General features: G+C 46.8%; 56 protein-coding genes, 1 pseudogene and 1 riboswitch (2 of these 58 only partly in view). Of the genes and pseudogenes, 40 read left to right on the forward strand and 17 right to left on the reverse strand.

The window, feature by feature from the left end; all coding sequences use genetic code 11:
• The 4 genes from BN3656_RS02370 to BN3656_RS02385 form a co-directional block, all read left to right on the forward strand.
• Positions 1-722: the 3' portion of a coenzyme F420-0:L-glutamate ligase gene (locus BN3656_RS02370; protein WP_066543719.1), read on the forward strand. 469 nt of this gene lie to the left of the window's left edge; the window shows 722 of its 1,191 coding nt (coding positions 470-1,191); the start codon falls outside the window, past its left edge; the stop codon is at positions 720-722.
• A 126-nt stretch (positions 723-848) separates the two neighbouring features.
• The gene (locus BN3656_RS02375; RefSeq protein ID WP_066543720.1) at positions 849-1,562 is read left to right on the forward strand and encodes a hypothetical protein; all 714 of its coding nucleotides are present in this window, start codon (positions 849-851) and stop codon (positions 1,560-1,562) included.
• Positions 1,543-2,217, forward strand: coding sequence for a uracil-DNA glycosylase (locus tag BN3656_RS02380; RefSeq protein ID WP_066543722.1), 675 nt, complete (start codon positions 1,543-1,545; stop codon positions 2,215-2,217). Before BN3656_RS02375 ends, BN3656_RS02380 begins: the two co-directional genes overlap by 20 nt.
• A gap of 91 nt (positions 2,218-2,308) precedes the next feature.
• On the forward strand, positions 2,309-3,151 hold the full coding sequence (locus BN3656_RS02385) for an undecaprenyl-diphosphate phosphatase (RefSeq protein ID WP_066543724.1): 843 nt from the start codon (positions 2,309-2,311) through the stop codon (positions 3,149-3,151).
• A gap of 70 nt (positions 3,152-3,221) precedes the next feature.
• Here the strand turns inward: BN3656_RS02385 and BN3656_RS02390 are convergent, their stop codons facing one another.
• Positions 3,222-4,253, reverse strand: a complete 1,032-nt coding sequence (locus tag BN3656_RS02390) for a 3-deoxy-7-phosphoheptulonate synthase (protein ID WP_066543726.1) — start codon at positions 4,251-4,253, stop codon at positions 3,222-3,224.
• Between the two features lie 582 nt (positions 4,254-4,835).
• On the opposite strand from BN3656_RS02390, the gene tyrS reads away from it, so the two are divergent.
• Positions 4,836-6,062, forward strand: a complete 1,227-nt coding sequence (gene tyrS / locus BN3656_RS02395; RefSeq protein WP_066543728.1) for a tyrosine--tRNA ligase — start codon at positions 4,836-4,838, stop codon at positions 6,060-6,062.
• 25 nt (positions 6,063-6,087) lie between these two features.
• Positions 6,088-6,831, forward strand: a complete 744-nt coding sequence (locus BN3656_RS02400) for a hypothetical protein (RefSeq protein ID WP_066543729.1) — start codon at positions 6,088-6,090, stop codon at positions 6,829-6,831.
• Between the two features lie 81 nt (positions 6,832-6,912).
• Here the strand turns inward: BN3656_RS02400 and BN3656_RS02405 are convergent, their stop codons facing one another.
• Positions 6,913-7,476: a manganese efflux pump MntP family protein gene (locus BN3656_RS02405; protein ID WP_066543730.1), complete on the reverse strand. Its 564-nt coding sequence runs from the start codon at positions 7,474-7,476 to the stop codon at positions 6,913-6,915.
• A gap of 135 nt (positions 7,477-7,611) precedes the next feature.
• Here BN3656_RS02405 and BN3656_RS02410 point away from each other — a divergent pair, with 135 nt between their 5' ends.
• The gene (locus BN3656_RS02410; protein ID WP_066543733.1) at positions 7,612-8,964 is read left to right on the forward strand and encodes an MATE family efflux transporter; all 1,353 of its coding nucleotides are present in this window, start codon (positions 7,612-7,614) and stop codon (positions 8,962-8,964) included.
• Positions 8,965-9,777: 813 nt separating this feature from the next.
• Here the strand turns inward: BN3656_RS02410 and BN3656_RS02415 are convergent.
• Positions 9,778-10,722, reverse strand: coding sequence for a radical SAM protein (locus BN3656_RS02415; protein ID WP_066543735.1), 945 nt, complete (start codon positions 10,720-10,722; stop codon positions 9,778-9,780).
• Positions 10,719-11,957: a 6-phosphofructokinase gene (locus BN3656_RS02420; RefSeq protein ID WP_066543737.1), complete on the reverse strand. Its 1,239-nt coding sequence runs from the start codon at positions 11,955-11,957 to the stop codon at positions 10,719-10,721. Before BN3656_RS02420 ends, BN3656_RS02415 begins: the two co-directional genes overlap by 4 nt.
• Before the next feature lie 252 nt (positions 11,958-12,209).
• Here BN3656_RS02420 and kduI point away from each other — a divergent pair, with 252 nt between their 5' ends.
• From kduI to BN3656_RS02435, 3 genes are all read left to right on the forward strand, one after another.
• A complete protein-coding gene (gene kduI / locus BN3656_RS02425; RefSeq protein ID WP_066543739.1) occupies positions 12,210-13,052 on the forward strand; it encodes a 5-dehydro-4-deoxy-D-glucuronate isomerase in 843 nt (280 codons plus the stop codon).
• Positions 13,053-13,096: 44 nt separating this feature from the next.
• Positions 13,097-13,903, forward strand: a complete 807-nt coding sequence (locus tag BN3656_RS02430; RefSeq protein WP_066543741.1) for a gluconate 5-dehydrogenase — start codon at positions 13,097-13,099, stop codon at positions 13,901-13,903.
• A gap of 99 nt (positions 13,904-14,002) precedes the next feature.
• Positions 14,003-14,710, forward strand: coding sequence for a GntR family transcriptional regulator (locus tag BN3656_RS02435; protein WP_066543743.1), 708 nt, complete (start codon positions 14,003-14,005; stop codon positions 14,708-14,710).
• Between the two features lie 19 nt (positions 14,711-14,729).
• On the opposite strand, the gene BN3656_RS02440 is transcribed toward BN3656_RS02435, so the two are convergent.
• The gene (locus tag BN3656_RS02440) at positions 14,730-14,930 is read right to left on the reverse strand and encodes a hypothetical protein (RefSeq protein WP_066543747.1); all 201 of its coding nucleotides are present in this window, start codon (positions 14,928-14,930) and stop codon (positions 14,730-14,732) included.
• A 175-nt stretch (positions 14,931-15,105) separates the two neighbouring features.
• Here BN3656_RS02440 and BN3656_RS02445 point away from each other — a divergent pair, with 175 nt between their 5' ends.
• The 7 genes from BN3656_RS02445 to BN3656_RS02475 all read left to right on the forward strand — a co-directional run bounded on the left by BN3656_RS02445 (position 15,106) and on the right by BN3656_RS02475 (position 21,592).
• Positions 15,106-15,324, forward strand: a complete 219-nt coding sequence (locus BN3656_RS02445) for a helix-turn-helix transcriptional regulator (protein ID WP_066543748.1) — start codon at positions 15,106-15,108, stop codon at positions 15,322-15,324.
• 43 nt (positions 15,325-15,367) lie between these two features.
• The gene (locus BN3656_RS02450) at positions 15,368-16,807 is read left to right on the forward strand and encodes a histidine kinase (protein ID WP_066543750.1); all 1,440 of its coding nucleotides are present in this window, start codon (positions 15,368-15,370) and stop codon (positions 16,805-16,807) included.
• Positions 16,804-17,634, forward strand: a complete 831-nt coding sequence (locus tag BN3656_RS02455) for a response regulator (RefSeq protein ID WP_347460579.1) — start codon at positions 16,804-16,806, stop codon at positions 17,632-17,634. The genes BN3656_RS02450 and BN3656_RS02455 overlap by 4 nt, the downstream gene beginning before the upstream one ends.
• Positions 17,635-17,744: 110 nt before the next feature.
• Positions 17,745-18,758: a TRAP transporter substrate-binding protein gene (locus tag BN3656_RS02460; protein WP_081422824.1), complete on the forward strand. Its 1,014-nt coding sequence runs from the start codon at positions 17,745-17,747 to the stop codon at positions 18,756-18,758.
• Between the two features lies 1 nt (position 18,759).
• Positions 18,760-19,263, forward strand: a complete 504-nt coding sequence (locus BN3656_RS02465) for a TRAP transporter small permease (protein WP_066543752.1) — start codon at positions 18,760-18,762, stop codon at positions 19,261-19,263.
• Positions 19,260-20,567 carry a TRAP transporter large permease gene (locus BN3656_RS02470; RefSeq protein ID WP_066543754.1) on the forward strand — a complete coding sequence of 436 codons (1,308 nt, stop codon included), beginning with the start codon at positions 19,260-19,262 and terminating at the stop codon, positions 20,565-20,567. The genes BN3656_RS02465 and BN3656_RS02470 overlap by 4 nt, the downstream gene beginning before the upstream one ends.
• A gap of 116 nt (positions 20,568-20,683) precedes the next feature.
• On the forward strand, positions 20,684-21,592 hold the full coding sequence (locus tag BN3656_RS02475) for an AEC family transporter (protein WP_066543756.1): 909 nt from the start codon (positions 20,684-20,686) through the stop codon (positions 21,590-21,592).
• A gap of 123 nt (positions 21,593-21,715) precedes the next feature.
• Here the strand turns inward: BN3656_RS02475 and BN3656_RS02480 are convergent, their stop codons facing one another.
• A complete protein-coding gene (locus BN3656_RS02480) occupies positions 21,716-22,657 on the reverse strand; it encodes an AraC family transcriptional regulator (RefSeq protein WP_066543759.1) in 942 nt (313 codons plus the stop codon).
• Positions 22,658-22,826: 169 nt separating this feature from the next.
• On the opposite strand from BN3656_RS02480, the gene BN3656_RS02485 reads away from it, so the two are divergent.
• The 6 genes from BN3656_RS02485 to BN3656_RS02510 all read left to right on the forward strand — a co-directional run bounded on the left by BN3656_RS02485 (position 22,827) and on the right by BN3656_RS02510 (position 29,101).
• Complete coding sequence (locus BN3656_RS02485) at positions 22,827-24,206, forward strand: glycoside-pentoside-hexuronide (GPH):cation symporter (RefSeq protein ID WP_066543761.1); 1,380 nt, start codon at positions 22,827-22,829, stop codon at positions 24,204-24,206.
• Between the two features lie 44 nt (positions 24,207-24,250).
• Positions 24,251-25,120, forward strand: a complete 870-nt coding sequence (locus BN3656_RS02490; RefSeq protein WP_066543765.1) for an amidohydrolase family protein — start codon at positions 24,251-24,253, stop codon at positions 25,118-25,120.
• A gap of 32 nt (positions 25,121-25,152) precedes the next feature.
• Positions 25,153-26,001, forward strand: coding sequence for a creatininase family protein (locus tag BN3656_RS02495; RefSeq protein ID WP_242962921.1), 849 nt, complete (start codon positions 25,153-25,155; stop codon positions 25,999-26,001).
• A 163-nt stretch (positions 26,002-26,164) separates the two neighbouring features.
• On the forward strand, positions 26,165-27,127 hold the full coding sequence (locus BN3656_RS02500) for a tRNA-dihydrouridine synthase family protein (protein WP_066543767.1): 963 nt from the start codon (positions 26,165-26,167) through the stop codon (positions 27,125-27,127).
• 253 nt (positions 27,128-27,380) lie between these two features.
• Positions 27,381-27,884, forward strand: a complete 504-nt coding sequence (gene greA / locus BN3656_RS02505) for a transcription elongation factor GreA (RefSeq protein ID WP_066543769.1) — start codon at positions 27,381-27,383, stop codon at positions 27,882-27,884.
• Positions 27,885-27,922: 38 nt separating this feature from the next.
• On the forward strand, positions 27,923-29,101 hold the full coding sequence (locus tag BN3656_RS02510; RefSeq protein ID WP_066543771.1) for a BTAD domain-containing putative transcriptional regulator: 1,179 nt from the start codon (positions 27,923-27,925) through the stop codon (positions 29,099-29,101).
• Here BN3656_RS02510 and BN3656_RS02515 read toward each other — a convergent pair.
• Positions 29,092-30,276 (reverse strand): ATP-binding protein, encoded by a 1,185-nt coding sequence (locus tag BN3656_RS02515; protein WP_066543772.1) that lies wholly within the window; start codon positions 30,274-30,276, stop codon positions 29,092-29,094. The two genes, BN3656_RS02510 and BN3656_RS02515, sit on opposite strands and share 10 nt — an antisense overlap.
• A gap of 405 nt (positions 30,277-30,681) precedes the next feature.
• On the opposite strand from BN3656_RS02515, the gene BN3656_RS02520 reads away from it, so the two are divergent.
• Positions 30,682-38,661: a doubled motif LPXTG anchor domain-containing protein gene (locus BN3656_RS02520; protein ID WP_066543773.1), complete on the forward strand. Its 7,980-nt coding sequence runs from the start codon at positions 30,682-30,684 to the stop codon at positions 38,659-38,661.
• 187 nt (positions 38,662-38,848) lie between these two features.
• Here BN3656_RS02520 and BN3656_RS02525 read toward each other — a convergent pair whose 3' ends face one another.
• From BN3656_RS02525 to BN3656_RS02550, 7 genes and pseudogenes are all read right to left on the reverse strand, one after another.
• Positions 38,849-38,998, reverse strand: coding sequence for an AE-binding protein (locus tag BN3656_RS02525; protein WP_066543774.1), 150 nt, complete (start codon positions 38,996-38,998; stop codon positions 38,849-38,851).
• A gap of 63 nt (positions 38,999-39,061) precedes the next feature.
• Positions 39,062-39,592 (reverse strand): hypothetical protein, encoded by a 531-nt coding sequence (locus BN3656_RS02530; RefSeq protein WP_066543775.1) that lies wholly within the window; start codon positions 39,590-39,592, stop codon positions 39,062-39,064.
• The gene (locus tag BN3656_RS16780; RefSeq protein WP_242962922.1) at positions 39,589-39,798 is read right to left on the reverse strand and encodes a hypothetical protein; all 210 of its coding nucleotides are present in this window, start codon (positions 39,796-39,798) and stop codon (positions 39,589-39,591) included. The genes BN3656_RS02530 and BN3656_RS16780 overlap by 4 nt, the downstream gene beginning before the upstream one ends.
• Before the next feature lie 211 nt (positions 39,799-40,009).
• Positions 40,010-40,300 carry a hypothetical protein gene (locus BN3656_RS02535; protein WP_066543776.1) on the reverse strand — a complete coding sequence of 97 codons (291 nt, stop codon included), beginning with the start codon at positions 40,298-40,300 and terminating at the stop codon, positions 40,010-40,012.
• Between the two features lie 89 nt (positions 40,301-40,389).
• Complete coding sequence (abc-f, locus tag BN3656_RS02540; RefSeq protein WP_066544035.1) at positions 40,390-41,856, reverse strand: ribosomal protection-like ABC-F family protein; 1,467 nt, start codon at positions 41,854-41,856, stop codon at positions 40,390-40,392.
• 248 nt (positions 41,857-42,104) lie between these two features.
• Positions 42,105-42,345 (reverse strand): annotated as a pseudogene (locus tag BN3656_RS02545) (Txe/YoeB family addiction module toxin).
• Positions 42,342-42,608, reverse strand: a complete 267-nt coding sequence (locus tag BN3656_RS02550; protein WP_066543777.1) for a type II toxin-antitoxin system RelB/DinJ family antitoxin — start codon at positions 42,606-42,608, stop codon at positions 42,342-42,344. The pseudogene BN3656_RS02545 and the gene BN3656_RS02550 overlap by 4 nt, the downstream one beginning before the upstream one ends.
• 211 nt (positions 42,609-42,819) lie before the next feature.
• On the opposite strand from BN3656_RS02550, the gene BN3656_RS02555 reads away from it, so the two are divergent.
• Positions 42,820-43,308, forward strand: coding sequence for an 8-oxo-dGTP diphosphatase (locus BN3656_RS02555; protein ID WP_066543778.1), 489 nt, complete (start codon positions 42,820-42,822; stop codon positions 43,306-43,308).
• Here the strand turns inward: BN3656_RS02555 and BN3656_RS02560 are convergent.
• Positions 43,305-44,948, reverse strand: coding sequence for a SulP family inorganic anion transporter (locus BN3656_RS02560; protein ID WP_066543780.1), 1,644 nt, complete (start codon positions 44,946-44,948; stop codon positions 43,305-43,307). The genes BN3656_RS02555 and BN3656_RS02560 overlap by 4 nt on opposite strands.
• Before the next feature lie 194 nt (positions 44,949-45,142).
• Between BN3656_RS02560 and BN3656_RS02565 the strand changes: the two genes are divergently transcribed.
• From BN3656_RS02565 to hslO, 4 genes are all read left to right on the forward strand, one after another.
• Positions 45,143-45,316 carry a DUF1540 domain-containing protein gene (locus tag BN3656_RS02565; RefSeq protein WP_081422815.1) on the forward strand — a complete coding sequence of 58 codons (174 nt, stop codon included), beginning with the start codon at positions 45,143-45,145 and terminating at the stop codon, positions 45,314-45,316.
• A 267-nt stretch (positions 45,317-45,583) separates the two neighbouring features.
• Complete coding sequence (locus tag BN3656_RS02570; RefSeq protein WP_066543781.1) at positions 45,584-46,093, forward strand: SEC-C metal-binding domain-containing protein; 510 nt, start codon at positions 45,584-45,586, stop codon at positions 46,091-46,093.
• Positions 46,094-46,169: 76 nt separating this feature from the next.
• Positions 46,170-46,934, forward strand: a complete 765-nt coding sequence (locus BN3656_RS02575) for a class I SAM-dependent methyltransferase (protein WP_066543788.1) — start codon at positions 46,170-46,172, stop codon at positions 46,932-46,934.
• A 2-nt stretch (positions 46,935-46,936) separates the two neighbouring features.
• A complete protein-coding gene (gene hslO, locus BN3656_RS02580) occupies positions 46,937-47,818 on the forward strand; it encodes an Hsp33 family molecular chaperone HslO (protein WP_066543790.1) in 882 nt (293 codons plus the stop codon).
• A gap of 137 nt (positions 47,819-47,955) precedes the next feature.
• Here hslO and BN3656_RS02585 read toward each other — a convergent pair whose 3' ends face one another.
• A complete protein-coding gene (locus BN3656_RS02585; protein ID WP_021869793.1) occupies positions 47,956-48,153 on the reverse strand; it encodes a cold shock domain-containing protein in 198 nt (65 codons plus the stop codon).
• A 155-nt stretch (positions 48,154-48,308) separates the two neighbouring features.
• On the opposite strand from BN3656_RS02585, the gene BN3656_RS02590 reads away from it, so the two are divergent.
• The gene (locus tag BN3656_RS02590) at positions 48,309-48,854 is read left to right on the forward strand and encodes a DUF5662 family protein (protein WP_066543792.1); all 546 of its coding nucleotides are present in this window, start codon (positions 48,309-48,311) and stop codon (positions 48,852-48,854) included.
• Here BN3656_RS02590 and BN3656_RS02595 read toward each other — a convergent pair.
• A complete protein-coding gene (locus BN3656_RS02595; protein WP_066543794.1) occupies positions 48,851-50,245 on the reverse strand; it encodes an MATE family efflux transporter in 1,395 nt (464 codons plus the stop codon). The genes BN3656_RS02590 and BN3656_RS02595 overlap by 4 nt on opposite strands.
• Before the next feature lie 243 nt (positions 50,246-50,488).
• On the opposite strand from BN3656_RS02595, the gene BN3656_RS02600 reads away from it, so the two are divergent.
• The 10 genes from BN3656_RS02600 to spoIIIAA all read left to right on the forward strand — a co-directional run.
• On the forward strand, positions 50,489-50,917 hold the full coding sequence (locus BN3656_RS02600; protein WP_066543795.1) for a DMT family transporter: 429 nt from the start codon (positions 50,489-50,491) through the stop codon (positions 50,915-50,917).
• 89 nt (positions 50,918-51,006) lie between these two features.
• Positions 51,007-51,750, forward strand: coding sequence for a helix-hairpin-helix domain-containing protein (locus tag BN3656_RS02605; RefSeq protein ID WP_066543798.1), 744 nt, complete (start codon positions 51,007-51,009; stop codon positions 51,748-51,750).
• A gap of 58 nt (positions 51,751-51,808) precedes the next feature.
• Positions 51,809-52,519 (forward strand): response regulator transcription factor, encoded by a 711-nt coding sequence (locus BN3656_RS02610; RefSeq protein WP_066543799.1) that lies wholly within the window; start codon positions 51,809-51,811, stop codon positions 52,517-52,519.
• Between the two features lie 31 nt (positions 52,520-52,550).
• Positions 52,551-52,780, forward strand: a riboswitch (cobalamin riboswitch).
• Positions 52,781-52,952: 172 nt separating this feature from the next.
• A complete protein-coding gene (locus tag BN3656_RS02615; protein ID WP_242962925.1) occupies positions 52,953-53,672 on the forward strand; it encodes an energy-coupling factor ABC transporter permease in 720 nt (239 codons plus the stop codon).
• Positions 53,672-54,001, forward strand: a complete 330-nt coding sequence (locus BN3656_RS02620) for an energy-coupling factor ABC transporter substrate-binding protein (RefSeq protein ID WP_066543801.1) — start codon at positions 53,672-53,674, stop codon at positions 53,999-54,001. Before BN3656_RS02615 ends, BN3656_RS02620 begins: the two co-directional genes overlap by 1 nt.
• A gap of 2 nt (positions 54,002-54,003) precedes the next feature.
• Entirely contained in the window at positions 54,004-54,765 is a 762-nt protein-coding gene (gene cbiQ, locus BN3656_RS02625; RefSeq protein ID WP_066543804.1) for a cobalt ECF transporter T component CbiQ, read from the forward strand.
• The gene (locus tag BN3656_RS02630; RefSeq protein ID WP_066543805.1) at positions 54,762-55,595 is read left to right on the forward strand and encodes an energy-coupling factor ABC transporter ATP-binding protein; all 834 of its coding nucleotides are present in this window, start codon (positions 54,762-54,764) and stop codon (positions 55,593-55,595) included. Before cbiQ ends, BN3656_RS02630 begins: the two co-directional genes overlap by 4 nt.
• Before the next feature lie 5 nt (positions 55,596-55,600).
• The gene (locus tag BN3656_RS02635; protein ID WP_066543810.1) at positions 55,601-56,098 is read left to right on the forward strand and encodes a GNAT family N-acetyltransferase; all 498 of its coding nucleotides are present in this window, start codon (positions 55,601-55,603) and stop codon (positions 56,096-56,098) included.
• Positions 56,095-56,574 (forward strand): 23S rRNA (pseudouridine(1915)-N(3))-methyltransferase RlmH, encoded by a 480-nt coding sequence (gene rlmH, locus BN3656_RS02640; protein WP_066543811.1) that lies wholly within the window; start codon positions 56,095-56,097, stop codon positions 56,572-56,574. Before BN3656_RS02635 ends, rlmH begins: the two co-directional genes overlap by 4 nt.
• Before the next feature lie 90 nt (positions 56,575-56,664).
• Positions 56,665-57,292, forward strand: partial view of a stage III sporulation protein AA gene (spoIIIAA, locus tag BN3656_RS02645; protein ID WP_066543812.1) — the 5' portion only. Its footprint extends 344 nt past the window's final position; only the first 628 of its 972 coding nucleotides appear in the window; the start codon lies at positions 56,665-56,667; its stop codon lies off the right edge, out of view.

The following is a 57,292-nucleotide window of genomic DNA, read 5'->3' on the forward strand; positions in this document are numbered from 1 at the left end:
CAGGCGTAGACTATGTAGATTACTACTGTGAGCTGATAAGAGAGCAGGGCGCAGAGGCAGAAGTTATCTTTGCAAATAATCCAAGAGAAATCGTAAAGCACACCAAGAACGTTCTTACCTGCGATATCCATTCCCGTATGCGCACCAAGCGCATCTTAAAAGAAGCAGGAGCAGAGAGAGTCTGCGGTATGGACGATATCCTGACAGCTCCTGTTAACGGCAGCGGCTGCAACGAGAAGTACGGACTTTTAGGCTCCAACAAGTCTACCGAGGATACCATCAAGCTGTTCCCAAGAGAGTGCAGCGATCTGGTATATGAGATCCAGAAGCAGATCCTGGATCGTACCGGAAAGCACGTTGAGGTTATGGTATACGGTGACGGTGCATTTAAAGATCCGGTAGGAAAAATCTGGGAGCTGGCTGACCCGGTTGTTGCGGTTGCAAATACCGAGGGTCTGGAAGGAACTCCAAACGAAATCAAGTTAAAATATCTGGCGGACAACGATTTTAAGGATCTGTCCGGCGCAGCATTAAAGGATGCGATCTCTCAGAGGATCAGAGAGAAGAAGTCCGACCTGGTAGGGGATATGGCTTCTCAGGGAACAACTCCGAGAAAACTTACAGATCTGATCGGATCTCTGTGCGACCTGACCAGCGGTTCCGGCGATAAGGGAACTCCTATTATTCTGGTTCAGGGATATTTTGATAACTATACCAATTAAAGCAGGCTTTTTTCAGAGTGATGCAGCAGCCTGATGCTTATGTGGGGCAAAATCCGGCAGAGGTTCTCGCAAGGGGATTTCTGCCGGATTTTTACCAGGCTGCAGCGGCAGAGGAACGTACACAATATGGAATATATAACACATACAGACCAGACCCTGTCAGCCAGACTGGCTGCTTCGGAGCGGATCCTCATCGGGATCGGGCCAGAGTGGGGGCTAAAGTCTGAAAAAAAGAAAATCCGGGATTGCAGGCTTTCAGACCCGGAGCAGGCAGAGATAAAGGCCGCCTATGAAGCGCTGTACGAGATGGTGAAGGATAAGGATTACTATCTGGTCACGACTCTTACGGACGGAGCGGTTTATGATACGCCCTTTGACAGAGAGCGCATCACGGCTCCCTGCGGGAATATTCACTGGCGTCAGTGCAGCAGGGCCTGTACAAAGGATATCTGGGAGGAGGGAGAACTTCCAGATGAGTTCTGCCCCCACTGCGGCGCTCCTCTTGCGGGAAATACCATAAAGGAAGAAAACTATATTGAGGAAGGCTATCTTCCCGGGTGGAAGAGGTATCTTTCCTGGCAGGCCGGGACTGTGAACCGTACACTGACTATATTAGAGCTGGGAGAGGGCTTTGCTTCTCCTACGGTTATGCGCTGGCCTTTTGAAAAGATCATTTTCTTTAACAGAAAGGCTCTTTTGTACCGGGTCAATGAAGAATTTTATCAGATACCCAGGGAGGTACAGGAACGCAGCATTCCGGTGCATGGAAATTCTCTGGAATGGATTTTGAATGAAAAAACAAAGGAAGAGAGTGAGTGTGATGGCGGCAATATCCAATGACTGGCTGGGCCCTTTAAGCGGGGAATTTAAAAAGCCTTATTATAAAAAGCTGTATGAAACAGTAAAACATGAATATGAGACCAGAAAGATATTTCCCGATCCGGACGATATCTTCAACGCCTTCGCCTTTACACCTCTGGAAAAGGTAAAGGTAGTGATCCTGGGACAGGATCCCTATCACAATGACGGTCAGGCCCATGGCCTTTGCTTCTCCGTAAAACCGGATGTAGATGTGCCGCCGTCTCTTGTAAATATTTACCAGGAGCTTCACGACGATCTGGGCTGCTATATTCCCAATAACGGCTATCTGAAAAAATGGGCGGATCAGGGAGTGATGCTTTTGAATACGGTGCTTACGGTCCGGGCCCATCAGGCTAACTCCCACCATGATATCGGCTGGGAACAGTTTACGGATGCAGCCATACGGGTACTCAACGAGCAGGACCGCCCGATGGTATTTATCCTGTGGGGAAGGCCGGCCCAGGCCAAAGCCGCTATGCTGGATAATAAAAAACACCTTATTTTAAAAGCGCCTCATCCAAGCCCGCTGTCTGCCTATCGGGGATTTTTCGGAAGCCGTCCCTTCAGCCAGACCAATTATTTTCTCACGCAGAACGGTCTGGATCCCATTGACTGGCAGATTGAAAATATCTGACCGTCTGCAGAAGGCATGGGAGAGTGAGGAAACGCATACGATATACCGTCGGAAGACGGTTCTAAAACATACGGTGTAAAAAGGAGAAACTATGAGTTTGGTAGAAACATTAAAAATCATCGTACTGGGAATTGTGGAGGGATTTACAGAGTGGCTGCCTATCAGCAGCACCGGCCATATGATCCTGGTGGATGAGATCATCCGTCTGGACCAGCCGGAGGCATTTAAGGAAATGTTTCTGGTAGTGATCCAGCTGGGGGCAATCCTGGCAGTGGCAGTGATGTATTTTCACAGGCTCAATCCATTCAGCCCTTCAAAAAACCGCAGGCAGAGGGAAGCAACCTGGGCTCTGTGGATCAAGATCATCATTGCCTGCATTCCGGCGGCTGTTCTGGGGCTTTTGCTGGATGACTGGATGGAGGCCCATCTGTATAATGCCTATGTGGTAGCGGCAATGCTGATCCTCTATGGTATTTTGTTCATTGTACTGGAAAACAGTCCCATCACTTCCAGTCCATCAATCCAGAAGGTGGGACAGATTTCTGTGAAAACAGGCTTCCTGATCGGCGTATTTCAGCTGCTTTCGTTGATTCCCGGTACCTCCCGCTCAGGCTCTACGATTTTAGGCGCTATGATCCTGGGCTGTTCAAGAAGCGCTGCCGCTGAGTTTTCCTTTTTCCTGGGAATCCCGGTGATGTTTGGAGCCAGCTTTTTGAAAATTGTAAAATTTTTCCTGGATGGAAATTCCTTTACAGGATCTCAGATTTTCTACACGCTTTTAGGAATGGCTGTGGCATTTGGAGTTTCGGTTTACTCGATCCAGTTCCTGATGAGCTATGTCCGCAGACATAATTTCAAATTTTTCGGATATTACAGAATTATTCTGGGAGCTATCGTGCTGGCATACTTTGGTATTACGGCTCTCGCCGTATAAAAGGAATGCTCCGTTTCTGAACATCTGCCGGAACAGACGGATGGAACAGAAACGGAGCATTTTTTATTTATTATTCAACCATATCGGCAATCTCATAGATCAGGCGTTCGCTTTCCTCCCAGCCAAGACAGGGATCGGTGATGGACTGTCCGTAGCAGTGCTGTCCGATCTTATGGCTGCCGGGCTCGATGTAGCTTTCAATCATCAGGCCCTTTACCAGATGGCGGATATCGTTGGAGTAGCGGCGGCTGTGAAGTACCTCTTTTGCAATGCGCACCTGCTCTTTGTACTGTTTGTTGGAGTTGGAATGATTGGTGTCCACGATGCAGGCCGGATTTTTAAGCTCTCTCTGGGAATAGAGATCATAGAGCAGCCTTAAATCCTCATAGTGATAGTTGGGGCTGCACTGACCGCGCTTATTAACTGCGCCGCGCAGGATCACATGGGTGAGAGGATTGCCGGGGCAGCTTACCTCATCTCCTCGGAAGATAAAGTCATGGGGAAGCTGGGCTGCAACAACAGAGTTTAACATAACAGTCATGTCGCCGCTGGTAGGGTTTTTCATACCAACAGGTACGTCGCAGCCGCTGGCTACCAGCCGATGGTATTGGTTTTCAACCGAGCGGGCGCCGACGGCAATATAGGACATGATATCGGACAGATACTGCAGGTTGTCCGGATAAAGCATCTCATCGGCTGTAGACATACCGGTTTCCCGGAGCACACGCATATGCATATGGCGGATGGCAAGGATCCCCTGAAGCATATCCGGCTTTTTTTCGGGATCCGGTTGATGGAGCATACCCATATAACCTTCTCCAGTGGTCCGCGGCTTATTCGTATAGACTCTGGGGATGATGATCAGCTGATCCTTTGTAGCCTCCTGAACCTTTGCAAGGCGGTTCGCATAGTCGCAGACCGCATCCTCATTATCAGCGGAGCAGGGACCGATGATCACCAGGAATTTATTACTCTGGCCGGTAATGACCTTTTTAATTTCCTCATCTCTTTCTTTTTTTAAAGCTGCCAGATGATCCGCAAGAGGAAACTGTTCAAGAATCTCTGCGGGAGTTGGCAGTTCATTTACAAGTGTAAATCCCATCTCATATTCCTCCCTTTGTGTGTAAATTCGATAATGCAACATTATAATATACAAAAACAGATTCGTAAAGCAAAAGTGTACTGTCTTGACAAATCTATTTTACCTGCCTATAATAGTGATAATTTCATGAAATGGCTATGACGGGAAAAAGTAGTATTCTGCACAAGCATACAGAAAGCAGCCGGGGGATGAGAGGCGCATGGAAAGCAGGATATGAATACATCTCTGAGCTTCGCACCAAACGGACGGAATCTGCACAGGTTTTTCCGGCTCAGTAGGCTGCGACGGATCCGGCACACGTTATCGTGCCTGAGTATCTGCCGGCTGGAAGGCGGTTTATTTATTTTACGGCATGTACTTAAGGAGGCAGTCAGTGCGAGCTGGCTGTAAACATCAGGTGGTAACACGGGCTTTCTGCTCCGTCCTTTTGAACAGGGGACGGAGCTTTTTTAGTTCCATAGAGAAGCGAGGCTTATGAAATAAAAACGCTTCCCAGCCTGAAGCCGCCGAAACTGTAAGAAATCAGGCCTTTGCATGAAAATAGAAATATGGTAAAATAAAAACAGTAAAGGAGAGAAGACAATGCAGATCTACGAAGAACTGATTGCCAGAGGCTTAATTGCCCAGGTAACAAACGAAGAAGAAATCAAAAAAATGGTGAATGAGGGAAAGGCCGTATTCTATATTGGATTTGACCCGACCGCAGACAGCCTTCATGTAGGCCACTTTATGGCTCTTTGTCTGATGAAGCGCCTTCAGATGGCAGGAAATAAGCCTATTGCCCTGATCGGAGGCGGCACCGGTATGGTAGGAGATCCTTCCGGCCGTACGGATATGCGTACTATGATGACACCAGAGATCATCCAGCACAACTGCGACTGCTTTAAAAAGCAGATGAGCCGTTTCATCGACTTTTCCGAAGGAAAGGCCATGATGGTAAACAATGCTGAATGGCTGATGGATTTAAATTACATTGAGTTTTTACGGGAGATCGGTCCTCATTTCTCTGTAAATAATATGTTAAGGGCTGAGTGCTATAAGCAGCGGATGGAAAAGGGTTTAAGCTTCCTTGAGTTCAACTACATGCTCATGCAGAGTTATGACTTCTATGAGCTGTTCCAGCGCTACGGCTGCAATATGCAGTTCGGCGGCGACGATCAGTGGAGCAATATGCTGGGAGGTACAGAGCTTATCCGCCGCAAGCTGGGAAAAGACGCCCACGCTATGACCATTACCCTTCTGTTAAACTCAGAGGGAAAAAAGATGGGGAAGACCCAGTCCGGCGCCGTATGGCTGGATCCAAACAAGACTTCCCCATTCGATTTCTATCAGTACTGGAGAAATGTGGCAGATGCCGATGTGCTTAAGTGCCTGCGTATGCTTACATTCCTTCCATTAGAGCAGATTGACGAGATGGACAAATGGGAAGGCAGCCAGTTAAATCAGGCAAAGGAAATCCTGGCATTTGAGCTTACCAAGCTGGTGCACGGCGAGGAAGAGGCTGCAAAGGCACAGGAGGGCGCAAGAGCGCTGTTTTCAGCTGGAGGAAGCACCATCAATATGCCTACCAGCGAGCTGACGGAAGAGGATTTTAAAGAAAATGCCATGGATATCCTGACGATCCTGACGAAATCAGGACTGGCTTCTTCACGTTCTGAGGCAAGACGAAATGTAGAGCAGGGCGGCGTATCTGTAGACGGAGAGACTGTAAAGGATATTCACGCTGCCTTTGAAAAGGACCGTTTTGCCGGAGAGGGCCTTGTAGTAAAGAGAGGCAAAAAGAATTTCAGAAAAGTGATATTAAAGTAATGAAGCAGTGGGAGGAGGTGGCCGGATGAAAAAGGCAGGGATTCTGCGTTGCATGAAAGCGCTGGCTGCGGCAGCAACCTTAACCATCGTGGGCGCCTTTACCGCCCTGGCGGGTTCTGCCGGAAAAACGCCGGTTCCGGTAACGCTCCATCTGGATGTAAATAACCGGCAGACGGCCATCTATGACGGCTATACGTCCTATGTAATGGGAAACCGCGTATCGGATAAGGATACCTTTACCATTACAAAGGACAGAAATGATGTAAATCTGGATGAGATTGTTTTAAATTATTATCTCATCACCTACGAGGGAGATACTCAAAAGAGCCTGGAGTGCCGGGTGTACGGATTGGAGGAGGGAGAGAATTATCCGGTCGTACGCCCGGAAACACTGGCAAAGGAAAGCGAAAGCCGGCTCTATGATTCTCTGGAGCGGTGCTATGTTCTTGAATTTGCCAGAGGAGATGAGCGAAGATCCTATTATTTTATGCTTCTTCCCGAGGCAGAGATGCCTTCCTATCGGAATATCCATCTAGGAAGCTGGGAAAAGGATAAAAAGGGCTGGAGATATCTTTATCAGGAAAATTATCTTACCTCCTGGGCCTTGATCAATGACAGCTGGTATTTTTTCGGTATGGACGGCTATATGAAAACCGGCTGGCAGGAGTACAAAGAAAATTGGTATTATCTGAATCCTGATAATGGCGTTATGATGACGAACTGTACTATAGATGGATATCAGGTGGATGGAAGCGGTGTGAGAATCTGACCAGTTACATTAAAAAAGCATCCGGGCAGTCCGGGAACGGTATCGTTCCGGAATGTCCGGATGCTTTTTTAAATCTCTGTTTTATCCCAGAAAGCCCAGATGCTCCAAAAGGATTTTAAGCCCCATGAGGATCAGGATCAGGCCGCCGGCAAATTCGGCTTTTTTCTGATAACGGCAGCCAAATACATTTCCAATCTTAACACCTGCGGCAGACAGAAGGAAGGTAATGCTTCCGATAAAGAGTACGGCAGGCAGAATCCGGACCTGAAGGAAGGCAAAGGTTACGCCTACGGCCAGGGCATCAATGCTGGTTGCCACAGCCATCAGGGTCATGGTTTTTATATCCAGAGAGGGATCTGCTGCTTCTTCGCCGTTTTCAAAGGCTTCCTTTATCATATTTCCTCCGATAAGAGCCAGAAGCACAAAGGCGATCCAGTGGTCATAGGACTCGATGGTTCCGCTGAACTTGGAACCCAGCAGATATCCCAGAAAGGGCATAAGGCCCTGAAAGCCGCCAAAATAAAGTCCTACGATTCCGGCGTTTTTCCAGCTCATTTCCGGCATGGCAAGCCCCTTACAGACCGCTACGGCAAAGGCGTCCATAGACAGCCCAACTGCAATAATAAACAATTCCGTTAATGACATGATCATTTCCTCCCAAATGGCACAGTTTATGAAACAGTGTAGGAGAGGAACCGAAAAATGTCAAGAAAAATATAGGAGCTTGTAAAACGAATTTGCCTGTGCTAAAGTATAGCTGAAACGGAGGTAAATAGGATTATGAAAAAATCATATGAAATTGATATGTGCAATGGCCCGCTTTTAGGCAAGATCCTGCTGTTTTCCATTCCGCTGATGCTTTCCGGTATTTTACAGCTTTTGTTTAATGCGGCTGATATTATTGTAGTAGGAAGGTTTTCCGGAAGTACGGCGCTGGCGGCTGTGGGCTCTACCTCATCCCTGATCAATCTTCTGATCAACATTTTTGTAGGCTTGTCTGTAGGTGTAAATGTGCTGGTAGCCAGATATTATGGCGGACAGAAGGAAAGAGATGTTCAGGAAACCATACATACGGCGGTTTTGACGGCCATTTTAAGCGGCCTGTTTCTGGTTGCGGTGGGAGAGCTTGCCGCAGGCCCCATGCTTCGGATCATGGGAACCCCGGAGGATGTGCTGGATCAATCTGTGCTCTATATGCGGATTTATTTCCTTGGAATGCCTGTTTTAATGCTTTATAACTTCGGCGCTGCGATCCTCAGAGCAGTAGGAGATACCAGGCGGCCTCTTTATTTCCTCTTTGCCGCCGGAGCGGTCAATGTGGTTTTGAATCTGTTCTTTGTAATAGGCCTTGGAATGGGAGTGGACGGAGTAGCCTGGGCTACTGTGATTTCTGAGCACATTTCCGCATTTCTTGTCTTTAAGAGCCTGATGGCGGAAGAGGGAATGATGAAGCTCCATCTAAAGAAACTTACCATTCATATGGATAAGCTGAAGCGGATTGTGAAGATCGGTCTTCCGGCCGGTATGCAGGGCGCGATCTTCTCTGTATCCAATGTGCTGATCCAGTCCTCTGTCAATTCCTTTGGTTCTGTGGCCATGGCAGGCAATACGGCTTCTGCAAATATCGAGGGCTTTGTCTATACGGCTATGAATGCGGTTTATCAGACCAGCTTAAGCTTTACCAGCCAGAATCTTGGCGGAGGAAAGTACAGCCGTATTAATAAGGTAAAAAATATCTGTCTGGCTGTTGTTACGGCAGTGGGGCTGGTTCTTGGCCTGGCAGCAGTAGGCGCGGGCACTCATCTTCTGGGAATTTATTCTTCAGACTCTGAGGTGCTTAAATACGGGATGCTCCGTCTGGAGATTATCTGTGGGACCTATTTTATCTGCGGGCTGATGGACTGTATGGTAGGAAGCTTGAGAGGATTGGGATACTCGGTGATTCCCATGATCGTCTCTCTTACCGGAGCATGTGGTTTTCGTATTCTCTGGATTTTTACAGTATTTGCCGTTTACCGTTCACTGGCAGTTCTTTATCTGTCATATCCGGTATCTTGGCTCATTACGGTAGCGGCTCACATGGTTACCTTTAAACTGATCCGCAGGAAATTCCCCAAAGAAGATATAAAATAATAAATATTCTGAAAATTAGAAGCAAATACCCAAATATAACAGGTGAATATTATATAAAAATATAAACAATCACAATAAATATACACAATTTATAAAAAGACAAAAAATAATTAAAAATTACAAAAAGAGTCTTGACAAATCAGGGCTCTTTTTGTATAATAAAGTCAACAAAAGAGAAGAGAACACGAGATACAAAAGAGAATAAGGAGTTGTAGACAGTCAACTCAATGTAATAAAATCTAAGCAAAGGAGGTACGGACCACCAGAAAGAGAACGTTCGTTTCATTTATAAGCTAAAGTGATTTAGTTATAGATGAAACAGGAAAAGCACTCTGTGAGAGTAACTGCTCATACATAGTACAGACAGATGAAACGGAAATTGATTTAAGAAACAAAAGAAAGTCCAATCGATTGGTAAAAGAACTGCAGTCTTAAAGAAACGAAAGAGAATGTCTGTAATAAAAGATGGGAACAAGCAGATGATCGTATTTTCAAAGTGATCCATAAGCGTATCAAAGGCAATAAATGCCCGGTCTGGTGATATGACGAGAAAGTATCATCAGGACGGAGAGAGATACCGGATCAAAGAAAGAAAAGCAAGGTGGAAAATAGATCCGAAGCAAGTGAATATACAAAAGAGAGCAGAAGAAAACCAGAGTGGATACAATTAAATATAGAGTCACAAAAGAAACAATTGTTTCGAAAGAGAGGCTTGGTCCAATGGACGAGATAGTTAAAAGACGGATATCGTAATCGAGAACGTGGTTAGTCAAAGATTCGATATCCGTCTTTTGTTGTATTTAATATAGGGGATCACAGACCTTTTAGATCAAAGGGCGGCGTATATTCTTCTTTTGCGCTGCTTTTTTCCTGTATAAATCCCTCAGTAAGTCCCAGAGAGAGCGCTGCATCCACTACCTTCTGGTATTCATAGGAGGTGATCCGACGATTGATATCCGGATGGTCGCAGCTATGGTAGAAGGGGGTGTACTGGCTTAAAAGGCTTAACAGGTACTGGCCTTTTGGAAGCTCTCTGCTGACCCATTCCATCAGGGCGATGGAATCATCCCTGTGTCCGGGGAGAACCATATGGCGCAGGATTACGCCTTTTTTCATAAGCAGGAAGGAAGGCTGGGAGGGCTCCTCAGGGGCGTGTTCCTCAAATACCGGAGCGCCTGTCTGAAGGATCATCTGATAGATAGCACGGGAAGCGGCTTCAAAGTAGTTCCCGCAGTTTGACAGACGGGCAGAAAGAGCGCTGTCATGGTACTTTAAATCAGGAAGCCAGATATCTACATAATCCTTTAAATATTCTACGATCTCAGGACGTTCATAGCCGCCGCAGTTATATACGATCGGGATCGAAAGGCGGGAGCGAACCTGATCCAGAGCAGGAAGGATTGAGGGGAGAAACTGAGTGGGGGTGACAAGATTGATATTATAGGCCCCCTGATCTTCCAGACGGAGAAAGATATCAGCCAACTCATTAGAAGTCAGCTCCTTTCCGAATTGTTCGCTGCTGATGGGATAATTCTGGCAGAAGCAGCATTTAAGGGTACATCCGGAAAAAAAGACGGTTCCGCTTCCGCCTCTGGCCCACTCCGGCCCGCTCAGACAGGGTTCTTCCCATTTGTGGAGTGCTGCCCTGGCAGCCTTTAACTGAACGGTACATCCGCAGTAGCCGGTTTTGCGGCTGCGGTCAATGCGGCACATTCTGGGGCAGAGGGTACAGGATTCATAAGTGGGAAAACGGATCATGGCAAAAGCCCCTGCTCTTTGCGGTACAGATATCTTGGAAGTCCGTCCTCCAGAATATGCTGTGGCTGCCCTTGGATGAGCGGAAGAGCATAGGCGGTAAATTCCGGGCCGATATCGTTGTGATTGCCGGTGATCCAGTGAGGCGGGAAGGTCTTTTCCTTATTGCAGACATTGGAAACATCTGTAAGGCCGAAACGGATGGAATAATCCGCTCCTTCTTCGCGTTCAAAGGTGATCATCTTTGCGGTCACGCCCTCAAGTGCGGCACGGACTGCAAAGCGTCCGGCCTCGCTGGCTTCGTTAATGTCCGTAAGAGAGGAGATAAGGCTGCTGCAGCGCTGGTTTACATTTAATTCTACAGAGCGAACCTTGACTCCGAAACGGCCTCTGACATAGCTTTCGAGCAGCTTTCCGCAGCCTGTAAGCATCTTGTGGCCAAAGGTATCGACCTGAGCTTCAGTAGAGTATTCACATACCAGACGGCCGGAAGCATCGTGGATGCCTTCAGAAACACAGACAACCACAGCGGTGCTTTTCTTTAAAGCGCCTTCGATATCATTTAAAAACGCTTCCATATCAAAATCAGATTCCGGCAGATAGATGAGCAGGGGATTGTCGCCGGGAAACTTTCTTGCCAGGGCGCTGGCAGCAGTGACCCAGCCTGCATGGCGGCCCATGAGTTCAATAATGGTGACAGCCGGCTGCTGATAGACAGAAGCATCCAGAACGATTTCACGGACAGTAGACGCTACATATCGGGCAGCGCTGCCGTAGCCGGGGGTGTGGTCGGTTACAGGAAGATCGTTGTCAATGGTTTTTGGAACGCCGATAAAAACGATATCCTCTTTTGCCATGGCAGCATATCTGGACAATTTGTCTGCGGTGTCCATGGAATCATTTCCACCGATGTAGAATACAGCTCCGATATTCATGGCTTTAAATTTTTCAAATAACAAGGGGTATACGGAAGCATCCATATTTTCAGGAAGCTTATAGCGGCAGGAGCCCAGATATGCGGCGGGCGTCAGGCGCAGAAGTTCCAAATCCTCTTTGGAAAGCTCTGCGGAGAGATTTATGGTATGGCCGGACAGAAAGCCTTCGATGCCGTTTATCATGCCATAGACAGCTCCAATCTCATCCGGATGGGAAAGTCCTTCCTGGATCACGCCGTATAAGCTGGCGTTGATCACAGCTGTGGGACCGCCGGACTGGCCTACAAGTATATTTTTCTTCAAGGGAAAATCCTCCTCTCATGTATACAGTGATCGTCTGGACAGCTGCAGAAGAAGTCCAGATTCTTTTGTAAGTATATCTGATAAAAATGGGAAATGCAATCCGTTTGTGATATTGCATATAAAACCCGTATTTTTTTGTAACATATTTCCTATTGCATTTTAGGTAAAAAAATGATAGTCTGTATACAGATAAAAAAGTTGTATACAAACTCAAAAAGTTAAATACAAATATTTTAAAGGAGGAATCGGAGAATGGATATTCGCTATTCTGCCAACCAGAGGGATGTAAAGCGCTACACAACAGAGGAATTAAGAAACGAATTCCTCATCACAGATCTGTACAAGGCTAATGAGGTAGTTGCCGTATACTCTCATGTAGACCGTATGGTTACTCTGGGATGTATGCCTACTACAGAGAAGGTTTCTATTGATAAGGGAATCGACTGCTGGAAGAACTTCGGCACCCATTACTTTTTAGAGCGCCGTGAGATCGGTATTTTTAATATCGGCGGCGAGGGAACCATCACAGCAGACGGCCAGACCTTTAAGATGGGATACAAGGACTGCCTGTACATTACAAAGGGCACAAAGGAAGTTTATTTTGAGAGCACCGACGCTGAGAAGCCTGCAAAGTTCTACATGGTCAGCGCACCGGCTCATACTTCCTACACAACTACCTTTATTCCGATTGAGAAGGCTGCAAAGAGACCCTGCGGCGAGGCAGAGACCTCCAATAAGCGTACCATCAATCAGTTCATCCATCCGGATGTACTTAAGACCTGCCAGCTGTCCATGGGCATGACCGTATTAGAGCCAGGCAGCGTATGGAACACCATGCCGTCTCATACACATGAGCGCCGTATGGAGATTTATATGTACTTTGAGGTTCCGGGCGACAACGTAGTATTCCATATGATGGGAGAACCCACTGAGACAAGACATATTGTCATGAAGAATGAGGAGGCTGTGATCAGCCCGTCCTGGAGCATCCACAGCGGCGCCGGCACTTCCAACTATACCTTTATCTGGGCTATGGGTGGAGAGAACATGGAGTTCGACGATATGGATACCATGATGCCAAACGAGATGATGTAAGTTCATCCGAACGATTCTGTTAAAAATATATGGAGGATAAAGAAATGGCTGATTATTTAAACAACTTTTCACTTGAAGGCAAGGTAGCCCTGGTAACAGGCGCTTCCTACGGCATCGGCTTTGCAATCGCAAAGGCAATGGCAGGCGCAGGCGCTACCATCGTTTTCAACGATATCAAGCAGGAACTGGTAGATAAGGGAATCGCAGCGTACAAGGAAGAGGGCATCGAGGCTCACGGCTATGTATGCGACGTAACCAATGAGGACGCAGTAAACGCGATGGTTGCTCAGATCGAGGCAGAGGTAGGCGTAGTTGATATCCTGGTAAATAACGCAGGAATCATCAAGAGAATCCCAATGTGCGAGATGAGTGCAGCTGAGTTCCGCCAGGTAATCGATGTTGACTTAAACGCTCCGTTTATTGTTTCCAAGGCTGTTATCCCAAGCATGATCAAGAAGGGCCACGGAAAGATCATCAACATCTGCTCCATGATGAGTGAGCTGGGCCGTGAGACCGTATCTGCTTATGCAGCAGCTAAGGGCGGCTTAAAGATGCTGACAAAGAACATTGCTTCTGAGTACGGTGAGTACAATATCCAGTGTAACGGTATCGGACCTGGCTATATCGCTACTCCCCAGACAGCTCCTCTGCGTGAGATCCAGCCAGACGGCTCCAGACATCCATTTGACCAGTTCATCGTTTCCAAGACTCCTGCAGGACGATGGGGTGAGGCTGAGGATCTGGGCGGACCTGCAGTATTCCTGGCATCTGATGCTTCCAATTTTGTAAATGGTCTGGTACTGTATGTAGACGGCGGTATCCTGGCTTACATCGGCAAGCAGCCTAAGTAATCGATTACGCAATTAAACCAATAAAACCAATCAGGGCCCGTCATGCCATGACCGCATGGCGGGTCCTGATTCATCTGAGAAAAGGAACAGGGGTGCTGCATGGGAGAAGTGAATTTTAAAAACAGAGGGGAACTGGTTTTTGAAACCTTAAAGCGGGAGATACTGGATCTGAAGCTGAAACCAGGCTGCCTGATCAGCGAAAGTGATATCTGTGAGCGGTTTGGCGTGTCGCGGACTCCGGTGCGGGACGCCCTGCGTCTTTTGCAGGAACAGGGATTTGCGGAGACGATTCCCTATCGGGGAACGTATGTGACTCTTTTGAGCCTGGATAATATCAAGCAGATGATCTATATGAGGGTAGCGGTGGAAACCATGGTTTTAAGGGATTTTATGGAAATCCAGACGCCCATGGTGATGGAGGAAATCCGTCATGCCATTGCCGTTCAGAAGGCCTTGATCCAGACGCCGGGGTTTGAACCGGAACAGTTTTACCGCATGGACGCCCAGATGCACTCTCTCTGGTTCACAGCTGTAAAGCGACAGAAGCTCTGGGATATGCTCCAGGCCCAGCAGCTTCATTATACCCGGTTTCGTATGCTGGATTTTATTACAGAAACAGATTTTCCAAGGATTATCGGAGAGCATGAGCAGCTGTTTGAGCTGATCTGCAAAAAAGATCTTTCCGGCCTGGAACAGGTATTAAAAGATCACCTCTACTACAGTATGAAGCGGATGCGTCATTCTATAGAGGTGGATTATAAGGACTATTTTGAAGAAGAACCAGAAGAGAATCGGTTTGTCATTTAATGGCAGGCCGTTTTTTGTTTTATTTGTGGGGGGGAGTCATAAGATAGATCCGCTCTTCCGGATTTTCTTCCAGATATTCTTCCAGTTCCTCCGGTGACAGGCGGGACTGAACCTCTCTGAAAAATTCTTTTCCGCTCATGGAGGCAAAGCTTAGGAGCCGCTTTCTTACTTCCGGATCATCTGCCAGCAATTCCTTTTCCTTCTGTGTATAAATTCCCATATCCAATCCCTTCCTTTCCCGTCTCTTATTTTGACGCAAAACGGTTAGAATAGTCTGATAATTTCAGAATATGCATCTGTTTACCTATAGTATATTCGCTATTCCGAAGATATTCAATATGCAAATTCTAACTTATGCTTATTTCAGGTAAAATAAGCATAGGAGCAATAAAAATATGATCGACTATTCGCCTTTCTGGGAAACTCTGGAGGCGTCGGAGGAAAGCTGGTACACACTGACGAAGAAGCATAAAATTTCTGACAGTACTCTGCACCGGCTTAAGCATAATAAAGATGTGACCATGAAAACGATCAATGATCTCTGCAGGATTTTAAACTGCCGCATTGAGGATATCGCCAGGTATGTGCCCTCAGAGGAGGATCAGATTCTTTAGGAATGTTAAAAAGACATAAAAGGAACGGATCCGGAGGAAATATATGGAAAAAAGTGGAGTTTCGCTGGAAGAAAAAGTAAAACGGATCGCTGTCTGTGCCGGGGCAGTGGTCTTTTTTTCGATTGGAGCCAATCTGGCAGTAAGCTGGTTCGGCCTTGGGAGCTTCGGAAGCATCCTGGAACAGAACGCCGGCAGTCTGGCCTTCTGGTCTGCGATGGAGGAGGAGCGCCTGGCCTTTGCGCGTTATGTGGGAACTGCCCTTCCGGAAGAGCGGGAGCGGTTTGAGCAGTCCAGAATGGAAACGCGCCGGCGGCTGGAAGAGCTTCCCGTTGATTACAGAGAAACGGGCTCTGAGCGGTATGCCCGTACCTGGTCCATCCGGAATATGTATGAAAATTACGAGACAGAGCTGGAAGTCCTTGAAGAAACAGACCGGGAGGATCCGGAATATGTGAACCGGCTGTATCGGATCTACCGGGTTCAAAATTATCTCAAGGATAAGGCCGGACAGCTGGAACAGATGACAATGGAGGACGGAAGCGAACGCTACGAGAAGCATCGTTTCCTTTTTTCAGTCCTTCCGGCTGCCAGTATCCTGTGGGGAATCGCTGCGCTGTGGATGGTTAAGCGGCTGAATGGCTCCGTACGCCGTAACATCGTAGAGCCAGTGGTAATGCTGGCCAGGCAGGCAGACCGTATCCGGAAAAATGATTTTTCAGGGCCTGAACTTACAGCTGAGGGAGAAGATGAGATCAGCCGTCTTATCCGTTCCTTTAATAAAATGAAGCAGGCGACAAGAGGATATATTGAGGCTTTAAAAGAAAAAAACGAAACAGAACGGCAGCTGGAGGCGGTCCGGCTGCAGCTTTTAAAAAATCAGATCAATCCCCATTTTCTTTTCAATACCTTAAATATGATCGCCGGAACGGCTCAGATCGAAGATGCGGCTGCCACGGAAAAGATGATACAGGCATTAAGCCGCCTGTTCCGCTACAATTTAAAATCAACTGCATCTGTGATGCCTCTGGAACGTGAGCTTAAGGTTGTTCAGGATTATATGTATCTGCAGCAGATGCGGTTTGGAAAGAGAGTGCAGTATGAGACAGGCTGTGACCCGGAAACAATGGAGATACTGGTTCCTTCCTTTATGCTCCAGCCTTTGGTGGAAAACGCAGTAAAGCATGGGATTTCTGCAAGAAGCAAAGGCGGAAGGATTGTGGTGCGGACCTGGAAACAGGGGCAGAGGCTGTGGATTTCGGTGGCGGATACGGGAGAAGGGATTGATGAGGACAAACTGGAAAAGATAAAAAGAGCTTTAAAGGAAGGAGATGGATCCGGCGTTGGGATTGGTCTGGGAAACATTGCCCGCCGGCTGAAGGCAATGTATGAGGACGGAGAAGTGAGGATCGAGAGCCGAAAGGGCTGCGCGACGGTGGTACAGCTGGCGTTTACACCGGAAAACTGTAAGGAGGATGAACCGTGATACAGAATGAGGATAAGAACGAGACGTACAAGGTGCTTTTGGCAGATGATGAGCAGATTGAACGTATGGCTCTTGCCAAACGGCTGCATAAGCATTTTGGAGACAGCCTGGTCATCTGGCAGGCAGCAGACGGAAATGAGGCGGTCCGCCTGTGTTTTAAAGAACGGTGCCAGATCGTGATCATGGATATTTCCATGCCGGAATTAAACGGTGTGGAGGCGGCAGAACAGATCCGAAGGCTGGATGAGGACTGCGAGATCATTTTCCTTACCGCATATGACGAATTTTCCTATGCAAAGAGAGCCATTGCCATTCATGCGCTGGACTATCTTTTAAAGCCCTGTGAGGAAGAGGAGCTTACTGCGGTGATGGAGGAAGCCGTGGGGCGGATCCAAAAGAGGGAGCAGTTTGAAAAGCTGCATATGGAACAGGAGATGCCGGAAGAGACCGGGGCAGAGATGCCGGAGCCGGACTTAGAGGAGGAGCCTGACCGGCTTGGACAGGCGGCTGAAAAGATACGCCGGTATATACGGAAAAATTATATGAAGGATATTTCCATGCAGGATGCGGCCCGGATGATGAACTACTCCGACGCCTATTTCTGCAAGCTGTTTAAACAGTGCTTTGACCAGAATTTTACCGCCTATCTGGCCCGCTTCAGGATCAATGAGGCCAGACGGCTTTTACAGGATAAAAATGCCAGTGTAAGAGAGGTCAGCATGCTGGTAGGGTATTATGACGCCAATTACTTTGCAAAGGTATTTAAAAGGATTGCAGGTATGAACCCTTCTGAATACAGAGACAGCTTTCATACAGACAGCGTATGACAAAATTTTCTCCCTCAATGTCAAAGATTTACGGTACAAAACAGAAAATCCTTTTTTTATAATTATTTAATAAAATGTGTATAAAGAAAGGAAGCAGTAAAGTGAGGAAGATGATGAAAAAGCTGACAGCGCTTGCTTTTGGGATAGCAGTGGCAGTCAGTCTGACAGGCTGCGGTTCTTTAACCGGCGGCAAGCGTATTATCCGCGTTTCCCATGCACAGTCAGAGACGCATCCGGAGCATCTGGGGCTTCTGGCATTTAAAGAGTATGTGGAAGAGAAGCTGGGAGACAAATATGAGGTCCAGATATTTCCAAATGAACTTTTAGGCTCAGCCCAGAAGGCCATTGAGCTGACACAGACGGGAGCCATTGACTTTGTAGTAGCCGGCACAGCGAATCTGGAGACCTTTGCTGACGTATATGAGATTTTCAGTATGCCGTATCTGTTTGACTCAGAGGAGGTATACAAATCCGTGATGCAGGATACGGAATACATGGAAAATGTCTATGCATCGACGGATGAAGCCGGTTTCCGCGTAGTAACCTGGTACAATGCAGGTACCCGTAATTTCTACGGAAAATCCCCGATACGGACGCCGGAGGATTTAAAGGGCAAAAAGATCCGCGTACAGCAGAGTCCTGCCAGCGTAGAGATGGTAAAGGCATTTGGAGCGGCAGCGGCGCCAATGGGATTTGGCGAGGTATATACGGCTATCCAGCAGGGCGTCATCGACGGTGCAGAGAATAACGAACTGGCTCTTACCAACAACAAGCACGGCGAAGTTGCAAAATATTATTCTTATAACAAGCATCAGATGGTGCCGGATATGCTGGTAGCCAATCTGAAGTTCTTAAACAGCTTAAGCCCTGAGGATTATCAGGTATTTAAAGAGGCGGCGGCTCTTTCCACGGAAGTAGAGATGGAAGAGTGGGACAAGAGTATAGAAGAGGCTAAAAAAATCGCCACAGATGAAATGGGCGTAGAGTTTATTGACGTGGATGTGGAAGCGTTTAAAGAAAAGGTTCTTCCTCTCCATGAGTCTATGCTTCAGGAAAATGAGAAGATCCGCGATCTCTATGACCATATTCAGGCTGCCAATGAAAAAGCAAAAGGAGGACAGTAGGATGGAGACCATGCACAAAGTAAAAGCAGGGATCATGCAGGTTCTGGGATTTGTAATCATCGCTCTGTTCGCCTTTATGACCCTGATCGGAACGTATCAGATCGTAACCCGTTATTTCTTTAACCGTCCAAGTACGGTATCAGAGGAGCTTTTAACCTACGCTTTTACCTGGATGGCCCTTCTGGCTTCCGCCTATGTGTTCGGAAAGAGAGACCATATGCGTATGGGCTTTCTGGCAGACAAGCTCATCGGAGCGCCCAGAAAATATCTGGAGATTACCATTGACCTTCTTACTTTTTTGTTAGCAGCGGTTGTGATGGTATACGGCGGTATTTCCATTACAAAGCTGACCATGATCCAAAAAACTGCTTCTTTGCAGGTGCCTATGGCCTATGTTTATGTGATCGTGCCTGTTACGGGAGTGCTGATCATGATTTTCAGCCTTATGAATGCCATAGACGTGGCTCATATGGAATTTAAGGAGAAGGGAGAGGTTCGGTTATGACGATCGCAGTTGCCTGCGGGCTGATTATTTTAGTGCTTCTTGTGATTATGCTCTTAGCTGGAGTACCAATCGCAGTAGCTCTGGCTGTTTCTTCCATCGGAGCGATCCTTCCGGTGCTTGATACCGGCGCATCCGTGCTTACGGGAGCACAGAGGATTTTTTCCGGTATTTCCGTATTCAGCCTTCTTGCCATTCCGTTTTTTATCCTGGCAGGAAACTTGATGAATAAGGGCGGTATTGCTATCCGTCTGATCAATTTTGCAAAATTATTTACAGGAAGTATTCCGGGAGCTCTGGCACACACCAACGCCGTTGCCAATATGCTTTTCGGTGCCATCTCAGGTTCCGGTACGGCGGCAGCTTCCGCCATGGGTTCGATCATCGGCCCTATCGAAGAGGAAGAAGGCTATGACAGGGATTTCTCAGCAGCGGCTAATATCGCTACCGCTCCTACCGGTCTTTTAATCCCTCCGAGCAACGTTATGATCACCTATTCACTTGTCAGCGGAGGAACCTCCGTAGCGGCTCTTTTCATGGCGGGCTATATTCCCGGGATCCTCTGGGGACTGGCATGTATGATCGTAATCTATATTTTTGCTAAAAAGAAGGGCTACCGCAGTACAAAGAAGTTTACAAACAGCGAGAAGCTTAAGGTATTTTTACAGGCCATCCCTTGTCTGTTTATGATCGTTGTGGTAATCGGCGGGATCATTTCCGGTATCTTTACCGCTACAGAGGGAAGCGTGGTGGCAGTTGTGTACAGCATGGTGTTGTCTGTATTCTTCTATAAGTCCATCAAACCCTCTGAGCTGCCGAAAATCTTCCTTGACAGCGCGGAGATGACCGGTATTATCATTTTTCTTATCGGCGTGTCAAGCATCATGAGCTGGGTTATGGCATTTACAGGCATTCCCACTGCTGTATCCGAGGCAATGCTGGGAATCAGCGACAACCGGTATGTGATCCTCTTTATCATCAATATCCTCCTTCTGATCGTGGGAACCTTTATGGATATGACGCCGGCCTGCCTGATCTTCACTCCTATTTTCCTGCCCATCTGCCAGACTCTGGGTATGAATACCATTCACTTTGGTATTATGATGATCTTTAACCTGTGTATCGGAACCATCACCCCGCCTGTGGGAACCACTCTGTTTGTGGGTGTAAAAGTGGGACAGACTAAGATTGAGCAGGTGATAAAGCCGCTTTTAGCTTACTTTGCGGCAATCTTCATTGTGCTGATGCTGGTATCCTATATTCCCGCCTTGTCCATGTGGCTGCCGGGACTTTTGGGATATGTATAAATGAAATGTGCGCTCCGCCGGGCTGGCGGGGCGTATTTTTTCGGAAACGGTATTGAAGACAGCGCTGGTTTCTGCTATAGTACACAATGGAATGAAAAAGTGTAAGGAGAATCATCATGGCTGAAATACTGATGAAGGCGGCTGCCTTCGTTGCGATCATTTTTATGGGATATCTGCTGAGAAAAAAAGGATTTTTTAAAGAAGAGGATTTTCATGTGCTTTCAAAGATCGTTTTGAAGATAACTCTTCCGGCTGCGATCGTAGCCAATTTTTCAGGGGTTGATCTTCAGGCGTCTCTTTTGATCCTGTCGGTGCTTGGTCTGGGGGGAGGCCTGATGCTTATAACCTCAGCCTATCTGGCAGCGGGAAAGAACCGTGAGGAAAAAGCATTTTTCATGTTGAACACCTCGGGCTATAATATAGGAAACTTCACTATGCCCTTTGCCCAGAGCTTTCTAGGGCCAGCCGGGGTAATCACAACCAGCCTTTTTGATACGGGAAATTCCTTTATCTGTCTGGGCGGAGCCTTTAGTGCGGCAAAGATGGTAAAGGAGGGAGAGGGAAAGATATCACTGATCCCTATTATAAAAACCCTGGTGCGTTCCATACCCTTTGACGCTTATATAACCATGACAGCGCTGTCCCTGCTCCACATCAGCCTTCCGGCTGCGGTGATCACATTTTCAGAGGTGGTTTCAGGGGCGAATGCCTTTATCGCCATGCTGATGATGGGAGTAGGCTTTAAAATTTCCGGAGATACCAGCCAGAAGGGAAAAATCGTAAAGATCCTGGCAGTGCGTTACGGCGTCTCGATCGCAGTGGCGGCGGCCCTCTATTTTTTTATGCCTCTTCCTCTGGAATACCGTCAGGCTCTGGCAATCCTGCCCTTGAGCCCTATTGCGTCTGCAGCGCCGGCCTTTACGGCAGATTTAAAGGGCGACTTTGGACTTGCCAGTGCAGTCAATTCCATTTCCATTGTAATCAGTATTGTACTGATCACGGCAACTCTCCTGATAATTCTTTGATACGGAGTGTATAACTTTGACAGAAGCGGGGATAATGAGATTATCACAAAAGAGAAAATAAATACTTATCCTCCCCTTTTTAATACCTCGTTTATTGGCCTTGTGCAGTAGACGGGGTATTTTTTATGCCTTCTGCAATTTCTTAAACTGCTGGGGCGATATAGAAAAGGCCTGTTTAAACGCCCTGTAAAAGGTGGAGTAGTCGGAAAACCCTACCTGTTCTCCTATGGTTTCCAGGGAATCTCCATTGATAATCCTGGTTTTTGCGGCAATCAGCCGGCGCTGGGTTACGTACCGGTAAAAGCTGACGTCCATTTTTTCGCTGAACAGGCGCGATATGGCCCGTTCACTGATGTAAAAATCAGTAGCCGCTGATTTTAAGGTTATTTTTTCAGCCAGGTGGTCTTCTATATAGCGGATCAGCTCATCCAGCAGCTCTTTTTTCTCAGTTAGCGGTTCCGTAGCCTTGCTGTGGGTACACGCCCTGGTCAGGTGGATTAAAAGCTGCACCGTTATGGAAGAAATACAGGCTTCATATCCTTCCTGTCTGATTTTAGCCTCCCTGCAGGCAGATTGAAAATATCTTTCCATGTACTCCCACCCGCTGTCCTGGGTTCTTAACAGAACCGGATCCGATAATGGCATAAAACCTAAAAACTGCTGGATATTCTTCATAAATTCCGGGTGGATCCATATCACATAGCGGGAATAGGGTTCTGCAAGCTGATCTAAGTACAGGGGCCTGTGGCTGATCCCGGGCGGTATGAAAATAATATCTCCCCTGCGGACCCGATACCGTTCTGCTCCCAGAAGATATTGTACATTTCCGCTGCGGCAATATAACATCTCATAAAACGTATGACTGTGAAGCTGGATGCTGTCTTTCGTATAATTAACATCATCATGGCAGTCTACAGAATCTGAATCCATTTCCATTTCCTGATAAAGATTGGATAAAATTGCCCCGTCGGTAATAAACGTTTTCTGAAGTTCTTCATTGCTGATTTCCGATCTTTTATGCGCAGAAACCAGTTCTTTATATTTTTGCATTTCTGATAATTTCATTGCTTTTCCTGTTCCTTCCTCCTTCTTATCATAATCTAATTTGGCTTAATTTGCAATATATTATGCGATATTTGCAATAGTAATTGCAATAGCAGTATAGTATTCTTAAAACACAATAAGTTAATGGTCTGCGGTTATCTGCCGCAGCAAAGACAAGGAGGAACATGATATGAATGACAAATCTTTACGCCCCTTTGGAGTAAAGGATCAGATCGGTTATGTCTTCGGGGATATGGCCGGAAGCTTTGTAAACTTGTTCGTAGATGCCTATTTTCTTACATTCTGTACCTATGTTCTGGGAATTTCGCCAGGATGGATGGCGGGACTGTTTTTAGCCGCCCGACTCTGGGACGCCATCAACGACCCGATCATGGGTTCTTTCCCAGACCGCTGGAGACTTGGCAAAAGCGGCGACAAGTTCAAACCATGGATAAAACTGTTTATGATTCCTCTGGCCCTTTCCGGTATTTTATGTTTTGCCAACGTTCCATTTGAAGGAATTGCCCTTCATGCATGGGTGGCGTTTGCTTATGTATTCTATGGAATGTCCTATACCGGAACCAGTATGCCCTTCGGCGCTATGGCAAGCGTTGTTTCTACGGATCCCATTGACCGTTCCAAGCTTTCCAGAGCCAGAAGTATCGGCGGTACGGTAGTCGGGATCGGCGCGCTTTCCGTTGTTCCGATTTTATGTTTTGACAAGGATTCCAATATTATTCCGGAGCGTTTTGGCCTGATCGCAGTAATATTCGGCATTCTGTGTGTTATTTCTTACCTTCTGTTATGTAACCTGACCATAGAGCGTGTCCGCCAGCCAAAACAGAAAGGGGAAAAATTCAACTATGGAAATGTATTAAAAGCAGCTGTCAAGAACCGTCCGTTAATCGGCGTTATGGTTGCAACCATCGGAAGCATGCTTTACATTACTGGAAGCGGACAGTTAAAAAGTTATATTTACAAAGAATTCTATCAGGATACCAGCCTGATGACCCTGGCAAGTATCGGAACCCTTCCGGTTATGATTATCTGCTTTATCCTGGTCCCTAAGATTGTGCAGAAATTTGGAAAGAGAAATGTAATCCTGGTTATGAGTACCTATAACCTGCTGCTTTCCACTTATATTTTACTGTTCCCGATTCAGAGCGCGCTGCTTTACACAATTTTAAACCTGTTAGCTACGATCGGACAGACCGCTTTTACCATTTTGATCTGGGCTCTGGTTACCGACTGTCTGGACTACAGCGAATGGAAAATGAATTTCCGCGCAGACGGAAGCATGTACAGCCTCTATACGTTCAGCCGTAAGATTGGTTCTACCATCGCTTCTACCGGCGCTGCATCCGCACTGGCTGCGATCGGCTACGTTTCCGGCGTAGGCGCTGTACAGAGCGCGGCAACGATCAATAACATTTACTACCTGGTAAATGCAGTTCCGGTTATTACCTGTATCTTAGAACTCATCGGAATCGGTCTGATCTTCAACCTGAATCAGAAAAAGACCGCTGAAATGTATGCAGCCCTGGCGGAACGCCGGAATTCCCAGAACTGATCAAGAACCATTTGTGCGTACCCGAAACCGGAGGAATAAAATCTATGAAAAAAATTGATCTGCATCTGCATTTAAGCTTTGATCCTGTTCCCAAAAGCGATACTCTTCTAGTAAGTACCTACAAAGAAATGCTGCCTCATTTAGAAGAACTGGGGATCGGAAAAGGCGTGCTCATGTCCAGCGGAGAACGGAATTTCTCCATGCCTATGGGGTCCAATGAAGAAAACTGCCGGATTGCTGCAGCGGATCCGGAGCATTATGCCTGGATGTGCAATCTGGATTATGACGGAGATCCCAAAACTGTTTATGACCGGCTGTCTGTCTGCAAAGAAAAAGGCGCTGTCGGCATCGGGGAACTGATGATAAACCGAAGGCTGGATGATCCCTTTTTAAACGCCGTATTTGAAGCGGCTGGAAAATTAAATCTTCCGGTTACTTTTCATATGAGTCCGGAAACTGGCTACAGCTACGGCGTTGTAGACGACCCTGGTCTTCCTCTTTTGGAAGCCTGCCTGAAACGCCACCCTCACACGCAATTTCTTGGTCACAGCCAGACTTTCTGGATTGAAATGAGCGCAGATGCACCTACGGACAAAGAAAGCCGGAATCAGTGGGGAAAAGGCCCCGTTATCCCAGGCGGACGGGTTCCGGAACTATTTAAAAAATATCCCAACCTATACGGAGACCTAAGCGCCAACAGCGCCGGATGCGCCATTATGCGGGATCCTGCCTTTGGCCTGGAATTCTTAGAAACTTATGCAGACCGGCTGTTCTTTGCCACAGATATGGTAAATACCGAAATGGTCTTTCCCCTGGGACAATGGCTGGACGAACAGGCAGCAAACGGCGCCTTAAGCCGCCGGGCCTATGAAAAAATCTGCTTTAAAAATGCCCAGACAGTCTTTGGACTGTAAGAAAACCTGTTGTTAAATGAAAGGAGAAACATATGGAACTTCGCACACGGATTCTTCCACGTATGTTAAACAGTGAAGTAGAAGCGTATTTAAAAGAAAACGACATTATTATCGTCCCTGTAGGCACTGTTGAAATGCACGGTGGAATGCCTTTAGACAGTGAAACTGTAATCAGCGAGGCTTATGCCTTAAAAATGGCGGAAGCCTGCAACGGATTAGTTCTGACTGGACTGCCTTATTTCTATGCCGGCGCAACTGCTTCCGGCCGCGGCACGGTACAGGTGTCTATCCGTCAGGGTATCGATTATTTAAGCGCAATTGCCCACAGCCTGCTGCGTCAGGGCTTTAAACGCCAGATTTACATCAGCTTTCATGGCCCTGCCCATATGACCTGCAGTCCTATGGTAAGAGATTTCTTTGATGAAACCGGAGTCCCCATTCTTTACATGGATCTGACCATGCAGATGTTAAAGAACGCGAAAGATTTATTTAAAAGCATGGACAGCTTCCACGCCATTACTGTAGGCGCCTACCAGATTATGAACCGTCTGGAAGATGTGCCGCTGACCACCGGATATTACCATCAGAATCCTCAGACCTGCAAGCCTTTTGATGATATTTTCGGACTGGCTTATCAGAGCGCTGCCATCGGCTACTGCTTTGGAACTCCGGAAGACCACATGAGCACCACTGCCATTCCAGATAAGGAAACCCGCAAACGTCTTGCCGACGAAGGCCAGGAGTTGATCGAGACCCTGGTAAACCGTATGGATCTGCCTCACATTGCAGAGCAGATGCGTTCTCTGGAAACTTATAATCATTCTAACGAGGAAAAATATCCCTGGATGCCCAGTGCATTCCGGAAAAATTTCCGGAAATAAACCATAACGTTATGCCGTCTGCTGAAACTGGCTTCTGCTGTTTTGGCTGGCGGCATTTTCTGTGTCTGTCTATCCTGCACAGCGGACAGGCCTGGATATTCTTGACTTTTTATCTGGCGTGATTTAAGATACTGAGAGCATAAAAAGAGAAGGAGAACACAGTATGAAATTTTACCTTGCTCCTATGGAAGGCGTGACGGGATATATATACAGAAATGCTTACCATGCCCATTTCCGTCTCATGGATAAATACTTTACCCCCTTTCTGGCACCCAAACACAATGGAGGGTTCAGCCATAGAGAGATAAATGATATTTTGCCGGAGCATAATGAGGGAATGGATACGGTGCCTCAGCTTCTGACTGGAAACAGTGAGGATTTTCTGCGGGCAGCGCGGGAATTGAAGGAATACGGCTATAAGGAAGTGAATTTAAATCTGGGCTGTCCCTCCGGTACGGTAGCTGCCAAGGGAAAGGGAGCAGGATTTTTAAGAGACCCTGAGGGACTGGAGCTGTTTTTAGAGCAGATCTGCGAGGGGATGGAGCGTCTGGGGCTGGAGCTTTCGGTGAAAACAAGACTGGGAATCGAAGAACCGGAGGAATTTGACAGACTTCTTTCTATTTATAATCGGTTCCCCTTAAAAGAGCTGATCATCCATCCAAGGGTTTTGAAGGATTTTTATAAATATACGCCCAGAATGGAGGCGTTTAGAAATGCCTTTGCAAACAGTGCGGCTCCAGTGTGTTATAATGGCGATATTGTTGACCGGGAGTCCTATGAACGACTTACAGCCGCGTATCCTGCGCTGGATGCAGTAATGATCGGCAGAGGCCTTTTAGCAGATCCATTTCTCATCGAAACACTGTCGGGGCAGGCAGGCACAGAGAGCAGGAGAACGCAGATAGAACGTCTGAGTGCATTCCATCAGCAGATTTTGGAAGGATACTGCCAAACGATGTCAGGGGATAAGAATGTACTCTTTAAAATGAAGGAACTGTGGGCTCATTTGATCCATTTTGATCCGGAATGGGAGCCTTATATAAAGAAAATCCGCAAGGCACAGCGTCTGGGAGAGTATAAGATCATAACCGGTCAGATGTTCAGAGAAAGGAAAGCAGCACTTTAGGCTTTCCTATAAAATGGAGGGAGCCGGCAGAAAAAGGGGGGAATCTGCCGGCTTAGGTATGAAAAAGTGTCTTCCTGTATGGTAAAAGGTCTCATCAACCTTACAATCATAATATACAGGATAAATGTGGACAAAGTTTGATCAGAGGCTAAATAAATCATAAAATTATTAAAGGGAAAATGAAGAGAATCTTAAGCAATTTTGTGGTAGAATAGATATGTCAGCCAAAGGACATATAAAAGGAGTAAATACCATGTTTGATAATCTTACAAAAAGCGATATAGAAAAGATGCAGGAGGAAATCGAGTACCGTAAGCTGGTTGTCCGCAAGGAGGCCTTAGAGGCGGTAAAGGAAGCGAGAGCACACGGGGATCTGAGTGAAAATTTTGAATACAAAGCAGCAAAGCAGGATAAGAACCGCAATGAAAGCCGTATCCGTTATCTGGAAAAGATGATAAAGACGGCCAGGATCATTTCCGATGAATCAAAGGAGGACGAGGTAGGACTGGGAGACCGGGTGGAGCTGTACATCCCGGAGGATGATGAAACAGAAACCTACAAGCTGGTTACAACGGTTCGGGGAAATTCCCTAAAGGGACTGATCAGCATTGATTCTCCGCTGGGAAAGGCCATCCGCGGCCACAGAGTGGGGGAGCGGGTTTATATAAAGGTAAATGCGGATTTTGGATATGAAGCTGAGATACGGGCGATCGATAAGTCGGCAGAGGATGAGGAGGATACGCTCCGAAGCTTTTAAACGAAAGACGGCCGGATTTACAGAGGGGAAAATGAGAAATGAGTGAAGAAGCACAGTTAAAGATACATATGATGGGAAAAATTTCCGCAGAGTATCAGGGAAAGCCGCTTCCGGTAGGAACTGCTCTTTCAGGGCGCGTTCTGCAGCTGTTTTTGATTCTGCTGTATTATCACGACAGCGGCATCAGCCGGGAGGAGCTTCTTGATATGATGTACGGGAGCGGAGAGTATGCCAATCCGGCAGGGAGTCTCAGAGCGGTGGTATTCCGCCTCCGCCGCATTATGGGGGAATGTCTTCCGCCCGGAGAGCACATTCAGACAGAGGGAGGAATTTACCGCTGGAGCAGCAAACGCGTGAAGGTCTATGTAGACGCCAGGGATTTTCAGGCGACAGCCGAGAAAGCGCTGGAAGAGGAAAATGAAGAAGAGCTGTACCGTGCCTGTGCGCTTTATCAGGGAGAATTTCTGTCACAGCTGGCCGGAGAAAAGTGGGTCACAATTGTCAGCGTCCGGTGTCAGGAACTTTATTTCCGCTGTCTGCGCAGCCTCAGCCGCCAGATGCAGGAGAGCAGAGAATACCAGTCCCTTTTGAATCTTGTCAATGATGCCTGTGAGCTTTATCCCTATGAAGAATGTCAGATCATGAAAATGGACTGCCTGATCGCCATGAAGCGTTTCAGGGAGGCGATGCAGGTGTATAAATGGGTGGTGCGGCAGTATTTTGAAGAACAGGGACTGCCCCCTTCAGAAAAGATGCTGGAACGCTTCCGCATTATGAGCAGCCAGATCCGTTACACGGCGGATATGCTGAAGGATGTGCGGGAAAGCTTAAAGGAACGGGATGCGGTCAACGGCCCTTACTACTGCTCCTATCCCTCCTTTATTGACTGCTACCGGCTCTTAACCCGGTTTTTTGAGCGGGTTCCGTTTGAAAAGGTGCTTGTCTGCATATTTTTTGTGGATAAGCGGGGAAAGGTATTGGATGATGGAAATGATCTCCAGAAAGAAGCGTCCGACCAGCTGAAAAAGGCCGTAGGCATCTCTCTGCGAAAGGGCGATCTGTTTACCTGCTACAGCCCCAGCCAGTACCTGATCCTGCTAAACGGGGCCGATCAGGAAGAATGTCAGAATATTTTTGAGCGGATCGAGCAGAATCTGCGCCCCTGGGAAGGATGGCGCAGAATCCGCCTGAAATATGAAATTTTAAGTCAGGCCTGAAGTTCGGCGTCTGCCCCGGTGAGTCTGGGAGCTGCGCCGTAGCGGCCTTCCAGATACTGTTTTCCATAGGCCTCGTCATTTCTCGGGATGAGGCCGTTTTCTTTTTTATAAGAAGAAAGAGGGTAGAGGACCGCGTCTTTTCCTTCCGGACGGCAGCAAAGACAGATCTCATCCCTGCGCATGACCCCGGGAGTGAGGATCGCCGTATTGTGAGCCGTGAAAACAAGCTGCGCATTATGAGGATTTTTCTCGCGATTTTTATACAGAGAAATAAGATAACGCAGCAGATGGGGATGAAGCGCCTGATCCAGATCGTCCGCCAGCAAAAGTCCTCCGCAGTCCAGGCTTTTCAGAACCAGGGGAAGGAGACAGAGAAGCTTTCTGGTCCCTTCCGATTCCTCTTCGTAAGATACTGCAAAAGCGGGATGTCCGGGACGGCCGTGGGTGAGAAAGAGGGAAGCCTGAGAAAAGCCCGGTTCCTTACGATAGGAGTAGTCCAGTATATCAAGATCCATTGTTTGCAGAAGACGGCACAGCCGTTCTTTTTTTTCGTCTGTTTCCGGCAGCTGAGGAAGCATCCGGATCCTGTCTGAACGGAAAAAGTCTGCCTGAGAGAACCAGCCTTCGGCCGCCTGGATGCAGGGAGAACCGGAACGTCCGGATAAAAGCGGAAGAAGAGGAGCAGAAGAGGGGATTCCCGTAAGGACAAGTCCTTCGGCCGCGGCTCCCAGATGGATATCGTTTCCGGTACGGCTAAAAAGGACTCCGGCATCCTCCGTACCCGGTTTTCCGTAAAACAGATGCTCCTCTTTGATCGCGCCTTTTAAAATCTGAAGCTGGTAGCGAAACAGGAAACTTCCGTTTCTGAAAAGCAGGTCAAAGGAAACCGGCTTTTTGGCCGCTTCCGGATCCAGACGGCAGCTGCTGCGGGAGCCGGAGAGAATGAGAGAGAAGTCCTTATCCATAAAGCGGCACAGGCCCCACAGCGCGTCCAGGACAGAGGACTTCCCACAGCCATTGGGCCCGTACAGGGCGATCACGGGAAGGAAGGTTTCCTGATCCCCCGGAGCGGTCAGAAGAGAGCGTTTGTGTTCATTGATGGGGGCAGGGAAAAAATCAAGAAGCGTTTCATTTTGAAAAATACGGTAATTTTGAAAAATAAACTGATTCAGCATAGCAGTAACCCTCCAAAAACATGAGAAAAAAACTCATAAAATACAGCTGATTTTATATTAACACAGCAGAAAAACAAATGCAATAAATGAGAAAAAAACTCACAAAAATTCCGCCAGGGAGGGAATGAAACGAATGGGTTATTCCTATCTGCAGCGTTGAATATAAGATAAGATAGAGAAAATATAATGAGAAAAAATTCAATGGTAAAAAATAGAAATATAACGCCTGGTATAACGCGGTATCTGTTATGATAGGGTTAAGCAAATTTTAGAAGGAAAATGGAAATAAATTAATCTTTTTTTAATGAAACCTTAATTTGTAACCAGATTGTAACTCCTGTATGGTATGATTTGCTTATACGGACCGGGGAGGCCGTAAAAATCTTAAGAGAGAGGAGAAAAAGTATGGAAGGACAGAAAAGACCAAGGGTGTTTCTGCAGAAGCGTTATAACACCCAAAAGCGTTTCCTGGCGCTGATGCTGGCGTTCGCGATGATCTTTACCAGTGTGGGTACAGATCTGAACGTGGCCTATGCGGCAGAAGGAAACAGAGTCGACTTCGAGATCTACGGAGCAGATCTGGTGGAAGCCATCAATGATGCAGTAGAAACCCAAAGCCCGGTGACAGCGGATGATCTGAACTTTACCAATGGAGCCATTGAAAAGTTCGATGCCCTGTTCTTTGGCGAGGGCAAGGTCTACGAAGTATTTCCCCCGGTGGAAGGCGGAGATATGGACGCAGAAGTAAGAGTGTTCGTTCGTCTTCCTGAGGATGCCGATGATATGTATATGGTCACAGGCGATGAGGAAGTCATCTTCTTATACATAAATAACGGAGAAGACACCATTAGCTGTTCCACAAAGATCATCCGCACGGTAGATGGGGAAGAAAAGGTCAAGAGCACCAAGCGGATCACAGTCAAGAGCTATGAAGACAAATTTGGTGAAGAAGAGAGCAATATCATTTCAAAGTCGGAAGAAACATTACCGGCTGTGCCTGAAACAAGTGCTCCGGAAAGTCAGCCTGAGGAGACCCCAGCCGAAACGCTGATCCCAGCCGAGACTACAGCTCCTGAGGAAACGGAAGCTCCCGATGCAACGGAAGAATCTTCTGAGACAGAAGAAACAACCGAGGCGCCGGAGAGTACAGAGGCTCAGGAAACAGAAACCTCCGAAGAAACAAAAGAAGAGACCACTGAGGCTGAAACAGAAGCTACAGAGGCAGAGAAAGAGGAGACAGAGGCTCCTGAGGAAACCGAGGCACCAGAGATAGAAGCTGATGAGGAAAAGTCTCAGGATGATTCCGAAGTAACACTTTCCTCTATTTCCCGTCATCAGGTACCGGTAGTAGCTGTGAAGGAAGAGACAGCTCTGACCGAAAAAGAGGAAGTTTCCGAAACAGAAGCTGAAAAGGAAACTGAGGCTGAGACCGAGGAAAAGGAAACCGAGGCTGAAGAAACTGAGAAGGAAACCACAGCTGCTCCTGAAAAAGAGACAACGGCCGCTGAGGAAACCACTTCCAAAGAAACAACCGCAGCGCCGGAGGAAAGTACAGAAGCAACAGAGGAAACCTCCACAGAGGCAGAAAGCAGTGAAGAGACCACAGAGTCTGAGGAAACCACAACGGCTCCTGAAACGCAGGAGACAGAGGAAACCACAGAAGCTGAGACCACAGCACCTGCTGAAACAGAGACCACAGCGCCTGCCGAGACTGAGACTCAGGCACCCGTTCAGCCTGCAACTCCAGCTGAACCGGAAGAGGGAAACAAGCCCGCAGCCACAGATACCGACCTGGTTGGTATGGGATGGTGCAGTACGGCGAAGGCGTATACGACAACAGTAAAAGCGCTGAAGCTCACTCCGGATATGTTTACCAAGGGTACATATAGAGTTGAGGTTTTTCATATTCTTGAAGACGGCGAACGTACATATGGAAAAACAAAGCTTCTCACATTCAGAGAAGATGATTTTACAGATGGTCTTTTAAATCTTGAAGCGTATGAGTATGAAAAAGAAGGCATGGAGCTTCAGGAAGCAGCTATGCCGGTTCTCACTGCGGATGATTTTCAGGAGACAGAAGGGTGCTACGAATGCGCACTTGAAGTATACTATCAGGTATCGGAAGGATATCATATAGTAGAGCGCATGGAGGGAGATTCTGAATCACAGAATATAGATACATTTTCTGCAGTATACGTAGGCGATCTGGATGATATTGATATCGTGCCCGATGAAAATAAACTGATCGTTAAGGTGAATTTCCTGGATAAAGCCAGCGGTACACCTCTGATGCAGTCTCATGCATTTGAAGTAACAGCAGATGAGGAAAATAAATTCCCGGTTGAATATGAACTGCCTGTAATTGATGGCTATACACCATGGGTTGCTCCTGATTCTGATTTTGTGATTGAGGATAATATTCTTAAAAATGTAAATGATATTACAGAGGCAGGAAAGATCATTGTAGATGTACTGTATGAGGCAGGAGATGTTGAGTATACAGTAAGACATATGGTACAGAATTTGAATGATCCCGAGAAATATGATCTTAAAGAAACCCAGACATTAACCGGTAAGGTGAATGGCTTAACCGGTGCACAGCCTCTTTCAATCGATGGATTTACTCCTCAGGAGATCAGCCAGCAGAAGGTTGCAGAAGGTGTTGTAGTTGAGGTTAAGTATGATAGAAACGAATATACCCTGTTATACGATACGACAGGAGGCTCTTATGTTCCATCTGTAACAGCAAAGTATGAGGCAGAGATAACTCTGGCTGATGGAAATGATGTGCCAAAGAGAGAGGGATATACCTTTGACGGCTGGTATCTGGATGCAGACCTGAAGGAAAAGGCAGATTCGACTCTTCGCCTGACAGAAGACCAGACCGTATATGCCAAATGGAAAGGTACATTGGTCGGTTATAAGGCTGTATATCTGACAGAAAATGCAGATGATGATAATTATTCATATGCAGGAACGGTTGATTTACGGGCCATTTCAGGTACAACAGTACAGGCAGATGGTGAAACCAAAAAACCACAGGGATTTGATACAGAACATTTTAGCTTTAAAGAGTCTACCAGTGAGGTTGTTGCCGCAGACGGAAGTACGGTGATTGTTGTAAAGTATACCAGAAAGCAGTATACAATTACGTTTTTAGGAACGGCTACTGGAAGAAAAGAACTGGTATGTGAATTGCGTGAACATACACATGAGGAACCATCACAGGGATTTTTTAACTGGGATGAAGGATGCTATAAATTAACCTGTACAAATAAGTGGCACTCTCATACCAGACAATGCTTCAGCGCAGAACCTGTTTGTGGTAAGGTAGAACATACCCACACAAATAACTGCTATGAGTGGAATGGCGGACACGGCGATCTCACAATTACAGCCAAGTATGAGCAGTTTATTGGAGATCAGTGGAATGCTTTGGTTGGTCCTGGAACAGAGTGGGAGGGTTCTAACTGGGAGTGGCTGAATGGTCATTATACTGGTTATCAGTCGACAATGCCAGGACAGAATATGCCAATTTCTACAGGTAATATAGGTGGATATACCAAAATGGTATTAAAGTATTACCTGGAAGATCTCGGCGGAACTGTCAAATATAAAGGCAAGACATTTTCAGAAATGACCACGGTTGTTTTAAAGCTGTCAAGTGGAGCTTATCCTACCTATGAGGAAGAATTTTTCGTAATTGACGGTTATGAGAGATTCGGCAGTAATGTTTCTCCGTGGGAAGATGGTGATAAAAATGGATCTGACAGAGGACATTGGGCAAAAGGAGACAATGAATTCTACTATACTAAGGCTGATTATCAGCTGGAACTGGTTAACGGAGATCAAACAAATACGCATACCGTTCCATACAAGAACGACATCACCCAGTATTTAGAAGAACCGGAATATAATCCATATGGTGACGGAACCTTTGAAGGTTGGTATCTTGATCCGGAGTTCACAGAAGCCTATGACGGCGATTACACAATGCCGAAGGGACTGGTTCTCTATGCAAAATGGAATCCAGTTTCCTATGAAGTAAAGTTTGTTGACTCTGAAGATGTAAATACGGTATATGGGACTCAGAATGTTGTACGTAATGGCAAGGTTAAAGCATTTATTCCTGAAAAACCAGGTTATATCTTCAAGGGATGGTATACCGATCAGGAATGCCAGAGTGCATTTGACTATGCAGCTCAGATTACAGAGAATCGTACTATTTACGCAAAATGGCAGCAGTCCACGACAACTACCTACACCGTCAAACATCAGACATCAGATGGAACCGTGATTGAGGAAGAGGCACCAAGAAGCGGAAAGGTAGGAGTAACTGTAATTGCAGAAGCGATCACGCCTACAGGAACATATGCCGGATATGTGCCGGATGCTATCAGTAAAACACATACACTGAAAGCAGATTCTTCTGAAAATGTAATTGTATTTACTTATACAAAAGAAGGAGAACTCAACTATAAAGTTCACTATAAGTATAAAGATAAAGTTATTGCAGAAGACGGACCTTTTACAAGTGAAGCGCATACGATTAAGGTAAATGCCAATATTAAGCGGATTCTTCCGCTGGGATATAAGATTGAGAACGATCAGATATTCCAGAATGTAGAGCTTACTGCTGGAGAGAACATTGTAGTATTTAATCTGGTTCCCGCAGAGTATAAGATTACATATGAGCTCGATGGCGGAACAGAAACAACGAATCCTTTAACTTATAAGCCTATTGAGATTCCAGAAAGTGGATTAAAGCTTAATAATCCGGTAAGGGATGGATATAAGTTTACTGGTTGGGAGCTTGTGGTAGGAGAAGCAATCAATGGTGAGCATGATCCATTAAACACCGTTATTTTGCCAGGCAGTTATGGAAATCTTACATTTAAGGCGAACTGGGAACGTAATGAGGCTGCATTGACGATTGAGTATGTAGATGACAGTGCAGAGCCAAAGACCTTAAAGGACGCACATAACGAGACAGTGACTATTGGCGATTCCTATGATGTGAACGATTTTATTGATTCAAGCATAGAGTACGAGGGTCACAATTATACTTGGTTAAGAACGGATGGAGAGACACAGGGAATCGTAGAAGGCGATATTTCAATTACAGCTGTTTATACTCTGGATGATAATGGAAATACGATTCCGGATAAAAATGAAACACCATACAGCATTACATATGCGGCAGGTGAGCATGGAACTGGTACTGAAACAGTTGTAGCAGAAAACCAGATGCCTGATCTCCAGGTAACATCACTTCCAACTGTATCTGAAGATGGAAAGTCTGTAATGTTTGATGGTGCAGCCATTATAACTGCTGAAAACGGATATAAGTTTGGCGGTATGACCGTCAGCTGGAATCCGGAAGAAGGCGGAAAGTTTGTGGAGTATGAGCCAAAAGATGGATCTGCAGTCACAAGCATCATGGCAAAGAACATTGGAGAGGAACTGAGCAATGTTACAAACATTACTGTAACAGTTAACTTTGTAAAAGATGATGCGGCAGTTAATCAGTTAAGCTATACGGTAGAGCATATTTATGATGATACTGCTGAAGTATTTAGGACAGAGACTGTTACACAGGATGTATGGGTAAATGATCCTCAGGTTCTTCAGGTGAAAGACATTACGGTTCAGGCCGAGGATGCCGAATATATCTATGACAGCAACAGTCATGCTTTTGCAGTGATAACTGACCCAGCTGATCCGAGTATTGTTACTGGATTGACAGGCAGCGGAACCATTGAAAACGATGGAAAGATTCAGGTAGTATATTCCAAAGATGAAAATGGGGATCATGTACCGGATAAGTATCAGACAGAAGTATACTTTAAGGTAGTAAACGGAAGCTGGAATGATGAAACTAACACCCAAAAGGTTCAGGTTGTTACTTTAATGACAGGTGGAACGTGGGATGATAATGGCAGCTATACAGTTACCGGGGATATTGTTCCAGGTGTAGGAGACAAGGCCAATAAAGGTTATAAAGCTGGAGATTGGGATAGGACTCCGTTTGATGCTGTTATTACAAAAACAACCAGTGCAGAGGAGCGTACATTTACTTATACCTATACAGAAGATCAATCTGTAACAAAAAAGCTCAGCTATACAGTAGAGCATATTTGCAGAGACACAAATGAATTGATTGGTGAAATTGAAACGGTTACAGAAGAGGTATGGATAAATAGCGCAGATACTACACTAGACGTTAAGGATATTACATTAAGGTCAAAAGATGGTTATACCTATGACGGAAATAGTATGGATCTGGAGCGTTCTGAAAATACACTGCTTAACGGTGGAAAAACAATTCAGAATGGTGAAACGATCACAGTATATTATGATGTTGATGTAATTGGCCCAGATGAAATTCCGGATAAGTATCAGGTAATCGTTCGCTATGAAGCAGTAAATGGAACTGTAAGCATTACAGAACCTGTTTATGTAACAATTTATAAGCATACGTCTTCAAATGAAAAAGAGTTGGAATACGCTGAACCTGGAACTGAAGGTGCATATGGAACTCTAAGTAAAGACCAGATTGCTGACGCAGCTCCAATTGAGGGATATGATCCATCTACAGAGCAGTGGAAGGCAAATGGAGAACCGGCAGAAAAACCAACCATAGAGACACAGATTACAGAAAATACCGCATATGAAGTTAGCTTCGGAAAGAATGGATATGTATACGACGTAGTAAAGAGATACCTGGATGCAAACGGAAATGAGGTAGACGCAGTATTTAAGAGCGGAACCGCATTATACGGCCAGAACATCCTGGAAGCATCTGGTGTGACAGTACTGCAGGAAGAGCTTTACAAGGAAAATCTTTACGAGTTAGTGAAGGTAGAGGGAGCCGATCGTCTGATTACCAATGACCCGAATGCAAACCATGTAGAGATTATCTACCAGCAGAACGCATATGTATACGACGTAGTAAAGAGATACCTGGATGCAAACGGAAATGAGGTAGACGCGGTATTTAAGAGCGGAACCGCATTATACGGCCAGAACATCCTGGAAGCATCTGGTGTGACAGTACTGCAGGAAGAGCTTTACAAGGAAAATCTTTACGAGTTAGTGAAGGTAGAGGGAGCCGATCGCCTGATTACCAATGACCCGAATGCAAACCGTGTAGAAATCATTTATCAGCAGAAGAATTATAACTATGAAGTAGTGAAACACTATGAAGGTTTAAATGAAACTGCAGTTGAATCTACAAAGGGTACAGCACCATATGGAACAGGAATTCTGGAAATGTCAAATGTGGATGTTTTACAACATGAGACATACAAGGATCATACATATGTGCTGGTAAAGGTGGATGGAGCGGATAAACTGGTTACTAACGATGAAACCCAGAACCGTGTAGATATTTACTATACTTTGGATGAGAAGGGTGGAACAGATCCAACAGACCCAACTAACCCAGACGGACATCCGGACAAGTATCAGACCATTTTCCGCTATGTAAGTGCGGATGAAACAATGGGAACTGTTAGTGTAGAAGAAGAAGTTCATACCTTTACGGATGAAGCCGGAAATTACATTGATAAGTATCCGATCAGCCCAGAGGGTGCAACCGCACAGGCCCTTGGAGGATTTGCCTTTGATTACTGGGTAGATACTGAGGGAAGAGATTACACTGCGGATATGCAGATTATGAAATCTCAGACATACTTACAGGATACCACCTTCACCGCCTACTTCGCAGAAGATAAGATCGGTGAGACAGATCCTGAAAATCCAGATCCAAACCATCCGGATAATATCCCAGATTACCGCCAGATCACATTCCGTTATATATCTGAGAATCCAAGCTATGGAACTGTAAACGGAGCTGTAGTGGAAGTTCGTACGATCGTAACGGTGACAGAAGGCGAAAACGGATACCAGGTTCTTGAAACCAAATCTGTAAATCCATTTGCAGATGTAACCGTATCCGCAAACGGCAGATACAGCTTTGAACGCTGGTCTGACGGAACAACTAATTTTGCAAACACAGATGAAATCTCTGCAGCAAGCTTTGATGCGGACACCACGTTTACCGCGTACTTTGATTACAATGGCGGCGGAAGCAGCGGTGGCGGCGGAGGCGGTGGAAACGGCGGCGGCCCAAGCGGCAGCGGCGGTGATTCTACCGGAGGCCCTGGCGTGACAGTTACGATTGATAACCCAGAGGTTCCATTAGCTTCCGTACCGGGAACAGGCACAGGTGATGTAATCTCCATCAATGATGGTATGGTTCCAATGGCTCCTCTGCCAAAGACAGGCCAGACCACAATGAAATCTACATTACTGATGGCGTTCTCAGGAATCCTTCTTGCAATTACTGGTTTAAGTAAAAGACGCAAGGACGAAGAAAACTGATGTTGAGAAATCAGCTGTAAAGCATTAAACCACAAAGCCCCGGCTCTAAAAAGGCCGGGGCTTTTGTAGTCTGTAAAGAACGTTATTTTGAAGACATGAAAGCGTAATTGATGTTCCGGTATTCAGTGTTCCTGCCCCAGTCATTCTTTCTGGAGACTGTGGCAGGAGCCTGAGCACATGTTATTCGTTATTCCCCTCCGGGGCCGTCGCGTCGCTCTCTGGTGGATTCGGGCAGCGGGTCTACGGGAGTGATGACCTCGCTTCCATTGCGGTATGGCTCATAATCTACTTCCGGGGTATCTCCGTCTCCATATGGATTTTGACTGTTTTTATGCATTGAATCACCTCCGGAGATAGTATGATACGGTAGAATGGGATTTATAAAGGGAAAATATGCCTGTTATTTTAAATACTTTTCTGCGTCTTCTCTCGTCAAACTAAATTTTTCACATATTTCCATTAAGATAGTTTCTGTAGGTATTTGAAGTTTTTTTAAAGTAGCTATCATTGCCTGGATGCCCTGTTCCAGCCCTTTCTGGATGCCCTGTTCCTCTACACCTTTGCTTAAATTACACATAAGCGACACCTCACTTTCTAATGTCTGTGTCATTTTAATTTTGAAGTCGTCTTCCAATATCTGGCACTTGTCCTCTGAGTCGGTTTCTGTCGAAAGAAGAACATTTAACAGCTTTAATACATTTGTATCTGTGGATTCGTTTTTTCCAAGACAAATCATAACTGCTGTCATTAAGTCATAATTAGACTTCGTTTCTTTTACATCCCCTATCAGATTTTTTTCTGAAATCAGATAACTGGTAATACTGTTTTCACGATTCTTTGGAGGATTCATACAGATCCAAATGCTGTATACTTTTTTAATTTTTTCATAATGTACTTCTGTAAACTCTGTTCCGTACTGTGCAGAAATCATACGGCTGCTTCACCCACTTGCGGCTGTCCTTCGATATAGTTTTCTGCTATCTCATTGACATCACAAGTTCTGTATTCTTCTACGCAGTTCTTCATAATCCATGCCAGAATAATTTTTTCTGACAAAAGGCGCTTACAGGCTGCATCATAACTTGCCTTTTCATCAGTTACACGGATATTTTTTGCTATAGTCGTGTCAGTATTCATGCTGTCACCTCCCGTAATTACCTTTATTGTAACATAATATTCTTTGAGAGACTATAGAATATTTGCCAATTAAAATAAATTGAATAAAAAGCCTCAGGCATTCTTTTTTGAAGCCTGAGGCAGGATTATAAAGCTGATTTTAGTCCCCTATGGGAGTGTCACGCCGCTCTTTGGGTGTTTACGATAGGCTCATAGGCAGTACAGTCAATTATCAGATACACTCATTTAAAAACGGAAGGATGGAATCCAGCTTTGCTTTTAATACGCCTTCCAGCTCGATTACCCGTTCAAGGGTAGCCTGAACAGAAGTGTCGATGGCAATGAGTACTTCGTAGTCGCTGGAAGCGGCAATTACCCGGTTGATTTTTGCACATTCTGCATTTAAAATGCAGGCCAGAGCGTCTTCCTCATGGGCAATGGAGGATGCGATGCTTAAAAGGATGGGGCAGGGGCAGGCAGTAGGGCATTGGGTCTGGCAGGTCAGAGAAGTTGTTTCATTCATAGTGATTATCTCCCTTCTTCCCGAAGATGGATCGGGATACTATAATATATGGACAAGGAGAAAATTTGTGACAGCCTGGCCCAAAACAGCTACAGTTCCAGGGTTTTGGTGGCGATTGTTTCACGAAAGGCCCGGTCGTGCTCTACAAAGATCATAGTAGGGCAAAAATCCAAAATCAGCTGTTCGATCTGCATTCTGGAATAGATATCAATAAAGTTTAAGGGTTCATCCCACAGATACAGATGGGCCTGTTCACAGAGGCTTTTTGCGATCAGTACCTTCTTTTTCTGTCCGCCCGAAAATTGCGCCATATCCTTTGTAAACTGGATCCGTTCAAAGTCCAGCTTTCGGAGAATCGATTTAAAGAGACTTTCATCAATCCCGCACTGAACGGTATAGTCGGACAGAGTTCCGCTTAAATGGGAGGTGTCCTGGGAAACATAGGAGATAATAAGGCCGGAGCCTATAGAAATGGTTCCGGTTTTCTTTATATCTTCTCCAAGGATCAGCTTTAAGAGACTGCTCTTGCCGCTTCCGTTTTTTCCGTTTAAGGCAAGGCGCTCTCCCTGTTCCAGAGTAAAGGAAAACGGCCCGCAGACGGCACGGTCCCCGTATCGGATGGAGAGGTCACGGCAGGAAATCAGGGTCTGGCTTCGGTAACGCAGGGGCAGAAGCTTAAGGGCTTCTGCTGTTTCAGTGTTTTTCAGAAGACCGGATTTTTTCTCAATGGCTTTTTGCTGCCTGGACTGAATGGATTTGGCGCGCTGCATCATTTTCGCAGATTTGTGGCCTACAAATCCCCGGTCTGCGCAGCCGCTTCCGATTTTGGAGGCTTCGATTCGGTCGGACCAGCCGGCAGTACGGGCAGATGCCTGCTTTAGACGGCCGATTTCCTTTTTGAGCTGTTCATTCTGGGCCAGCTCACAGGCTTGCCTGTATGTAAAATTAGTCATCCAGGAGGAAAAATTGCCGCTCTGTACCTCGATATCAGCCCGGTTTAACGAAAGAATGTGATCCACGCAGCTGTCCAAAAAGAAGCGGTCATGGGAAACCAGGATAAAGCCCTTTTTCTTCTTGAGGTAAGCTGCGACGGTTTCTCTGGCAGCTGCATCCAGGTGGTTGGTAGGCTCGTCGATCAGAAGAAAATGGCCCTGATTTAAGAAAAGTGCAGCGAGGAGCGCTTTTGTCTGTTCGCCTTTGGACAGAGTGGAAAATGGCCTCCAGAGCAGTTCGCAGTCCGTCTGCAGACAGGAGAGTTCCTTCATAAATTCCCAGTCCTGAGCATCGGGACAGATTTCATACATGATTTCCAGTGTCATTTTAGAGGGATCTGAAACCTCATAGGGGAAATAGTCAAAGGAGACAGAAGAATGGATGGTTCCCCGGTATTCATATTTTCCCATGAGCAGATTTAAAAATGTGGTTTTCCCCCTGCCGTTTCTGCCTACAAAGCCCAGCTTCCAGTCGGTATCGATCTGAAAATTCACATCTTCAAAAATGGGGTCGGAGCTGGATGGGTAGGAAAAGGTAAGATGTTCCGCTTTTATCATTGACATAATGTGCACCTCCGGTAAAAAAATGAGAGCCGCAGGAAAGCAGATCCTGCGGCTCATCATAAAATTACCCCTGAAAGACAGAGGCGTATATTTTAGTGAGTGGACAGATATACGACTTTCTTGCAGCGGACGCACGGATACCGTAAATAAAATACGGTATTCTGGCGTCATTTTATAGTTATCTGCAAGCGTCGATTCTCATCCTTTCACCTCTTTCTGTTCTGGTATAGATTTATGTATATCATAGATCAGGGGAAGATGCAAGAGGAATAGGTATCATTTACAAGGCGATCCTTATCATTAATTCTGCGGCTGAATTCACCCTGTAAGTCGCCTGTCAGCGGTTCGGGTTTACCGATTCCCTCCATACAACCATTTCGTTCAATATCTTTAATAAGCTGATTGATGCGCCGGATGGTTTTTTTTGTCCTGAGATTGCCAGTAAAGGTAATCTTCCCAGGCATCATCAGACCAGATTTTTTCACTCATTCATCTACCTCGATCAGTTCGTGGGCAGTACCTTTTCCTGTGCGTAGTTCCTGAATGGATTTTTTTACATATTCCAGATTAGACTGGGAGAAGAATGGATCCGAACTTTGAGCGATTTCAAATGGGATTCGGTTTTCACGTAAAACTGCTTTCACAAAAAGATTGATGGCAGTTGAGGTGTTTAAACCTACGTTGGAACAAAAGGCATCGAAATTGATTTTATCTTTTTCATCTACCCGCGCGGTTAAAGTTGCCTGTGCCATAGATATAACTCCTTTCTGTGTTCTATTTGTTATAATTATAACACTATTGTATGCAAATAGCAAGTAAATGCAATACAAAATAAAATTGTGTGAAAGGCAGACATGATATTCGCCGGAATTGCCATTGAAAATTGCTTCGGTATCTGTATAATATTAGGAAGATAGTACGCAGGATAATACGCAAGTTACTGTTCAACAGGAGGACAAACACATGGAACGCTCAAAGCTGACGACTCTCTGCTACATGGAGCGGGAGGGAGAATGGCTGATGCTTCACAGAGTGAGCAAGAAGAATGATGTAAATAAAGACAAATGGATCGGCATTGGAGGCCATTTTGAAGAAAATGAAAGCCCTGAGGAATGCCTGTTGAGGGAGGTAAAGGAGGAAACGGGCCTGACACTTACTTCCTGGCGGTTCCGGGGGCTTGTTACATTCCGTTCTACCGGAGGTCCGGTGGAGGATATGGAGTATATGTGTCTGTACACGGCAGACGGTTTTGAGGGTGAGATGGCTGACTGCAATGAGGGTACTCTGGAATGGGTAAAGAAGGAGGCAGTGTACGGACTGAATATCTGGGAGGGAGATAAGATATTTTTCCGCCTTTTAAATGAAAATGCCCCCTTCTTTTCACTGAAGCTGACCTACGAAGGCGACCGGCTTATTGAGGCTGTGCTGGATGGGAAAGCGCTTATCGCTTAATGCACAAGCTCCTCAGCCCGTTTGATCGCCCTGTCAATATTTTCACAGAAGTTTTCCTGGCCTACCTTCTGAGCAAAGCCTGCTTTTTCCATTACCTTCATGGGCTGCTGGTTTACATGGGAGAGAATAAGGGTGATTCCCCGTTTCTCACAGTTTTTGTACAGATCGGTCATGGCGTTTAATGCAGTGCTGTCCAGAGCCGGAACGCTTCTCATACGCAGGATCAGGCATTTTGCATGATCTTTTACGGCAATACGTCCAATCACATCGGCGGCTCCGAAGAACAGGGGGCCGCTGATTTCATATACATTGATGTGAGGGGACAGCTTTCTAAGTTTTTCGCGTTCTGCCTCCTCTTCATCCTCTGCATATTTCCAGCTGTGGACCTCCGTTACATCGCTCATGCGCTTCATAAACAGAAGTACAGCCACTAAGAGGCCGATTTCGATAGCGATTACCAGGTCAAAGACAATGGTTAAGAGGAAGGTAAGGATCAGAACGGCGATATCGCTTTTGGGAGCGGTTTTTACCAGCTCTGTGAAGGTTCTCCACTGGCACATATTGTAGGCGACCATAAAGAGGATAGCGGCAATGGCGGGCATGGGGATCATGGCTGCATATGGCATGAGTATAATCAGGATAAGAACAAGAACCACAGCGTGGATCATGCCTGCAACGGGAGTACGGCCTCCGTTTTTTACATTGGCCGCGGTACGGGCGATGGCGCCTGTAGCCGGGATGCCGCCAAAAAGGGCGGAAGCGATATTTCCGGCGCCCTGGGCCGCCAGTTCCATATTAGAACGGTGTTTTCCATTGATCATGCCGTCTGCTACCACACAGGAGAGCAGAGACTCAATGGCCGCCAGGATAGCGATGGTAAAAGCGTCAGGAAGGGCAGTCTGGATCATTTCAAAGCTTAACTGAGGCATATGGAAGGAAGGAAGCTTATTGCTTATGGTGTAGAGATCTCCGATGGTATTGACCTGAAGGGGGAGAAGCTGCACCATGAGAATGCCTCCGATGACGGCAAGAAGAGAGCCGGGGATTTTTTCCGTAAACCGGGGTGCGATGATAAGAATAGCCAGGCATACGAGGCCCACGATCAGCGAGTCTGTATTGAATGTATGGATGCCTGCTAAGAAGGCTTTCAGCTTTTCCATGGTTTCAATGGTGGGCATTCCTTCCGGATAGGTTACGCCGAAAAAGTCCTTGAGCTGTCCGATGACGATGGTTACGGCAATACCGGAGGTAAAGCCGGTTGTGATGGTAAATGGGATGTACTTAATCAGCCCGCCGAACCGGCAGAGTCCCATGATGATTAAAATGATGCCCGCAAGGATGGTAGCGGCTGCCAGTCCGTCCATGCCGTTTCGGGCTACAATGCCCGCTACGATGGTGGCGAAGGCTGCTGTGGGGCCGGCGATCTGAACCTGGCTTCCGCCCAGGAATGAGATGATAAAGCCGGCTACAATGGCAGTGTAGATACCCTGTTCCGGGCCTACGCCGGAGGCGAGCGCCAGGGCGATGGACAGCGGAAGGGCAATGATGGCAACTACGATGCCTGCGATGAGGTCTTTTAAAAATTGTTCTTTGCTGTAGGTTTTCCATGTTGTAAACAGCATGGGATACATTTTTTCCATAATCAGTTCCCCTTTTTCATATTGATAGGCAGGAAAATGCTCCCTGCCCTACCTTATTATACAGGCGCAGGATGGTATGTCCAGCAAAAAGGCAGAAAATATTGTATTTTTTGAGGAACTGTATATTTCACAGAATCCTGAGGATACTTTATAAGGCAGCTTACAGACACCCATTCATTAAAGGAGGAACTACCATGAAAGTAAACGGAACGAACGAATGTATCCAGTGTACCATCAAGAATTGTGCGTATCATGCAGATACCACCGATTACTGTACTCTTGATACGATTAAGATCGGTACCCACGAGATGAATCCTACCAAGAAGGAATGTACGGACTGCGAATCTTTTGTAAATAAGATGCAGTAAAATGGCGTCATCTGTTACGAAAATATTACGTTTTTTTAAGTTTCCCTGACAGCCATTGATTTTTCGTCCAGTCCATGGTATAGTGAGGACAGTCAGAGATGACGCGGCCCGGCAGTGCCTGCGAAAGCAGAGTACCCCGGGCCTTCCCCCGTTTTATGGGGAATTTCATTACAAACTCCAACAAAACCATTTGAAAAATCTCATGTTTTGTTATATACTATAGAATACTATAGGCTTCTATAAATATACAAAAAGGATGGTTTAACTATGGCATTATTAGAAACATGGAGAAATCTGGCATATGGTGACGGCCTGGATGATAAAAAGAAAGAAGAACTGTGGGCAGGATATTTCCAGATTGAGAAGGGTATCTACGAGCAGATCCTTTCCGCACCTACAGAGGTGATCACAGGTACTGTAAAGGAGCTGGCTGAGAAGTACAACACAGAGCTTCTGATCATGACCGGCTTTTTAGACGGCATCAATGAGAGCTTAAAGGGTTATGAGAACCCGATCGATACCATGGAGGAGGATACAGAGGTAAAGATCGAGATCGATCCTGAGAAGCTGTACTACAACATGGTAGAGGCAAAGGCAAACTGGCTCTATGAGCTGCCACAGTGGGACAGCATTTTGTCTGAGGAGAAGCGCAAGGAGCTGTATAAGGCACAGAAGGCTTCAGGCACCATCCGCAAGGAAAAGAAGATCTTCCCAAATGATCCCTGTCCCTGCGGAAGCGGCAAGAAGTATAAGAAGTGCTGCGGTAAGAACGCGTAAATAAGCTGCACAGACTGCCTGCCCGGTATTTCCGGACAGGCAGTTGGCGTTACAGGGGAAAGATGGAGGCAGGCAGATGGAAGCATATACGAGCTTTGCACAGGTCTATGACCTGTTTCAGGACAATGTTCCCTATGAGGAATGGGCCGCTTATCTGAAGGAGCTGTTAAAGGAGTACGGCGCAGAGGATGGCCTGGTGCTGGATTTAGGATGTGGCACCGGAAGCATGACGCAGCTTCTGGCAGAGGCAGGATACGATATGATCGGCGCTGACAATTCGGAGGAGATGCTGGAGATCGCCATGGAAAAGCGGGCTGCGGCCGGCCTGGATATCCTTTATCTTTTGCAGGATATGCGGGAATTTGAGCTTTACGGCACCGTCCGGGCGGTGGTGAGTATCTGCGATTCCATGAATTACATTATGGAGCCGGAGGAGCTGACGCAGGTGTTCCGCCTGGCGAATAATTATCTGGATCCCGGTGGCGTATTTATCTTTGATCTGAATACAGAATACAAATATAAAGAGCTTATGGGGGAAAATACCTTTGCGGAGGACCGCACAGAGAGCAGCTTTATCTGGCAGAATTATTATGATGAGAAGGAGCGGATCAATGAGTACGATCTGACTCTTTTTATCCGGGAGGGGGAGCTGTACCGGAAGTTTGAGGAAACTCATTTTCAGAGATGTTATTCTTTGGATGAGGTGAAGGCGGCGGCTGAGGCAGCCGGAATGGAATTTGTCACAGCCTACGACGCATTTACAAAGGATCCGGTAAAAGAGGACAGCGAACGGATCTATGTGATCCTGAGAGAAAAGGGAAAGACAGAGAAAGGAAGATAAAAATGGCAGATTATGTAATCCGGGCCACGGCGGCTGAGGGACAGATCCGGGCCTTTGCGGCTACGACCAGAGATCTGACCGAGGCAGCCAGACAGGCTCACAATACAAGTCCTGTGGCTACGGCTGCTCTGGGACGGCTGATGACAGCGGCTGTTATGATGGGATATGACATGAAGGGAGACGCAGACCTTCTCACACTGAAGATCCAGGGAGACGGCCCCATCGGCGGTCTTGTGGTGACGGCAGACGCCCACGGCGGAGTAAAGGGCTATGCGTTCCATCCGGAGGTAATGCTTCCTCCCAATGACAAGGGAAAGCTGGATGTAGGCGGAGCGCTGGGACTGGGCGTGTTAAGCGTGATCAAGGATATCGGCTTAAAGGATCCCTATGTGGGCCAGACTATCCTTGTGACAGGAGAGATTGCGGAGGATCTTACCTATTATTACGCAACCTCTGAGCAGACGCCCTCTTCTGTGGCATTAGGCGTTTTGATGAATAAGAACAATACGGTCCGTCAGGCCGGCGGTTTTATCATCCAGCTCATGCCGGGGGCGTCTGATGCAGTAATTGACGCCTTAGAGAATAAGATTAAGGAGATTCACTCTATTACCACGCTTTTGGATGTGGGAAATACGCCGGAGATGATCTTGGAGTACATTTTAGGAGAATTTGGCCTGGAGATCAATGATAAGCTTCCGGCCCGTTTCTACTGCAACTGTACCAAAGACCGGGTGGCAAAGGCACTGATCAGCGTGGGAAAGAAGGATATTCAGGAAATGATCGACGACGGCAAGCCCATTGAGGTGAACTGCCACTTCTGCAATAAGAACTATGTGTTTGATGTGGAAGAATTAAAGGAGCTCCTGGAGCTGGCCAGATCATAGTCCTGTGAATTAAAAACAACAAGAGCCGGTCTTTCGACTGGCTCTTGTCGGTAATCATTTGAAATTCAGATATAACTTACTTCAACTTTCTATCGAACCGATATATGTTTGAAAAAGGTACACTGTTTGTTCATTGATTATAATTTGGTTACGTTGGTAGCCTGAGGACCCTTAGCTCCGTTTACTACGTCGAACTCAACCTCTGCGCCCTCGTCTAAGGACTTGAAGCCTTCCATGTTCAGACCAGAGTAGTGAACGAATACATCGTTGCCCTGCTCGTCGGAGATGAAGCCGTAACCCTTCTGGTTGTTGAACCACTTAACTGTACCTTTCATTGTGATACCTCCAAAAAAATAAAAAAAATGTTAAGCTGCAAGTAATTTCACAGCTTCCATTAGAATATCACAGATCTTACCGGGTGTCAAACATTTTGTGCATAAACCGGGGTCTATACAGGGCTGTTTTTAAGTAACTTTTAAAGGAGAGCGTAATGAAACTGATCAATATATGGAATCATTTTAAAACCATTACAAAACATCGGATGCTGGTATGCAGGCACTGCTTTCAGATCGGGCTTTACCGCCAGGGGCTGACCCATGATCTGTCAAAATACAGCCCTGAGGAGTTTTTTACCGGTGTACGCTATTATCAGGGAACGCGCAGTCCCAATGCGGCGGAAAGAGAAGATCTGGGCTATTCAAAGGCCTGGCTTCACCACAAGGGCCGCAATAAGCATCATTATGAATACTGGATCGATATTTCTGTCCGTAAGGAAGAGGGATTAGTGGGAAATAAGATGCCGCTGCGGTATGTGGCAGAGATGATCTGTGACCGGATTGCGGCCTGTGAGGTGTATAAGGGAAAGGCTTATACCAGCGCAGCGCCTCTGGAATACTATGAATTTACGAAAAAATACATAACCATTCATCCGGAAACCAGGGCGCTGCTTGAAAGGCTTTTGATTATGCTGAAGGATCGGGGAGAAAAGGAAACCTTCCGGTATCTGAGGGAACTTTTAAAGCAGGGGGATTATTAAATCCCGTACTGCTTTTTAATCTGCCGGATGGTGATCCAGCCTACGATGACGGCCAGAACGCCGGTGGCAATATTGCTCACGGCCATGACGATTCCGGCGCTGATATCTCCAAGGTCCGTGAACTGCTGCAGACCCCACAGTACAGGTACACGGAAGATAAATACACGGCTGAAATTGATGATAAGGGAAATCCTTGTCTTGCCAAATCCGTAAAGCAGAGCCATAACAGCCGCATTGATACCAAGGGGAATGGATCCTAAAGCTTCCATCTGGTAGATGGAACAGATCATCTGCTGGAACTGAGGATCACCGCCGGAAAAGAGACGGCTGATGGACCCTAAAAAGATCAGGGTCAGGCTCATAAGAACGGCCCCGATTGCCATATTGATGATGAGGATGCACCGGAAGGCCTCTAAGGCACGTTTGGGAAGTCCTGCTCCCAGGCTTTGGCTGATAATGGCAGAGCCGCCCTCCTGAAAGCCGTTCTGGGGATTGGTGGTAATGCCGCCCAGATTATTGGAAATACCCAGTGCTCCTACGGTAAGAGGGCTGTAGATGGTGCACATGGAATTTACCACTACTTTTCCAAAGGAAAATGCCATTTTTTCGATGATTACAGGTACGGATAAGAGCACCATGGGCCGAACCACACGCCGTTTTAAGGAAATGCTCCTTAAAGAGAAGGAAAATGCGTTTCCTTTACGGCTTAAGTGGTAGATGGCGGCAGAAAACATCAGAAGCTGGGAAATGATGGTGGCAACGGCGATCATATTGATCCCGCTGTGGAATACATATACAAAGAGAGCGGTAAGGGCCAGCTTTACCACAATAACGCCCATATTCAGATGAAGGATCCGCTGGGAGTTTCCTCTGGCCCGTTCGATTGCAATGTAGACACTGTTAAAAAAATTCAGTACAATTCCAAAAAGATCCAGGATAAAATAGGTGGTGCCTTCTGTGATAAATTCCTCCGGCGTTCTTGCAAGGCGCAGAAATTGGGGCGCAAAGGGGACAAGGATCAGCAAAATGCTGGCTCCCAGGATTCCGCAGAGGGAAAAAAGAGTGCTGACTCTCCGTTTTACCAGTTTGAAATCTCCGGCTCCGTAGGCTTCGCTGACCTTGATGCTGGCGCCTACAGCCAGTCCGCCGCCCAGAGCGGAAAGCATGAGGTTAAGCTGGGATAGATAGGCTACGGCAGACACAGAGGAAGCGCCGATGTGGGACGCCATCATGGAATCAAAGATTTTAAAAATCTGATTTAAGCTCTGGTAAAGGGCCAGGGGCGTACATACATAGAAGACCACCTTCCACATATTTTCTTCCCGTACAAAGGCTCTGAAGGCCCGGTCCTTTTCTGTGAGGTCCGCGGCTGGTTCATTGTTTGCTGTCATGATCATGTTCTCCGTTTCTTCCCATTTTTTATGTCGGGTTCGGAAAACTCCGGACAGATTCTGTCGGAAACAGGGGATTCCTATGGATTATAACCCAGAGATACAGAGAAAACAATCGGATTTGTATACAAAAAATAAAGTCCGTATACAAATAATCTGTGTATAGGGAAAGAGAGGATGGGAAAAATGACTGTTAGAACCGTTGGAAACAGTGGTGTATAAAACAATCAGGAGGAAAAACGGATGACAGGATGGATCATTGCTCTTTTATCGGGAGCTCTTATGAGTGTGCAGGGTGTATTTAACACAGAAGTAACAAAGCAGACCAGTGTATGGGTGGCAGCAGGATGGGTACAGGCTACGGCTCTGCTGACCTGTGTGGTGATCTGGCTGTTTACCGGACGCCAGCCGGTATCCTGTCTCATGGGGGTGACGCCAAAGTATGTTCTGGCAGGCGGCGTGATCGGGGCCTTGATCACCTACACGGTGATCCGCAGCATGGCGGCTCTGGGGCCGGCCCGAACTTCTCTTCTTATCGTGGTGGCTCAGATCATCGTGGCTTATCTGATCGAGCTGTTTGGCCTGTTTGGCGTGGAAAAGGCTCCATTTGCATGGAATAAGCTTTTGGGGGCCGCGATCGCTGTAGGGGGGATTATCATTTTTCAGCGATAGGATAAGAAATAACGCTTGTATTTAAACCGGCTTTCCGATAGAATAGATACAGCAGGCCGGGACGGTATCTCTAAAAGGAGGAGATATCGTTGAAGGAATTAAAAAAGCACAAGCAGGGAAGGATTTTTTTACTTTTATTGGGAATGTTTTTGGCAGGGATTTTATACAGCTGCTCCCAGCCATCGCCGGGGACAGAGGTAAGCCTCGAATACTTAGAAGACGGGGAACGCAGGGAGAAGGTTTTTTCGGAGCCAGAAGCTGCTTTTTCGGATGAGACTGCCGATTGTCCGGGGAAAGAAACTGCTTTTTCAGAGGCAAAAGTTGCTTCGGAGGCAGAAAATTCGGAAGAAGAGCAGATCTGGGTTCATGTCTGTGGTCAGGTGGCGGCTCCGGGAGTGTATTCCCTGAATGCAGGAAGCCGTGTATTTCAGGCTTTGGAAGCAGCTGGAGGAATCCTTGAGCAGGGAGATGGCAGTATTCTCAATCTGGCCATGGTCTTAGAGGACGGGATGCGGATCGAAGTTCCGGACCGGACAGAGGCAGAGCGCCTGAAGACTCAGGGGATTCTTTCAGATCAGGCCTTTGTGACGGATCCCGGTGACGATTTTAGCGGAAGCCCTGGGAAAAGCGCTTCAACGGGCAGAAAAGTGAATCTGAATAAGGCCGGTGCAGAGGAGCTGATGACGCTGACAGGCATTGGAAAATCCAGGGCGGAGGCGATTATCCAGTACCGTCAGGAAGTGGGGGCTTTTCGCTCGATCGAGGATATTATGAATGTATCCGGGATCAAGGAAAGTGCATTTGAAAAGATACGGGATGATATAACCGTTTAAAAGAAAACTGCGCCCGTCAGGGCATTTTTAAATAGACAGACAGGAAGGGAAATGAAACATGGCTCGGGTATTGGTAGTAGATGATGAAAAACTGATCGTAAAGGGAATCCGGTTCAGTCTGGAGCAGGACGGTTTTGAGGTGGACTGTGCCTATGACGGAGAGGAAGCCATAGAACTGGCAAAAAAGACAGAGTATGATATTGTGCTGTTAGATGTGATGCTCCCAAAGCATGACGGTTTTGAAGTATGTCAGGCGATTCGGGAATTTTCCGACATGCCCGTGATCATGCTGACGGCCAAGGGCGGCGATATGGATAAGATCCTGGGATTGGAGTACGGGGCGGACGACTACATCAGCAAGCCCTTTAACATTCTGGAGGTAAAGGCCAGGATCAAGGCCATTATCCGGCGAAGCCTGAAGGCAAAGCGCCAGAAGCGGGAGGAACCCTCTTCTATGATCGGTTCTGGAGATTTAAAGATGGACACAGAGGGGCGCAGAGTATTTATCGGTGAAAAGGAGATCAACCTTACTGCAAAGGAGTTTGATCTCTTAGAGCTTCTGGTACGCAATCCCAACAAGGTATACAGCCGTGAGGCGCTTTTGAATTATGTATGGGGAAACAGAGCCATGGACAGCGGGGATGTGCGTACGGTAGACGTTCATGTGCGCCGTCTGAGAGAAAAGATCGAGCCAAGTCCAAGTGACCCCAGATATGTACATACAAAATGGGGCGTGGGATATTATTTCGGAGTATCAAACAGGGGGTAAAGCCTCGATCCCTGCCTGCTGAGGGAAAATGGAAAACAGAACAGAAAAAGGTGCCCGGATTCCATGGGAAGTCCGGGATAATAGGGAAATGGGTGGAAAGCCCATGCGGTCCCGCCGCTGTAAAGGAAGAGTTACCGGATGCAGAAAGCTGTTAAAATAGGAACAGGCTTTTGCGAAACGCCACTGCATGAATCTATGTGGGAAGGAGCCGGTGATGAGGATGCCTGAGCCAGAAGACCTGCCTTTTTCGGCGTGATTATAAAGGCTGCGGAGCACAGCTTTTTATAATAGATACCCTGAAAAGGGAGGAAGGCGGAGCATCCGCTTTCTTATCATGTCTGTTTGGATCACGTAGAAACTATGTGGCAAACAGGCTTTTTTACTTTTAAGAAGGGAGCATACATCAATGAATGTAAGAAAAAAAGGAACTGCCATGCTGGCCTGGGGAATCCTCTTCAGTTTTGCAGCGGCGTCACCGGCATATGCCATGCACATTATGGAGGGATATCTTCCGATGGGGTACTGTATTGCCTGGGGGGTAGTCTGCATTCCCTTTGTGGTATTGGGAGTGAAGCGGATCAACCGTCTGATAAAAGAGCACAGAAAGCTGCTTTTGATCTTTGCAATGGCAGGCGCCTATGCCTTTGTGCTGTCTGCCCTGAAATTTCCAAGTGTGACCGGATCCTCCAGCCACCCAACGGGAACCGGTCTGGGAGCCATTCTCTTTGGCCCGACTCCCATGGCAGTGATCGGCTTTCTGGTGCTGATTTTTCAGGCGCTTTTGCTTGCACATGGAGGTTTGACAACGCTGGGAGCCAATACCTTCAGTATGGCGATTGCAGGTCCTGTTGTCAGCTGGGGCGTTTATAAGCTGGGCAGAAAAATAAAGCTGAATCAGAAGGTGGCTGTTTTTCTGGCAGCAGCCCTTGGAAATCTGTTTACATATTGTGTGACCAGTGTGCAGCTGGGACTGGCCCATCCTGCGGCAGACGGCGTATGGAGCGCTGTTGTACGGTTTTTGGGAATTTTTGCATTGACACAGATTCCGCTGGCAGTGATTGAAGGACTTCTGACGGTTGTGATATTGATCGGTCTGCAGACTTATGCAGGTCCGGAACTTCGAGAGCTTGGATTTGGGGAGGAGAATCGATAATGAAGAAACCAATGTGGATCGCAGGTCTTTTGGTGGCTTGCGTAATATTGACAATTGTCCCGTTTATAGCTGCTCCCAAGGATGCGGGATTTGGAGGAGCCGATGATGCAGCCGGCGAACTGGTAGGTGAGATCGATCCCGAATATGAGCCATGGGCAGAGCCTGTTCTGGAACGGATTTTAGGAGGAGAACTTCCGGGAGAAACGGAAAGCCTGCTGTTCTGTCTTCAGGCAGCTTTGGGATCTGGCGTGATCTGCTATGGATTTGGATATCTGGTGGCAAGAAAGAAATACAGTACAAACGATACAGAGGAAAGACAGGAGAACTAATTATGGCGCTGCATCACAGAAATCATTGTCATGGAAATCAGATTCTTTTGATGGATCAATATGCCGTGTGCTCCCAAATGGCGTCATGGAACCCGGACTGGAAGATCATGCTGGGACTTATTTCGCTGTTGGGGTGTATTGGATCCAAAACGGGCCTGATTTCAGTGGCAGTGGGGCTGTGCATGGCAGTGCTTACCCATAAATGGGGAGGAGTGGAGTGGCCGGTTTACGGGAGAATGCTGACCATTCCTCTTTTCTTCGTTATCCTCAGCGGAGCTGTAATTGCACTGGATTTTACAAAGGAAGCCGTGATGGAAGCTGTTTTTGTGACGGTGAAAGTATTGACGGGAACGGCCTGTTTGTATATGATAAGTCTGACAACGCCTGTATATGAAGTGGTTGGAACTTTGAGAAGATGGCATCTGCCGGAAGTGATGCTGGAACTGATGATCTTAATGTACCGCTTTTTGTTTGGCCTTTTAGAGCTTTATGAACAGATGAAGCAGAGTGCTCAGGCCAGGCTGGGGGATATCGGGATAAGACAGGGATACCGTTCATTTTTTGGAATATGTGCCAATCTTCTGGTTCTGGCCTTTCGGCGGGCATCGGACAGCTTTAATGCCATGGAGGCAAGAAGCTATGACGGAGAACTGCGTTTTCTGGAAGAGAAAAAGCTGGTGACAGGAAGGCAGAGGCTGGGTATTGTTCTGTATGGAGTGCTTCTGGCAGCAGGGCTTTTGGCAGAGAGGATGTGGAGCATATGAGGCAGACATCGATAAGCGGCACAGCACGGATGCTGGATCCGATTTTGGAGCTTCGCGGGGGCAGTGTGTATTATCCCGGGGGAAAGCAGGCATTAAAACAGGTCAGTGCGGCCTTCTATCCGGGAGAAAAAACGGCTGTGATCGGGAATAACGGAGCAGGAAAATCTACGTTTTTCCAGACTCTTAACCGGCTTGTACCTCTGGATGAGGGAGAGCTTTACTGTCACGGAAGGCTCTGTACAGGCAGCAGGAAGGATATTTTGGAGCTGAGAAAGTGTGTGGGAATCGTATTTCAGGATCCGGACCGGCAGATCATCGCTTCGACCGTAGAGGGGGAAATTTCCTTTGGACTCTTTAATCTGGGCTATTCAGAGGATAAAATCCGCTATCTGACTGAACAGATCATCCAGCGGATGGGGCTTACTCACCTTGCCCATCGTCCGCCTCATTTTTTAAGCGGAGGGGAAAAGAAACAGGTCAGTATTTCCGGTGTTGTGGTAATGAAGCCAGAAATCCTGCTGTTTGATGAACCTACTGCCAGTCTTGACTGGAAAAATACGCAGCTTTTTAAGGAACAGCTTAAGAAACTGGAGCAGGAGCAGATCACACAGGTCATTTCCACCCATGACATGGATTTTGTGTGGGAATGGGCAGACCGTGTTCTGGTGTTTTCAGAGGGAGAACTTTTGGTAGATGATCGTCCGGAGCATATATTTGGGGATGAGGAGCTGCTTAAAAGGGCTTCTCTCAGGCAGCCTGTTTTATATCAGCTGCCGGGGCATCCAAAGACCATAGAGGAATGGAAACAGTTACAGGAAAAGGAAGGATAAGAGGGATGAAAGAGATACAGATCAGACAGGCAGTGATAGAGGATTTAGAGCAGGTGGCAGCAGTAGAGGCGCGCTGTTTTCCGGCAGCAGAGGCAGCGGATGAAAAAAGTCTGAAGGAGAGGCTTGAAGCATTTCCCGGCAGTTTTTTAGTGGCAGAGTGTGAGGGAAGGATCGCAGGGTTTATTAATGGGGCGGCAACAAATGAAAGAACCATTGCGGATGAAATGTTTGAGGATGTATCTCTTCATGATCCCAGGGGAGCATACCAGAGTATCTTTGGTCTGGATGTGGATGAAGATTTCCGCCATCAGGGACTGGCAGGCCGTTTGATGAAGGCTTTGATCGAAAAGGCGGAGAGTGAGGGCAGAAAAGGCCTGATCCTTACCTGTAAGGAGCATTTGATCGGTTTTTATGAACAGTTTGGATACTGCAGCATGGGCGTGTCGAAATCGGTCCATGGCGGAGCCGTGTGGTACGATATGATATTGGAGTTTAGCCGATGAAGATAACACTGATTACGGTAGGAAAGATAAAGGAACGCTTTTTTGAAGCTGCTATTGAGGAATACAGCAAGCGCTTAAGCCGTTACTGCAAGCTGGAAATCATCCAGGTGGCAGATGAAAAGACGCCGGACGGCGCCAGTGAAGCTTTAGAGCGGCAGATCCGGGAAAAGGAAGGAGAGAGGATCCTTTCTCATATCCGGGATGGGGCATACGTTATAGCTCTTGCCATCCGGGGAAAGGAGCTTTCCAGTGAGGAGCTGGCTGCAAAGATTGCCAGGCTGGCAGTGGAGGGAAAAGGACAGCTGGTGTTTATCATCGGCGGTTCTCTGGGGCTTTCAGAGGCTGTGATGAAACGCTCAGACTATCATTTGAGCTTTTCGCCCATGACATTTCCTCACCAGCTGATGCGGGTGATCTTGTTGGAGCAGATTTACAGAAGCTTTCGGATCAACGCGGGGGAGCCTTATCACAAATAAAGATTTGTCTGCAGGCCTGTTTTTACGGCAGAGTGATTCTGTCATAAAAACAGGCCTGTTTCATATATTTGAGATAAAGGGAGAGATGGTATGGGAAAGAGAGAAGAAATCGCGGTTTTATTTCCGGGAACCTTGCGGGAGTTTATTGAGAGCTGTTCTCTGGATTTTGAATCCATGAGGGAGATACGGCTGCGGGCGGGCCGTCCGGTGCTTTTGATGTATGGAAACAGGGAATATGGATTTACAGAAAAAGGAGAGCCGGTGGAACTGGAGCCGGACAATCAGAAGGGCCTTTTTACGCTTACAGAGCGACAGATCCGGGAGACTGCAGAGATCATGGGAGGTTTTTCCCTGTATGCGGCTCAGGAGGAGCTGCGCCAGGGATTTTTTACCGTCCGTGGCGGACACCGGATCGGTGTGGCAGGAAGAACGGTGCTGAACCAGAGAGAGGTGGGAGTCTTAAAATCTATCTCCTCTTTAAATGTCCGCGTCGCTCATGAGGTAAAGGGATGCGCGGATCAGATCATGCCTCTTTTATGTGAAAATGGGCTTTTTTTAAATACGGTAATCGTATCGCCGCCGGGATGCGGAAAAACGACCCTTCTTCGGGACATCATCCGTCAGCTGTCCAACGGCTGTCGGGAGAAAAGCACGGGAAGGCGTCTCTTTGGAATCACAGTCGGCGTGGTGGATGAGCGCTCGGAACTGGGGGCCTGCT

This window comes from Clostridium sp. AT4 (assembly GCF_001517625.2).
Lineage (GTDB): Bacteria > Bacillota > Clostridia > Lachnospirales > Lachnospiraceae > Enterocloster.

Excerpts from the sequence above, each read along its gene's own strand:
- BN3656_RS02375 (WP_066543720.1), top strand. The coding sequence starts at position 849 with ATGGAATATATAACACATACAGACCAGACCCTGTCAGCCAGACTGGCT.
- BN3656_RS02380 (WP_066543722.1), top strand. The coding sequence starts at position 1,543 with ATGGCGGCAATATCCAATGACTGGCTGGGCCCTTTAAGCGGGGAATTT.
- BN3656_RS02385 (WP_066543724.1), top strand. The coding sequence starts at position 2,309 with ATGAGTTTGGTAGAAACATTAAAAATCATCGTACTGGGAATTGTGGAG.
- BN3656_RS02390 (WP_066543726.1), bottom strand. The coding sequence starts at position 4,253 with ATGGGATTTACACTTGTAAATGAACTGCCAACTCCCGCAGAGATTCTT.
- tyrS (WP_066543728.1), top strand. The coding sequence starts at position 4,836 with ATGCAGATCTACGAAGAACTGATTGCCAGAGGCTTAATTGCCCAGGTA.
- BN3656_RS02400 (WP_066543729.1), top strand. The coding sequence starts at position 6,088 with ATGAAAAAGGCAGGGATTCTGCGTTGCATGAAAGCGCTGGCTGCGGCA.
- BN3656_RS02405 (WP_066543730.1), bottom strand. The coding sequence starts at position 7,476 with ATGTCATTAACGGAATTGTTTATTATTGCAGTTGGGCTGTCTATGGAC.
- BN3656_RS02410 (WP_066543733.1), top strand. The coding sequence starts at position 7,612 with ATGAAAAAATCATATGAAATTGATATGTGCAATGGCCCGCTTTTAGGC.
- BN3656_RS02415 (WP_066543735.1), bottom strand. The coding sequence starts at position 10,722 with ATGATCCGTTTTCCCACTTATGAATCCTGTACCCTCTGCCCCAGAATG.
- kduI (WP_066543739.1), top strand. The coding sequence starts at position 12,210 with ATGGATATTCGCTATTCTGCCAACCAGAGGGATGTAAAGCGCTACACA.
- BN3656_RS02430 (WP_066543741.1), top strand. The coding sequence starts at position 13,097 with ATGGCTGATTATTTAAACAACTTTTCACTTGAAGGCAAGGTAGCCCTG.
- BN3656_RS02435 (WP_066543743.1), top strand. The coding sequence starts at position 14,003 with ATGGGAGAAGTGAATTTTAAAAACAGAGGGGAACTGGTTTTTGAAACC.
- BN3656_RS02440 (WP_066543747.1), bottom strand. The coding sequence starts at position 14,930 with ATGGGAATTTATACACAGAAGGAAAAGGAATTGCTGGCAGATGATCCG.
- BN3656_RS02445 (WP_066543748.1), top strand. The coding sequence starts at position 15,106 with ATGATCGACTATTCGCCTTTCTGGGAAACTCTGGAGGCGTCGGAGGAA.
- BN3656_RS02450 (WP_066543750.1), top strand. The coding sequence starts at position 15,368 with ATGGAAAAAAGTGGAGTTTCGCTGGAAGAAAAAGTAAAACGGATCGCT.
- BN3656_RS02460 (WP_081422824.1), top strand. The coding sequence starts at position 17,745 with ATGATGAAAAAGCTGACAGCGCTTGCTTTTGGGATAGCAGTGGCAGTC.
- BN3656_RS02465 (WP_066543752.1), top strand. The coding sequence starts at position 18,760 with ATGGAGACCATGCACAAAGTAAAAGCAGGGATCATGCAGGTTCTGGGA.
- BN3656_RS02470 (WP_066543754.1), top strand. The coding sequence starts at position 19,260 with ATGACGATCGCAGTTGCCTGCGGGCTGATTATTTTAGTGCTTCTTGTG.
- BN3656_RS02475 (WP_066543756.1), top strand. The coding sequence starts at position 20,684 with ATGGCTGAAATACTGATGAAGGCGGCTGCCTTCGTTGCGATCATTTTT.
- BN3656_RS02480 (WP_066543759.1), bottom strand. The coding sequence starts at position 22,657 with ATGAAATTATCAGAAATGCAAAAATATAAAGAACTGGTTTCTGCGCAT.
- BN3656_RS02485 (WP_066543761.1), top strand. The coding sequence starts at position 22,827 with ATGAATGACAAATCTTTACGCCCCTTTGGAGTAAAGGATCAGATCGGT.
- BN3656_RS02490 (WP_066543765.1), top strand. The coding sequence starts at position 24,251 with ATGAAAAAAATTGATCTGCATCTGCATTTAAGCTTTGATCCTGTTCCC.
- BN3656_RS02495 (WP_242962921.1), top strand. The coding sequence starts at position 25,153 with ATGGAACTTCGCACACGGATTCTTCCACGTATGTTAAACAGTGAAGTA.
- BN3656_RS02500 (WP_066543767.1), top strand. The coding sequence starts at position 26,165 with ATGAAATTTTACCTTGCTCCTATGGAAGGCGTGACGGGATATATATAC.
- greA (WP_066543769.1), top strand. The coding sequence starts at position 27,381 with ATGTTTGATAATCTTACAAAAAGCGATATAGAAAAGATGCAGGAGGAA.
- BN3656_RS02510 (WP_066543771.1), top strand. The coding sequence starts at position 27,923 with ATGAGTGAAGAAGCACAGTTAAAGATACATATGATGGGAAAAATTTCC.
- BN3656_RS02515 (WP_066543772.1), bottom strand. The coding sequence starts at position 30,276 with ATGCTGAATCAGTTTATTTTTCAAAATTACCGTATTTTTCAAAATGAA.
- BN3656_RS02520 (WP_066543773.1), top strand. The coding sequence starts at position 30,682 with ATGGAAGGACAGAAAAGACCAAGGGTGTTTCTGCAGAAGCGTTATAAC.
- BN3656_RS02525 (WP_066543774.1), bottom strand. The coding sequence starts at position 38,998 with ATGCATAAAAACAGTCAAAATCCATATGGAGACGGAGATACCCCGGAA.
- BN3656_RS02530 (WP_066543775.1), bottom strand. The coding sequence starts at position 39,592 with ATGATTTCTGCACAGTACGGAACAGAGTTTACAGAAGTACATTATGAA.
- BN3656_RS16780 (WP_242962922.1), bottom strand. The coding sequence starts at position 39,798 with ATGAATACTGACACGACTATAGCAAAAAATATCCGTGTAACTGATGAA.
- BN3656_RS02535 (WP_066543776.1), bottom strand. The coding sequence starts at position 40,300 with ATGAATGAAACAACTTCTCTGACCTGCCAGACCCAATGCCCTACTGCC.
- abc-f (WP_066544035.1), bottom strand. The coding sequence starts at position 41,856 with ATGTCAATGATAAAAGCGGAACATCTTACCTTTTCCTACCCATCCAGC.
- BN3656_RS02550 (WP_066543777.1), bottom strand. The coding sequence starts at position 42,608 with ATGGCACAGGCAACTTTAACCGCGCGGGTAGATGAAAAAGATAAAATC.
- BN3656_RS02555 (WP_066543778.1), top strand. The coding sequence starts at position 42,820 with ATGGAACGCTCAAAGCTGACGACTCTCTGCTACATGGAGCGGGAGGGA.
- BN3656_RS02560 (WP_066543780.1), bottom strand. The coding sequence starts at position 44,948 with ATGGAAAAAATGTATCCCATGCTGTTTACAACATGGAAAACCTACAGC.
- BN3656_RS02565 (WP_081422815.1), top strand. The coding sequence starts at position 45,143 with ATGAAAGTAAACGGAACGAACGAATGTATCCAGTGTACCATCAAGAAT.
- BN3656_RS02570 (WP_066543781.1), top strand. The coding sequence starts at position 45,584 with ATGGCATTATTAGAAACATGGAGAAATCTGGCATATGGTGACGGCCTG.
- BN3656_RS02575 (WP_066543788.1), top strand. The coding sequence starts at position 46,170 with ATGGAAGCATATACGAGCTTTGCACAGGTCTATGACCTGTTTCAGGAC.
- hslO (WP_066543790.1), top strand. The coding sequence starts at position 46,937 with ATGGCAGATTATGTAATCCGGGCCACGGCGGCTGAGGGACAGATCCGG.
- BN3656_RS02585 (WP_021869793.1), bottom strand. The coding sequence starts at position 48,153 with ATGAAAGGTACAGTTAAGTGGTTCAACAACCAGAAGGGTTACGGCTTC.
- BN3656_RS02590 (WP_066543792.1), top strand. The coding sequence starts at position 48,309 with ATGAAACTGATCAATATATGGAATCATTTTAAAACCATTACAAAACAT.
- BN3656_RS02595 (WP_066543794.1), bottom strand. The coding sequence starts at position 50,245 with ATGACAGCAAACAATGAACCAGCCGCGGACCTCACAGAAAAGGACCGG.
- BN3656_RS02600 (WP_066543795.1), top strand. The coding sequence starts at position 50,489 with ATGACAGGATGGATCATTGCTCTTTTATCGGGAGCTCTTATGAGTGTG.
- BN3656_RS02610 (WP_066543799.1), top strand. The coding sequence starts at position 51,809 with ATGGCTCGGGTATTGGTAGTAGATGATGAAAAACTGATCGTAAAGGGA.
- BN3656_RS02615 (WP_242962925.1), top strand. The coding sequence starts at position 52,953 with ATGCTGGCCTGGGGAATCCTCTTCAGTTTTGCAGCGGCGTCACCGGCA.
- BN3656_RS02620 (WP_066543801.1), top strand. The coding sequence starts at position 53,672 with ATGAAGAAACCAATGTGGATCGCAGGTCTTTTGGTGGCTTGCGTAATA.
- cbiQ (WP_066543804.1), top strand. The coding sequence starts at position 54,004 with ATGGCGCTGCATCACAGAAATCATTGTCATGGAAATCAGATTCTTTTG.
- BN3656_RS02630 (WP_066543805.1), top strand. The coding sequence starts at position 54,762 with ATGAGGCAGACATCGATAAGCGGCACAGCACGGATGCTGGATCCGATT.
- BN3656_RS02635 (WP_066543810.1), top strand. The coding sequence starts at position 55,601 with ATGAAAGAGATACAGATCAGACAGGCAGTGATAGAGGATTTAGAGCAG.
- rlmH (WP_066543811.1), top strand. The coding sequence starts at position 56,095 with ATGAAGATAACACTGATTACGGTAGGAAAGATAAAGGAACGCTTTTTT.